Source organism: Paenibacillus roseus (assembly GCF_016424485.1).
Classification (GTDB): Bacteria; Bacillota; Bacilli; order Paenibacillales; family Paenibacillaceae; genus Paenibacillus_D; species Paenibacillus_D roseus.
In genome coordinates this window covers 1-57,671 of sequence record NZ_JAELUP010000097.1, presented here as the reverse complement: position 1 = coordinate 57,671, position 57,671 = coordinate 1, and the positions used below count along the sequence as shown (strand labels likewise).

The 57,671-nt window shown below is 49.7% G+C and carries 54 protein-coding genes (1 of these 54 running past the window's edge); 41 read left to right on the top strand and 13 right to left on the bottom strand.

Translation table 11 applies throughout. The features are described from left to right. The 4 genes from JFN88_RS16590 to JFN88_RS16575 all read left to right on the top strand — a co-directional run. Window positions 1-1,115 carry the 3' portion of an ATP-grasp domain-containing protein gene (locus tag JFN88_RS16590; protein WP_199020389.1) on the top strand. It extends 133 nt beyond the left edge of the window, so only the last 1,115 of its 1,248 coding nucleotides appear in the window; its start codon lies beyond the left edge, outside the window; it ends in the stop codon at window positions 1,113-1,115. Between the two features lie 574 nt (window positions 1,116-1,689). Then, window positions 1,690-3,399: a hypothetical protein gene (locus tag JFN88_RS16585; protein WP_199020388.1), complete on the top strand. Its 1,710-nt coding sequence runs from the start codon at window positions 1,690-1,692 to the stop codon at window positions 3,397-3,399. A 29-nt stretch (window positions 3,400-3,428) separates the two neighbouring features. Beyond that, a complete protein-coding gene (locus tag JFN88_RS16580) occupies window positions 3,429-4,364 on the top strand; it encodes an agmatinase family protein (RefSeq protein WP_199020387.1) in 936 nt (311 codons plus the stop codon). Between the two features lie 119 nt (window positions 4,365-4,483). After that, window positions 4,484-5,647 carry an iron-containing alcohol dehydrogenase gene (locus tag JFN88_RS16575; protein ID WP_199020385.1) on the top strand — a complete coding sequence of 388 codons (1,164 nt, stop codon included), beginning with the start codon at window positions 4,484-4,486 and terminating at the stop codon, window positions 5,645-5,647. Between the two features lie 67 nt (window positions 5,648-5,714). Here JFN88_RS16575 and JFN88_RS16570 read toward each other — a convergent pair whose 3' ends face one another. Continuing rightward, complete coding sequence (locus JFN88_RS16570; protein ID WP_199020383.1) at window positions 5,715-7,718, bottom strand: serine hydrolase domain-containing protein; 2,004 nt, start codon at window positions 7,716-7,718, stop codon at window positions 5,715-5,717. Window positions 7,719-7,971: 253 nt separating this feature from the next. Here JFN88_RS16570 and JFN88_RS16565 point away from each other — a divergent pair, with 253 nt between their 5' ends. After that, complete coding sequence (locus tag JFN88_RS16565) at window positions 7,972-9,645, top strand: family 10 glycosylhydrolase (protein ID WP_199020382.1); 1,674 nt, start codon at window positions 7,972-7,974, stop codon at window positions 9,643-9,645. A 64-nt stretch (window positions 9,646-9,709) separates the two neighbouring features. Here JFN88_RS16565 and JFN88_RS16560 read toward each other — a convergent pair whose 3' ends face one another. Next, a complete protein-coding gene (locus JFN88_RS16560; RefSeq protein ID WP_199020380.1) occupies window positions 9,710-11,674 on the bottom strand; it encodes a beta-galactosidase trimerization domain-containing protein in 1,965 nt (654 codons plus the stop codon). A 169-nt stretch (window positions 11,675-11,843) separates the two neighbouring features. Next, a complete protein-coding gene (locus JFN88_RS16555; protein WP_199020378.1) occupies window positions 11,844-12,050 on the bottom strand; it encodes a DUF2536 family protein in 207 nt (68 codons plus the stop codon). Between the two features lie 251 nt (window positions 12,051-12,301). On the opposite strand from JFN88_RS16555, the gene JFN88_RS16550 reads away from it, so the two are divergent. The 4 genes from JFN88_RS16550 (at window position 12,302) to JFN88_RS24640 (ending at window position 15,609) form a co-directional block, all read left to right on the top strand. Further along, entirely contained in the window at window positions 12,302-13,183 is an 882-nt protein-coding gene (locus tag JFN88_RS16550; protein WP_199020376.1) for a M15 family metallopeptidase, read from the top strand. Window positions 13,184-13,428: 245 nt separating this feature from the next. Next, window positions 13,429-13,815 carry a VOC family protein gene (locus tag JFN88_RS16545; protein WP_199020375.1) on the top strand — a complete coding sequence of 129 codons (387 nt, stop codon included), beginning with the start codon at window positions 13,429-13,431 and terminating at the stop codon, window positions 13,813-13,815. A gap of 139 nt (window positions 13,816-13,954) precedes the next feature. Beyond that, window positions 13,955-14,821: a helix-turn-helix transcriptional regulator gene (locus JFN88_RS16540; RefSeq protein ID WP_199020373.1), complete on the top strand. Its 867-nt coding sequence runs from the start codon at window positions 13,955-13,957 to the stop codon at window positions 14,819-14,821. Window positions 14,822-14,880: 59 nt separating this feature from the next. After that, complete coding sequence (locus JFN88_RS24640; protein WP_233167956.1) at window positions 14,881-15,609, top strand: HNH endonuclease; 729 nt, start codon at window positions 14,881-14,883, stop codon at window positions 15,607-15,609. Window positions 15,610-15,699: 90 nt separating this feature from the next. Here the strand turns inward: JFN88_RS24640 and JFN88_RS16530 are convergent, their stop codons facing one another. Then, window positions 15,700-16,857 carry an ROK family transcriptional regulator gene (locus tag JFN88_RS16530; protein ID WP_199020372.1) on the bottom strand — a complete coding sequence of 386 codons (1,158 nt, stop codon included), beginning with the start codon at window positions 16,855-16,857 and terminating at the stop codon, window positions 15,700-15,702. Between the two features lie 194 nt (window positions 16,858-17,051). On the opposite strand from JFN88_RS16530, the gene xylA reads away from it, so the two are divergent. From xylA to JFN88_RS16505, 5 genes are all read left to right on the top strand, one after another. Continuing rightward, entirely contained in the window at window positions 17,052-18,365 is a 1,314-nt protein-coding gene (gene xylA / locus JFN88_RS16525; protein WP_199020371.1) for a xylose isomerase, read from the top strand. 48 nt (window positions 18,366-18,413) lie between these two features. Next, window positions 18,414-19,910: a xylulokinase gene (gene xylB, locus JFN88_RS16520; protein ID WP_199020370.1), complete on the top strand. Its 1,497-nt coding sequence runs from the start codon at window positions 18,414-18,416 to the stop codon at window positions 19,908-19,910. Between the two features lie 182 nt (window positions 19,911-20,092). After that, window positions 20,093-20,515 carry an Rrf2 family transcriptional regulator gene (locus JFN88_RS16515; protein WP_199020369.1) on the top strand — a complete coding sequence of 141 codons (423 nt, stop codon included), beginning with the start codon at window positions 20,093-20,095 and terminating at the stop codon, window positions 20,513-20,515. A gap of 45 nt (window positions 20,516-20,560) precedes the next feature. Beyond that, window positions 20,561-21,289 carry a DsbA family oxidoreductase gene (locus JFN88_RS16510; protein WP_199020368.1) on the top strand — a complete coding sequence of 243 codons (729 nt, stop codon included), beginning with the start codon at window positions 20,561-20,563 and terminating at the stop codon, window positions 21,287-21,289. Window positions 21,290-21,301: 12 nt separating this feature from the next. Continuing rightward, window positions 21,302-21,562 carry a hypothetical protein gene (locus JFN88_RS16505; RefSeq protein WP_199020367.1) on the top strand — a complete coding sequence of 87 codons (261 nt, stop codon included), beginning with the start codon at window positions 21,302-21,304 and terminating at the stop codon, window positions 21,560-21,562. 53 nt (window positions 21,563-21,615) lie between these two features. On the opposite strand, the gene JFN88_RS16500 is transcribed toward JFN88_RS16505, so the two are convergent. Beyond that, complete coding sequence (locus JFN88_RS16500) at window positions 21,616-22,887, bottom strand: BaiN/RdsA family NAD(P)/FAD-dependent oxidoreductase (RefSeq protein WP_199020365.1); 1,272 nt, start codon at window positions 22,885-22,887, stop codon at window positions 21,616-21,618. A gap of 157 nt (window positions 22,888-23,044) precedes the next feature. Between JFN88_RS16500 and JFN88_RS16495 the strand changes: the two genes are divergently transcribed. The 7 genes from JFN88_RS16495 to acpS all read left to right on the top strand — a co-directional run bounded on the left by JFN88_RS16495 (window position 23,045) and on the right by acpS (window position 28,561). Continuing rightward, the gene (locus tag JFN88_RS16495; protein WP_199020363.1) at window positions 23,045-23,749 is read left to right on the top strand and encodes an HAD family hydrolase; all 705 of its coding nucleotides are present in this window, start codon (window positions 23,045-23,047) and stop codon (window positions 23,747-23,749) included. A gap of 31 nt (window positions 23,750-23,780) precedes the next feature. Further along, complete coding sequence (locus tag JFN88_RS16490) at window positions 23,781-24,629, top strand: alpha/beta hydrolase (protein ID WP_199020361.1); 849 nt, start codon at window positions 23,781-23,783, stop codon at window positions 24,627-24,629. A gap of 136 nt (window positions 24,630-24,765) precedes the next feature. Beyond that, a complete protein-coding gene (locus JFN88_RS25010; protein WP_199020359.1) occupies window positions 24,766-26,418 on the top strand; it encodes an ATP-binding protein in 1,653 nt (550 codons plus the stop codon). Window positions 26,419-26,493: 75 nt separating this feature from the next. Next, window positions 26,494-26,622, top strand: coding sequence for a spore protein (locus tag JFN88_RS16480; RefSeq protein ID WP_199020357.1), 129 nt, complete (start codon window positions 26,494-26,496; stop codon window positions 26,620-26,622). 231 nt (window positions 26,623-26,853) lie between these two features. Then, entirely contained in the window at window positions 26,854-27,288 is a 435-nt protein-coding gene (locus JFN88_RS16475) for a BrxA/BrxB family bacilliredoxin (RefSeq protein ID WP_199020356.1), read from the top strand. Window positions 27,289-27,300: 12 nt separating this feature from the next. Then, the gene (gene nadE / locus JFN88_RS16470; protein ID WP_199020355.1) at window positions 27,301-28,110 is read left to right on the top strand and encodes an NAD(+) synthase; all 810 of its coding nucleotides are present in this window, start codon (window positions 27,301-27,303) and stop codon (window positions 28,108-28,110) included. 61 nt (window positions 28,111-28,171) lie between these two features. Then, a complete protein-coding gene (gene acpS / locus JFN88_RS16465) occupies window positions 28,172-28,561 on the top strand; it encodes a holo-ACP synthase (RefSeq protein WP_199020354.1) in 390 nt (129 codons plus the stop codon). 13 nt (window positions 28,562-28,574) lie between these two features. On the opposite strand, the gene JFN88_RS16460 is transcribed toward acpS, so the two are convergent. Beyond that, window positions 28,575-28,901 (bottom strand): c-type cytochrome, encoded by a 327-nt coding sequence (locus JFN88_RS16460; protein ID WP_233167954.1) that lies wholly within the window; start codon window positions 28,899-28,901, stop codon window positions 28,575-28,577. A gap of 158 nt (window positions 28,902-29,059) precedes the next feature. Between JFN88_RS16460 and mutY the strand changes: the two genes are divergently transcribed. After that, window positions 29,060-30,415, top strand: a complete 1,356-nt coding sequence (gene mutY / locus JFN88_RS16455) for an A/G-specific adenine glycosylase (protein ID WP_199020353.1) — start codon at window positions 29,060-29,062, stop codon at window positions 30,413-30,415. Between the two features lie 119 nt (window positions 30,416-30,534). Here the strand turns inward: mutY and JFN88_RS16450 are convergent, their stop codons facing one another. After that, window positions 30,535-31,149, bottom strand: coding sequence for a superoxide dismutase (locus JFN88_RS16450; RefSeq protein WP_199020352.1), 615 nt, complete (start codon window positions 31,147-31,149; stop codon window positions 30,535-30,537). A 553-nt stretch (window positions 31,150-31,702) separates the two neighbouring features. Between JFN88_RS16450 and JFN88_RS16445 the strand changes: the two genes are divergently transcribed. The 6 genes from JFN88_RS16445 to folE all read left to right on the top strand — a co-directional run bounded on the left by JFN88_RS16445 (window position 31,703) and on the right by folE (window position 35,756). Then, window positions 31,703-32,125 (top strand): GNAT family N-acetyltransferase, encoded by a 423-nt coding sequence (locus JFN88_RS16445; RefSeq protein WP_199020351.1) that lies wholly within the window; start codon window positions 31,703-31,705, stop codon window positions 32,123-32,125. Between the two features lie 269 nt (window positions 32,126-32,394). After that, entirely contained in the window at window positions 32,395-32,949 is a 555-nt protein-coding gene (locus JFN88_RS16440) for a DUF402 domain-containing protein (RefSeq protein WP_199020350.1), read from the top strand. Between the two features lies 1 nt (window position 32,950). Continuing rightward, window positions 32,951-33,487 (top strand): signal peptidase I, encoded by a 537-nt coding sequence (gene lepB / locus JFN88_RS16435; RefSeq protein ID WP_233167952.1) that lies wholly within the window; start codon window positions 32,951-32,953, stop codon window positions 33,485-33,487. A 107-nt stretch (window positions 33,488-33,594) separates the two neighbouring features. Beyond that, window positions 33,595-34,785: a tRNA epoxyqueuosine(34) reductase QueG gene (gene queG / locus JFN88_RS16430; protein ID WP_199020349.1), complete on the top strand. Its 1,191-nt coding sequence runs from the start codon at window positions 33,595-33,597 to the stop codon at window positions 34,783-34,785. A 134-nt stretch (window positions 34,786-34,919) separates the two neighbouring features. Further along, the gene (locus tag JFN88_RS16425; RefSeq protein ID WP_199020348.1) at window positions 34,920-35,138 is read left to right on the top strand and encodes a YneF family protein; all 219 of its coding nucleotides are present in this window, start codon (window positions 34,920-34,922) and stop codon (window positions 35,136-35,138) included. Between the two features lie 24 nt (window positions 35,139-35,162). Continuing rightward, on the top strand, window positions 35,163-35,756 hold the full coding sequence (gene folE, locus JFN88_RS16420; protein ID WP_199020347.1) for a GTP cyclohydrolase I FolE: 594 nt from the start codon (window positions 35,163-35,165) through the stop codon (window positions 35,754-35,756). A gap of 104 nt (window positions 35,757-35,860) precedes the next feature. Here folE and JFN88_RS16415 read toward each other — a convergent pair whose 3' ends face one another. Together JFN88_RS16415 and JFN88_RS16410 are read right to left on the bottom strand one after the other, a co-directional pair. Continuing rightward, window positions 35,861-36,943 (bottom strand): Fe-Mn family superoxide dismutase, encoded by a 1,083-nt coding sequence (locus tag JFN88_RS16415; RefSeq protein WP_199020346.1) that lies wholly within the window; start codon window positions 36,941-36,943, stop codon window positions 35,861-35,863. 74 nt (window positions 36,944-37,017) lie between these two features. After that, window positions 37,018-38,064, bottom strand: coding sequence for an alpha/beta hydrolase (locus JFN88_RS16410; protein ID WP_199020345.1), 1,047 nt, complete (start codon window positions 38,062-38,064; stop codon window positions 37,018-37,020). A gap of 314 nt (window positions 38,065-38,378) precedes the next feature. On the opposite strand from JFN88_RS16410, the gene JFN88_RS16405 reads away from it, so the two are divergent. Further along, on the top strand, window positions 38,379-39,122 hold the full coding sequence (locus JFN88_RS16405) for an IclR family transcriptional regulator (RefSeq protein ID WP_199020344.1): 744 nt from the start codon (window positions 38,379-38,381) through the stop codon (window positions 39,120-39,122). 134 nt (window positions 39,123-39,256) lie between these two features. On the opposite strand, the gene JFN88_RS16400 is transcribed toward JFN88_RS16405, so the two are convergent. Next, window positions 39,257-39,826 carry a GbsR/MarR family transcriptional regulator gene (locus tag JFN88_RS16400; protein WP_199020343.1) on the bottom strand — a complete coding sequence of 190 codons (570 nt, stop codon included), beginning with the start codon at window positions 39,824-39,826 and terminating at the stop codon, window positions 39,257-39,259. Window positions 39,827-40,102: 276 nt separating this feature from the next. Here JFN88_RS16400 and JFN88_RS16395 point away from each other — a divergent pair, with 276 nt between their 5' ends. Genes JFN88_RS16395 through JFN88_RS16385 form a run of 3 tightly spaced genes read left to right on the top strand, consistent with a single transcriptional unit; the run spans window position 40,103 to window position 43,012 of the window. Beyond that, window positions 40,103-41,302, top strand: a complete 1,200-nt coding sequence (locus JFN88_RS16395; protein WP_199020342.1) for a quaternary amine ABC transporter ATP-binding protein — start codon at window positions 40,103-40,105, stop codon at window positions 41,300-41,302. Then, window positions 41,299-42,132, top strand: coding sequence for an ABC transporter permease (locus tag JFN88_RS16390; RefSeq protein ID WP_199020341.1), 834 nt, complete (start codon window positions 41,299-41,301; stop codon window positions 42,130-42,132). Before JFN88_RS16395 ends, JFN88_RS16390 begins: the two co-directional genes overlap by 4 nt. Before the next feature lie 13 nt (window positions 42,133-42,145). After that, window positions 42,146-43,012: a glycine betaine ABC transporter substrate-binding protein gene (locus JFN88_RS16385; RefSeq protein ID WP_332908493.1), complete on the top strand. Its 867-nt coding sequence runs from the start codon at window positions 42,146-42,148 to the stop codon at window positions 43,010-43,012. Between the two features lie 626 nt (window positions 43,013-43,638). On the opposite strand, the gene acnA is transcribed toward JFN88_RS16385, so the two are convergent. Then, window positions 43,639-46,350, bottom strand: coding sequence for an aconitate hydratase AcnA (acnA, locus tag JFN88_RS16380; RefSeq protein ID WP_199020340.1), 2,712 nt, complete (start codon window positions 46,348-46,350; stop codon window positions 43,639-43,641). Between the two features lie 369 nt (window positions 46,351-46,719). Between acnA and JFN88_RS16375 the strand changes: the two genes are divergently transcribed. The 6 genes from JFN88_RS16375 to JFN88_RS16350 all read left to right on the top strand — a co-directional run bounded on the left by JFN88_RS16375 (window position 46,720) and on the right by JFN88_RS16350 (window position 52,640). Next, window positions 46,720-47,772, top strand: a complete 1,053-nt coding sequence (locus JFN88_RS16375; RefSeq protein WP_199020339.1) for an amidase domain-containing protein — start codon at window positions 46,720-46,722, stop codon at window positions 47,770-47,772. Window positions 47,773-47,832: 60 nt separating this feature from the next. Continuing rightward, entirely contained in the window at window positions 47,833-48,921 is a 1,089-nt protein-coding gene (locus JFN88_RS16370; RefSeq protein ID WP_199020338.1) for a D-alanine--D-alanine ligase, read from the top strand. A gap of 22 nt (window positions 48,922-48,943) precedes the next feature. Next, window positions 48,944-49,261, top strand: coding sequence for a hypothetical protein (locus JFN88_RS16365; protein WP_199020337.1), 318 nt, complete (start codon window positions 48,944-48,946; stop codon window positions 49,259-49,261). Next, window positions 49,258-50,265 (top strand): UV DNA damage repair endonuclease UvsE, encoded by a 1,008-nt coding sequence (uvsE, locus tag JFN88_RS16360; RefSeq protein WP_199020336.1) that lies wholly within the window; start codon window positions 49,258-49,260, stop codon window positions 50,263-50,265. Before JFN88_RS16365 ends, uvsE begins: the two co-directional genes overlap by 4 nt. A 338-nt stretch (window positions 50,266-50,603) precedes the next feature. Then, complete coding sequence (locus JFN88_RS16355) at window positions 50,604-51,458, top strand: inositol monophosphatase family protein (RefSeq protein WP_199020335.1); 855 nt, start codon at window positions 50,604-50,606, stop codon at window positions 51,456-51,458. 144 nt (window positions 51,459-51,602) lie between these two features. Beyond that, window positions 51,603-52,640: a metallophosphoesterase gene (locus JFN88_RS16350; protein ID WP_199020334.1), complete on the top strand. Its 1,038-nt coding sequence runs from the start codon at window positions 51,603-51,605 to the stop codon at window positions 52,638-52,640. Between the two features lie 73 nt (window positions 52,641-52,713). On the opposite strand, the gene JFN88_RS16345 is transcribed toward JFN88_RS16350, so the two are convergent. Continuing rightward, window positions 52,714-53,475, bottom strand: a complete 762-nt coding sequence (locus JFN88_RS16345) for a sulfite exporter TauE/SafE family protein (protein WP_199020333.1) — start codon at window positions 53,473-53,475, stop codon at window positions 52,714-52,716. 106 nt (window positions 53,476-53,581) lie between these two features. On the opposite strand from JFN88_RS16345, the gene JFN88_RS16340 reads away from it, so the two are divergent. Then, the gene (locus JFN88_RS16340; protein ID WP_199020332.1) at window positions 53,582-54,982 is read left to right on the top strand and encodes an NAD-dependent malic enzyme; all 1,401 of its coding nucleotides are present in this window, start codon (window positions 53,582-53,584) and stop codon (window positions 54,980-54,982) included. Between the two features lie 185 nt (window positions 54,983-55,167). Next, window positions 55,168-55,695, top strand: a complete 528-nt coding sequence (locus JFN88_RS16335; protein WP_199020331.1) for an AraC family ligand binding domain-containing protein — start codon at window positions 55,168-55,170, stop codon at window positions 55,693-55,695. Window positions 55,696-55,708: 13 nt separating this feature from the next. Here JFN88_RS16335 and JFN88_RS16330 read toward each other — a convergent pair whose 3' ends face one another. Further along, window positions 55,709-57,088: a Glu/Leu/Phe/Val family dehydrogenase gene (locus JFN88_RS16330; protein ID WP_199020330.1), complete on the bottom strand. Its 1,380-nt coding sequence runs from the start codon at window positions 57,086-57,088 to the stop codon at window positions 55,709-55,711. Between the two features lie 111 nt (window positions 57,089-57,199). Here JFN88_RS16330 and JFN88_RS16325 point away from each other — a divergent pair, with 111 nt between their 5' ends. After that, on the top strand, window positions 57,200-57,433 hold the full coding sequence (locus tag JFN88_RS16325) for a YwbE family protein (RefSeq protein ID WP_199020329.1): 234 nt from the start codon (window positions 57,200-57,202) through the stop codon (window positions 57,431-57,433). The last annotated feature ends 238 nt before the right edge of the window (window positions 57,434-57,671 follow it).

Sequence of the window (57,671 nt, the reverse complement as noted above, 5' to 3'; positions counted from 1 at the left end):
TCGGCTCAACGGCGCTCTTCGTATGCGATACGAATGACCTTGATGCGCTAGGGAAAGGAATCAAAGAGCTTCATGAAGCCAAAGCGATTGAGGGCATTACGACAACGGCTGATTTTTACGTGCCTCAGGCGTCCTATGCGGCCGAAATTTTAGGGTTAATATCCATTCCGTACAAGGATGCGAGGAGTGCAAGAAACAAATATTTGATGAGATTGCGATTACAGGAGAGTTGCCCTCATTTAAATCCTGCATTTGCATTGGTGCAATCCATCGAAGAGGCCAGGCATTTTGCTGAAAGGCATGGTTACCCACTGATCGCCAAGCCGCAGGATGGCAATGATAGTTTGAATGTCAACTTGATTAATGATGAACAGGAACTTGCGGATTATATCAAGGAATCTCAGGCATGGGCAGTTAATTCATCAGGCCAACGGTATGCTGAAGGGGTACTGCTTGAGCAATTTATAGAAGGCGAAGAATATAGCGTTGAAACGGTGCAGCATAAAAAGCAAGCCATTCAATGCATCGGGGTAACCGGAAAAGTATTGACGGGTGTGGACCGCGGTTTTTTTGTCGAAGAAGGAGTGTTCTTCCCTGTGCGGACGGAGCAAACCGAACATTTATTTCAAGAAGTTTCCTTGGCGCTTAAAGAATTAAATATTGATTGTGGCGTCATTCACACCGAATGCAGAGTACATAATGGCGCTGTAAAAATACTTGAAATCAATCCGAGGCTAATGGGAGATATGGCGGGGAGCCATATGATCGAATTAGCGCTTGGCGCCAGCCCCATTCAGCAAGTTGTAGAAATTGCCCTGGGGAACGATGAGGCGTTGTGGAATCCGACGAAGAACAAGGGCGCCGCGATGTATGGATCTTTATCTCCGAAGACGGGAGTGTTTGGAGGCATTGAAAATTTATCTGCGATACAAAAAATAGATGGGGTTCATGCAGTGAAAGTGATTGCGAGTGAAGGAGGGCATTATCAGTTTCCGCCTAAATCAAATGGAGACATTTTGTTGCGTCTTGTCACGGAAGCAGAAACCCCGGAAGAAGCGCTTGAAATAGCTGAAACCGCAGCCAAAACCGCAGTGTTCAAGTTTCTCGCCGATTAGAGGGGTATGAGTGATGACAATACTTTTGGTAAATAACGAAGCGGATTACTACGCTTTTTATCTGCAGTCCATTTTTGAAGATTCGTTTGCCAACTATTATCCGATATTGAGCCGCCATGACACGCATACCAAACAACACTTGAGAACTCTGGAACTTCCATTCGCAGAGAATCCTCCAAATTACGATGAACGCTATTCCAAATATGCACTTCGGATTAGTAAATTCACGGAGAGTGAAAATTACAATGAATTAATGTCCTTCTATCAGGACCTAATCAAGGATGAGGCCATACGCAAGGGATCGTACATTGTTGGGGTCGGGACCAGCGCCGGTCTGGGTGCTATACGCGCCGTATACGAGAAAAGAGAGTTTATTGCAGTCGGTTCTCTGAGAGACAAGGTGCTTTCAGATTTGATTCATACAGCGAACAGCATATATTTTGTAGTTGAAAATCTGACTGATGATGATGCGGCCTATATTATAAGTTTGTTTCAGGGTGAGACAAACAATGAACTGCTCGAAGGCGTACCGGGCGTACCTGTCGGTTTTTTGCATGGAAGAACCTTTGAATCCATGACTTTTTTAGATGCCAAACAGAGGTATTTCTCTAAGAAGGATGAGCGCTTGCCTCATTTGATTGTAGACGCCTTTCTAAGCAAAGCACCGGATGAAGCCATTGAGGACGTCATTGCGAAGCCATACGCTGAACTCAATAGAAATGCCGTTGCAGAGATGGGTCCGCTTCATATCTTATCCGTTACTTCACATGGAATGAGCGATTTGATTCATTTGAACTCCGATTATATATGCGGCAAAAGCCCATATCTTGGTATTGAACCTTATATCAATCCTCATCGTTTGCCTTCATGTATGGATCATAACGGCTTCTGTTTTTTTAAGAAAACCGGAGATGCTTTAAAAGCCTTCGAAATCAAGGCCAAGCATGTATTTGTTAATTCTTGCGGTTCGCTCCAATTTAAACAAGCGACATTTGACCCGCTATTCAATGTTGGATATTCGTTTTTGGAAGGCCATGCTTGCAGTTTTGTCGGCGCCTTGAGGTGGAAGGACGGATATGGATCAGAAAGTGTCTTGTTTTATCAGCTGTTAAAAAACGGGTATACGCTTGGTGAAGCGGTAGCAATATTAAATGACACGCTATACTCCAATCAATTTGAACACAGCAAAAATGTTTTCTGTCTCATTGGAGATCCTGAGTCGGCTCTGCTCCAATCCGAAAAGGCTGAATACGATACTGCTCATTATGATGATAAAAGCAAAGCCATTCACTTGAAATTTAATGCGGGATTTGCCCATGTGAAAGTGGAATCCCGATTATTTGTGGATGTTTTTATGCGGCAAAGAATGCTGCTGCATGTGAAAGCGTTAAAAGAAACCTATTTCATATCCGCTGTCCCGACAAAAGAGAAAAACGCCCTTCATCTATTTGTATACAGCAACGGGAATATACATGGAGATCAACTGCTGAATATTGAAGATGTCAGTGCTCTCTTTGATAACCTCCTCTATGTTTATCGGAATGTCGATCAGAATTTGAACAACACATTAGGCCTTAACAAATTATATCCGAACTGGATCAAACAAGGCGGCAAAAAAAATATTGAGAATCGTTTGTTAAATGTCTCTCGATTATTGAAAGAGTGTTTTATTCATCATCACCAGTTCCCTAAATTTCGCAAATCATCCCATATGTTTTTTCAAGAAGTGGACAAGCTGAACTTTGATATTGCAAAAACCTTATACGAATCTATTTCTCGAACTTCTTTTCGCTTTTCAGAATATTATCAGGAAAGTTTTGTTTTGCAACCGGATCATAGCCCGGAGGACTGTTATCTTTGCGGTAAAACGCTAGCCTCCAGAACGTTAGTTCATATTTTGCAGCCAAACATAAAAAGAACGGAAACCATCTGTTCAAGCTGTGGAGGATTGGAAGACAAGCCGGATCATGATCTGTCCCTTCAGCTCAAACTTCAAGAATCATTTACGAAGGCAAGCAATAATAATGTTGTTTTACAATTGAAAAACAGTACGGAAAAAGTTTTTGACGGCTATTGTGTATTGGCTGTCCGAAGAAGCTCAGAGCTTGGAATCGGGTCTGGGGAACCGATAAAGAAAATCTTGCTTCAACCGCATGAGACCAAAGAAGTTGATTTCGAACTGGTCGTAGAATCGGATGTTCCTATTCATCAATACGCTTTGCAAACGGCCTTCATTTCCATGACTCAAATTTACTTGAGCGGTCGAAGCATTTGGGTCCATTAGCAATCATTATTGAGTTGGAGGAAATCAAAATGGAGATTAATAAAACGAAAGTCGTAAATGATATAACCGTAAAGTGGCTTGCTGATCATTGGAGCCCGATAGATCTTTTCAAAGATTTATCCTTTGGTTTCCTTAGCGTTCCTTTTGATTATGCTGTCAGTCATCGCCCTGGTACTCGTATCGGTCCGCAAACTATACTGGAAACCCTTAATTCTTACAGTTTATATTTGTCAGATAAAAGAGTTTCGCTCGAAGATGCAACCCTCACGGACCTCGGTTCAGTTGACATTGTTCACGATATGAATCAAAGTTATCGCAATATCGAGTATGCAGCAAGCACTGTTCCTGAGAATTATACCCCGATTTTTTTAGGCGGCGACCATTCCATTACCGACCCGATTATCCGCGGCATGAATAAGCGCATAGGCAGTGATTCACTGGGTATCATCATGTTTGATACGCATTTTGACTTCCGTGATCCGATTCCAGGCAAAGAACATTCCGGCCATTGGCTGAAGACGCTGGAAGACGAAATTGATTATAATAGTCTCGCGATCATTGGAATCAGCGCGCCCATCTATTCAGCGGCGTATATGGATGAATTGGAGAGGCGAGGCGCCCTGATCAAAACGGTGTATGATTTTCGCCGTCAAGGCCGGGACGCTGTTCTCAACGAAGTGACTAATCATGTGCTTAAACATACGGACGGTATTTATTTCACCATTGATATTGACAGCATAGATCAAGGCTTTGCTCCGGGGTGCAGTGTTCCCAACCCTAATGGTCTATTCCCGCATGAAATAATGGATAGCGTTTTTGAAATTGCATCCACCTGTCCCGTCTATGGGATGGATATCGTAGAAGTAAGCCCTTGGCTGGATAATGCCCAAAACTTTACCTCCCATATCGCATCCCACATCATTATGAATTTTATAGCCGGAAATATTAAACGAAATCAATATTAAACGTGCTTAAGGAGCTTTCCCAGCCGGGTTTTGACCTTGAGATAATGTGCCTTTTCCTTTTGAAAGTGGTATACTGAGTTTCCAGATGAAATTACTTACCTAGCTCAGGAGGGAAGAAAATGAACGCGTTTGAATTGTACAACTCTACGAAGGTGGTCTTCGGAGAGGATAGGGTTAGCCGATTAGGCGAGCTGGTGCAGCCATTCGGCAAGCGGATTTTGCTCGTATACGGCGGAGGAAGCATCAAGAATTCGGGACTCTATGACCAGGTGAAGGCGCAGTTGGCGGGCATTGATACAGTCGTACATGAACTGCCGGGCATTGAGCCGAATCCGCGGTTGTCTACGGTCAACAAAGGCATTCAAATCTGCCGGGATGAAGATATTCAATTTATACTAGCAGTCGGCGGAGGCAGCGTAATCGATGCGGCGAAGGCGATTGCTGCAGGAGCGCTGTATGACGGCGATGTATGGGACTTTACCATTGGCAAGGCTGTTGTGAAGCAGGCGCTGCCGCTCGGTACAATTCTGACGCTGGCCGCTACCGGTTCAGAGATGAATGGCAACTCGGTCATTTCCAACTGGGAGACCAAGCAGAAGCGCGCCTTCGGAAGCCGGCTTGTCTACCCGAAGTTCTCTATTCTTGATCCGAAGCTGACGTATACAGTACCGGTCAACCAGACCGTCAACGGGATTGTCGATATTATGTCGCACGTATTCGAGCAGTATTTCAGTCTGACTACGGATACCCCGCTTCAGGAAAGATTCGGCGAATCCATCCTGCTTACTGTCATTGAGAACGGTGAGAAGGCTATTGCGAACGGCTCTGACTATAACGCCCGGGCCAATCTGTTGCTTGCCGGTACTTATGCTCTCAACGGCACACTGCCAATCGGGGTGGTTACGGACTGGGCAACTCATGGCATCGAGCATGAAGTGAGCGCCATCTATGATATCGCTCATGGCGCCGGCCTTGCGATCATTTTCCCAAACTGGATGAAGTATGTGTACAAGGAGCGGGTTGATCGTTTCGTACAATTTGCCGTCAGAGTATGGGGCGTTGATGCGAACGGCAAGACCGACGATGAGATTGCGTTGGAGGGCATTGAGGCTACACGCGCTTATTTCACCCGCATTGGCGCGCCAGCAACACTTGGGGAGCTGGGTATCAATGACGAGAACATCCAACGGATGGCGGAGGAAGCTACACAGTTCGGGCCGATCGGTTCCTACAAGAAGCTGGCGAAGGAAGATGTCGTGAACATTCTCAAAGCAAGCCTGTAATCTATTATAGATGCAAAAAGACCCGTCCCGCATTCAGTCTGCACAAGGCTGTATGCGGGACGGGTTTTTAAAGTTGAAGCGCCTTGGCAAACATAATCGCTGCTTCCTGACGCAACATCGACTGTCTGGAGTTGTAGTTGATTGCGCCACTGGCATTCTGAATCGCCTCGGGTCCGTAAAGGCCAAGCGCTACAACCAGCTTTACGCTGTCTACTGCCCACGCGTCAGTTGCGCCAGCAAGCTTCGCGTCCATCGGCTCAACACCTTGAAGCTGCATCATGCGGCTGAGAATAGCGGCTGCTTCCTGACGGGTAATCGCCCTATCCTGCTGGAAAGCAGCGCCCGGGCGACCGTTGACGATGCCGAGCTCATACAACGTCTGGACTGCTGCGGCAGCAGGATGATTCTTCACATCCTTGAAAACGACAGGTTCTTTGGACGGAAGCATGAACAGGGATTTAACAGCCAAATCAGCGAATTCTCCGCGTGTGATTGGCTTTGCCGCTCCCCATGTGCCGTCGCTCTTGCCTTCCAAAAATCCGAGCAACTGCAAATATTCAATCGATGAGGCGTAGGGGCTTTGCTCGCTGACATCGGAGAATGGCTGCGGAATTTCCAGCTTTTTCGATGTGCTCAGTTCATAGCGGTATTGCAGGTAGCCGATTGATCCGTCCATATTCGCTTGGAAAGCCAGCAGCTTGCCGTCCTCGTCTTTGAATAGCAAATCATCCACTTGCGTAAGGACATGCTTCCCGAATACAGAATCTTCTACGGTCAGCTTGCCGTCCGGCGTCGCTGTTACTTGGGTCAGCGTCGTTTTGGTACGCAACTGGCTGTACAAACCTGCGAATTTCGCAAGCTCGGCCCGGGTTGGCTTCCATGGGGCGAATTGTTCGGCTTCAGCCGGAAAGTAATGATCCATGAACGCGTCGAACCAGACATCGCGCAAGTTTGTAATCGCATTGGCAGCGATGAATACACCTGTATTTTGCTCTGGCAAGAGCCATATTCTTGAGGAATAGCCATGAATATTGCCGCCTTTGCCAATGACAGTTTGGCCATTGAAGCTGCTTTTGCCGGACATGTCGAAGCCATAGCCCATGACCGGGAACTTCGAATTTAGCGACAGATGTATACGGTGCATGTCTTTTGTCGTCTGTTCCTCCAGAATTCGCTTGCCGTCATACGTGCCGCTATTCAGGTGAGCGAGCATGAACTTGGACATATCGTCTGCTGTTGAGAACAGGCCTCCCTGGGGCAGCTCTGTCGGTATTGTCGTATAGGGCGGGTAAGCCTTCCCGTGGGGATCATATCCGGTTGCCAGCCTGGAACGAATATCCGGGGTCATGATGAATCCGCTGTTTGCCATACCCAGAGGGGCGAAGATGTTCTCGTCCATATACCGGTGAAATGGCGTGCCGGTCACGTTTTGTACAATATAGCCTTGCAGCATCGAAGCAAAATTATCGTAGTTGTAGGATTCTCCCGGCTTCCTCACTACGGTCGGCATGTTTTTAGCTACATAATCTTTCAGATCGGCAGATTTGCTCAGGTCGAAGCTGACATCTCTGAGATTAGGCTCCGTAAAATCGAATCCTGCGGAGTGCGTCAGCAGATGCTCCATCGTCACCGGCTCGGAAAAGCGGCTAATTGTCCGAATACTGCCCATATAGGTATTGATATCCTTGTTCAACTCAATTTGATGGTTCTCCACCAGTTGCATGACCGCACTAGCCGTTACCGCTTTGGAGATCGAACCTACACGAAATACGGTGGATTTGGGATCGACCGGTATGTTCTTCTCGATATCCGCCAGCCCGTATCCTTTTTCTAAAATGATCTTGCCGTCTTTGACGATAACAATGGCTGCACCCGGGACGTTTAATTTTTTGACATCCGGTCGTTCAAAAAAGCTGTCCGCAAATACTTCCGCTTCTTTCGGGTCCACAGGCCCTCTGTGAACCTGTTCAGCCGAGGCTTCGGCAGCGGCAGATACCGTGGTGAGCAGCAGGGCGAAAGCGGATAGCACCCACGGGAGATGGGCCTTGCGAATCCGTGAACGTTTTGACATATGTATCTCCTTTACATGATCATTTATAGTTGTTGTCCTATCGTAATACAAATTGCCGCAAAAGAAGACAGACCTAAGTACAGCGGCAGCACTGGCCTTAGGTCCGGTATTTGTCCTGGACTAAAGCGAGTCTTCTATCTATTTTCCGGCTGCAAGCAACAAATGGACAGAAAAGGCGTCTAAGAATACAGGAAAGGTTTGCTAAAGCGTAAGCAACGTCCAAAAAAACACAAGCAGGAGGAAACGGACAAACATGATGGTAAGGAAGTGGGTCGCCTGGCTGATACTGGCGACTATGTTTTTGACGCTCGCATTGCCGGCAGGGCAAACAGCCGGAGCTGCTGGCGGGATTCGAATTGTACTGGACGGAAAGACGATAGCAAGCGATGCAGCCCCCTACATCATCCCGGCGGCGAATGTAACGATGGTACCGCTGCGCATTATTAGCGAGGAACTGGGGGCAACCGTTCGCTGGAATCAAAAGGAGCAGCAGGTGACGATCCAGGGCGGAGCAGACAAGCTCATTGTCATGAAACGCGGCGGCCGCTTTGCGCTTGTGAACGACAGCCGCGTGGATTTGGATGCAACGGTTGATCTGAAAGCAGGGCGCACGATGGTGCCGCTGCGATTCGTAGGCGAGACGCTGGGGCTAAATGTCAATTGGAATCAAAAGGAGCAGCTTATTACATTGACAACCGAAGGGAATGGAGAGCCCTCTCAGCCATCCTCTGGTGCTGATGGCGACCCTGCGTCAGGCGGGCAGCCATCTGAAGGCAATCCGGGCAATCTTCCGGGAGGGGATGTTCCATCCGGCGGGGACACACCGGGGAAAGCACTCCGCGGTGTATGGGTATCTACCGTCTACAATTTGGATTGGCCGTCCCAAGGCTCTTACGGGAAATCTCTCAAGCAAATGGAGGAGTTCCGGCAGCTTCTCGATGATATTCAGGAGATCGGGATGAATGCTGTATTCGTTCAGGTTCGCCCTGCGAGCGATGCGCTTTACCCGTCGCTCCTTGTTCCCTGGTCCAAATATCTGACCGGTGTCCAGGGGCTGGCTCCTGATTATGACCCGCTTGCCTTCATGATTGATGAAACGCACAAGCGAGGGATGGAGTTCCATGCGTGGTTCAATCCGTTCCGGGCAAGCGTCGATGCGAAAATCGAACAGCTGACTAACGGCCACGTGGTGAAGCGGCAGCCGGAATGGATTGTCAATGCCGGAGGCAAGCTGTACATCAATCCGGGTATCCCGGAGGCTCGTCAGCATATTATGAATACGATTATGGAAGTCGTGAACGGCTACAATATTGACGGGGTTCATCTGGATGATTATTTTTACCCGACCAATGTCGAGTTTGCCGATAACCATACCTTCCAGGCCTACAATTCGGATAAAGTCGTGTCCAAAGCGGACTGGCGCCGCGGCAACATTAATGCGTTTGTCCGCGATCTGGGGGCGGCCATCCATGCAGTCAAGCCGAAGGTGCGGTACGGCATTAGCCCGTTCGGCGTGTGGCGCAACCAGTCGGTAGACAAGACCGGTTCCGATACGAAGGCGGGTGTTACGACTTACGACAGCATGTATGCTGATGTTCGGACCTGGATCAGACAAGGTTGGGTTGATTACATTAATCCGCAGATTTACTGGAGCATGTCGTTCTCCGCTGCCCGCTATGACAAGCTGGTCGATTGGTGGGTGCAAGAGGTTAAGGGGACGGGCGTTGACCTGTACATCGGACACGCGCCTTATAAGCTGGGGACGAAGGAAGCCGGCTGGCAAAGCGCACAGGAAATTATTAATCAGCTCAAATATAATGAACGGTACCCGGAAGTAAAAGGCGATGTCTTCTTCAGCGCCAAAGATATTCGTAAAAATCCGCTCGGCATCAAGGACGCATTGCGCTCCTATTATCGTTCTTTTTAAACTAAAGAAGCGCCCGCTTCGTCAATAGGTCAGAGACCAAGACGAGAGCGGGCGCTGTTCTTTTTTAGGCCTCGATTACGACCATTTGATGGCATTCGAGCCGCGGCAGCACATAGCTGACCGTATTGCCGTCCTGCTCGAAGGCAAGCTCCTCGCCTTGAGGCGCCAAATAGACGCGCTTGACCGGACTTGGCAGCTTCACTGTTGATTTGATGTCGAGGAGCGGAATAATATCCTCGATCACTTCAACCCCATTCCCGCGCTTCACTGGGGAAGCGTAGAGCAGGTGATGCACATAACGACCGTGCTCCGGCTGGTATTGGATCGTCGTAACGCCTTGAGCCGGCAGGCTTGTCTGCAAGGTACGCTCATCGGCAAGCAGCAGCTGGAGAGCGTGCAGAACGATTTCTTTGAGCGGCAGGCTTCCCTTGGTTGCATATTCATGGAATACCGGCCAGCCCAGATAAATGCCGTTCGCGTGCAGGGTCATTCCTGGTCCTGCATCTTCACCAGAGCTTGGCGTATGCTGATGGGAGCAGAAAGTAAAGAGATCGCGATTGAAATACGGTTTCTCTCTTAAGCCTAGAGATCGCGCCCCTGCCAGTTCAACCAGCTGTCCTTGCTCGTACATGACGAAAGAAGCTGTTCCAAGGCTCGGCAGGCTAAAGTCCGGGCGGAAGTAATCCGGCTTGAATGCGGACGGCGACACCCAGCGCACGCCCAAATCAATGGCAAATGCGTCGCCCGCTTCATTAAGGCCGCTCTCGCCTGTAGCGAACAGCTTGCCGCCTTTTGCTGTGTAGCGCGTTAATTTGTCCGCTAATTGCGCGGACAGACGAATTCTATCCGGCAGAATAATAACCTTGTACGCCGAAAAATCAGCATCGGTGTCAATGACGTCAAACAAAAGATTGCCTTCAAGCAGCATGCGGACTGCACCGGGATCGGATTGAATGGAATGATCGTCCTCTTGCCCGCTTGGAACGGCTTCTGCGGAAAGCAGAGCGACATCCGCAATATTGGCGACGCCTTTGCACCATCCTTCTTTCTGTTCGACTTCGCTGTAGGCGGCTCCGATCAGCCGATAGGTTGCCTCATCCATTTTGCCGGAAGGGGCGAGTTGATCTCCGATCGAGCAGCGTGCGCCGTTCGCCAGGCTGAGTGCCGTTTCATAGCGCAGCGCATTCGGGTGCTTATACCCCCCGAATTCGCCCCAGGACAGGTGGAACTTGCCCGTCATTCCAAGGTAGTCCATCCCGATCTGCTGCACATAGCGGGCGGACAATGGGAAATGGTCATAGCCCCATCCTCCCGTAGGCAAGGATTCCAGCTCCAGATGCGTGTTCATCTGGGCCATATCTCTGCGTCCTCTGCGAATATGACTGCCGTTATGGAAGATCGGAGTTCCTGGTTTAATAGCATGAATCCGCTCTCTGATTTTTTGGGTGTAGTTGGCATACACTTCTTCGCCGAGTGCAACAACAGCAGCGCGGTCCCGAGGGTCCTGGCCTCTGCTGCGCAGCGTCGCCACACAGTTTTGACAGTAGCAGGTGCGAGCCCCGACGATATCGAGGAAGATGCCGTCTACATCATAGTTCCGCGTGACTTCTTCCACCTGATTCAGCAGGATATCCAGGTAAGGAGTATTCAGACAGAACTCATGGTAGCCGGGTGACAAGAAGTCTCTCGTCCAATTAATTCTCTCATCCTGAAGGCGATGCAGCCATTCCGGGTGGCGGCGGGCCAGCTTTTCATCCAGCCCTGCGGACAAGTATACGGGCGTTTTGACGCCAATTTCATGAGCAGCTTCAATTTGAGCGCCCAGAAGATCAAAAGCAAGATTCGGGTGTATTTCATTCGCACTGGTCGGGTGGTAGGCCCAGCCGTGATGGCATTTGGCAAATAGTGTAATCGAGTCGATATGTCCTTCTTTTAACATGGCCTGAAACTGGGCTTTATCGAACTCTGCTCCAATACCGGAGATAGCTTCCGAGGTATGAAAATCGAGATGAACTTGTCTAAATCGCATGGTAGAACCTCCTCAAGCGGAATATGGCTTAAATGTACAGGAGAAGAGGATGTCTGTATAGATATGAAAACGATTAAATAGCACAATCTCGACTTTTAGGAGCAATATGTTATACTAAGGCTGATTCTCGAGGATTCGGAATGTACAAGCCCAGTTGAGGCATGAATGCCTATGCTTTCTTGAAATGGACCACGGCGCTGTACAGCATTTTGCTGCGGTCTGGATCGAAGACGACATGATGGGAGACGGAATGCACATCCAGCATGAGGGCTTTGTTCATCTGGATTTGCTCATCGATGCGCTTCTCCAGCGTTCTCAGGTCATACGCTTCAAAAAATTCAATTTTGGCGCTCATTGTTTCCAGAATGAAATCCATATATTAACCACCTTCTCGTTCTGCTCGGATGCCGCTGCATCCATAAAGTCTGTATATATTATACCTGCCGCCATCATGAATTGGAATCAGGCCCATATGCGAATAAGTTCTGCTGGAGACATGAGGAAAATATGCTCTGGCTGTCTCTGAACAGCTAGTATCCCTTTATTGCAGAACGGTAGACAAGTTAAGTATAATTTGATTGGATAAAATGAGTAACATGGAAGGCATACTTGGGAGGACTTTTTATAATGAAGAAACTAATCATAACGATTGTTGCATTGGCGATTAGTACCGTATTGTTCTCGGCCTGCTCAAGCAGCCCGGCTGCACCGGGAAATAATCAAAGTGATCAGGTACAGGAAGGCGCAGACAAGCCGGCTACTAATGCTGGCGGACTGGAGGAAACGGGGGAATCAAATGGAAAGACAAACGGCGGCGCTCCCGACGATCAGAACACAGATGGCAAAAACACAAATGCCGAAGGTGGCAGCAAGGGAAATCAGGGCTCTCAGAATCCGAAAGACCCTGCGGTAGAAGCGGCCTCCAATCCAAAGAGTATCGCGGTGCTTGTCAACAAGCAGTTTAGTCTGCCTGAGAATTATACACCAACGGATCTCGTATATCCTGATGTTCCGTTCACTTTTAAAGACAAGATTGAAAAACGGATGATGCGCAAGGAAGCTGCTGCCGCGCTCGAAGAGATGTTTGCAGGCGCAGAAAAGGATAATATTTACCTCGCCGGAGTATCGGCTTATCGTTCCCATCAGACACAAAAAGCTTTGTTTGAGCGCTATGTGAAAAAAGACGGGGAAGAGAAGGCTAAGACCTACAGCGCTGTTCCGGGCCACAGCGAGCATGAGACCGGGCTGGCGATCGATGTGTCGGCAAGCAACGGCAAATGCGCAGCAGAGGATTGTTTTGGAGGTACGCCGGAAGCAAAGTGGCTTGCCAAGCACGCTTACGAGTACGGCTTTATTATCCGATACCCGCAAGGCAAGGATTCCATTACAGGCTACAAATATGAGCCATGGCATTTGCGCTATGTAGGTACGGAGATCTCCAAGGACATGAACGAGCGGGGTATTACTTTGGAAGAGTACTACGACGCGGTTCCGGTTACGAATCCCTAATATTGGCGAAAGTGTATGACATTGAAGTTCCTTTTGTTCGTCAGAGCAGGAGGAACTTTTTTTAAAATATAAGCATTTACCACGAAACGAAGTTTTGCCGTCAAGGGACGGCAAAGCCGTTTACGTTTGATATAAGCGAAGGATGGTTGCCGGCATCAGGGCGAAACCGTTGCGAAAGTATGATATACTTATCCAACCACGCAAGGAATCTTTTATAGCTTCATGGGTACTGGAGGATAAGACAAATGAATATCGAAAGCATTCATCATACAGCGGTTATCGTGACTGATTTGGAGCGGTCCATGCGTTTTTATAGTGAAGTGCTGGGACTGAAGGAGAGCGATGAGCGGCCGGCGTTCGATTTTCCCGGCGTCTGGTATGAGGTGGGGACGATGCAGATTCATCTGATTGTCCACAAGTCTGCTCGCACGTTGCGCCTGACCGACCAGATTGATACACGAGATGGACATTTCGCGCTTAGAGTTCCTGACATGTCGCATGTCATCGGGAAGCTGGAGCAGCATGGAATTGCGTATCAGAATAAACCGGACAGCATTACAGGCTGGCATCAGGTATTTGTGACGGACCCGGACGGGAATATCATTGAGTTTAACTCGCACCGTCAGTCCTGACGCATATAGATATCAGAACGCTGGATAAGTGTGACGCACCAGGTGCGAACTTCGACGATTCGAGCTATTGTATGTATACATTGACTGAAATGAACAGGATTGTGATTTGCGTGAATAATGAAGAGGAGCAGGAAACACCATGAATGCTTCAACAGCATTGCCAATACTAACCTTTCTGTCCCCGCCACTGCCTTACTTTATCGAGGCTGACCGCCGCCGCTATGAGCCGGGGCAGCGCCATCCGAGCCGTGCGAACCGTGGGACATTTGATTTATTATATGTGCGTGAGGGTCAACTTTCGATTGTGGAGGGCAGTCATACCTGGGTGCTGGAGCCGGGTCAACTGCTGCTGCTCCGTCCGGATTGCCCGCATCGCGGCGGAGAAAGCTGCAGATCCGAAACGGTTTTTGACTGGATTCACTTTCAAACGCCGGGCGTATGGGAAGAATGCGAGCCCGGACAGGAGGAGCGTCTTCACGGCGATCATTATCTGTATGCGATTCGGCTGCCCAAGAGCATGAAGCTTACCCGCAGCCAAGAGGCAGATGAACTGCTGGATGAGTTGATTCAGGCAGCCAATAGTCCGGTGTCCGCCTCTTTCTGGCAGCGCCAGCAGCTCTTTGTCAAGCTGCTGCAATTGATCGAAGAGGAGTGGCGTTCCTATGCGGCGCCGACATCCGTCCATGTTGCGGAGCGGGCGGCAGCCTATTTGAAACGGAACTATCAAAGTCAGATTTCGAATAAATCGCTGGGCGAGGAGCTTGGTCTTCACCCGAATTACATTGCCCGCTGCATGATTGATATTTACGGCCACACGCCGCAGCAGTTTTTGATGCATTATCGCGTCGACCAGGCCAAGCTGCTGTTGATCAAGACGGACTGGCCGATTGCTCGTATTGCCTCGGAGACCGGCTTTAAGCAAACACCGCATTTTTCAAGAACGTTCTCGGAGCAATCCGGCCTGTCGCCGCTGCAATATCGTAAAAAGCACAGTGCTGCTATTTGATTTTTTTCCGTGAAATTGGCTGGAGATATAGCTTGGTACTTAGTGAAGAAGGGAATGATATGAAGAAGAGCAAGCAAATTTTTCTAAATGAGGTGACAGGGAGAGTGGACAAGCAGGATCGTTTATCTCCCCGATGCATGGAAACCGAGAACAACGTTCAAGAGCCGTTAGCGGCGATGAAAATATGTGTGAAGTGTCAGCAATCCAGACCGCTCAAACAATTTTTGCCCAGAAGCGGGCGAAAAGCCGGTCCGACTAGACGGAGGGGAACTTGCCGGACCTGTCGGAAAGAAGCGCAAAGGCTTGAAAAGCTTGAGAAACGGAATGCATCGGCCAAGCAGGACCGAAAAGAGCGTCCGGCAACTTCTCCGGCAGAATCGCAGCCCTCTGGCGTGCAACAGTCGCATTCGGCTTCATCTGCCCCTGTCCTGCGTCCAACCCGTCAGGGCTTCATCCGAATGCGCGGCAAGACGGACAGCGGCCGCGGCTGGTATCAGGAGATTGATCCTGAACTGGCCTATACGCTTGTGCGGGAGAATGCTGCAGTCGTTGTTAACCGGCATACGATTCGTCGAATTTACGGAAACAAGGAGTTTAGACGTCTTATTTTGACCCGGGATAACTACACCTGCTATTTCTGCGGCAACTACGGGGATACGATTGACCATTTGCTTCCCAGATCCAAGGGCGGTCATACAACACCGGTCAATTGTGTCTGTGCCTGCAATGAATGCAATCAATCCAAAGCCAATACCGACTTGAATGAGTTTTTGCTCACTTTTGAATAATGCCTGCTCCAGTTAAGGAACTGTAAGCTGCACGGGACTTCCAGAGGGAGCATTCAACCCGCTTATAAAAAAGTGAAAGGCTGAAAAGGTTCAGCCTTTCACTTTGGCAAGAAATTCGCTGATGGCAAAATACGCGGCGCCGCGCACTGCGGAATGTTCCCCGAGTTCAGCGAACAAAATTCGCATATTGCTGTAGTGATAAGAGAGCGTGCGACTGCCTACAGTCTCCAGAAGCGCCGCCTCGATCCATCGTCTGGCTCTGCTCATCCGGTTGCCGATCAGAACGACCTCCGGGTTGAACACATTGATGATGTTGGCAACACCGACGCCTAGATAATATCCGATGTTATGAAACAGCTTTATCGCTGCATCATGACCTTCATCCGCCGCGTGCAGCAGGGAGGAGAGGCTGCCAAATCCCAACTTGCGGGCTTGCCCCAGCAGTGCATTCTCGGAAGCATATAGTTCCCAGCAGCCGTTGTTGCCGCAGCGGCAAGGCATTCCCTCCAGATCAATGGAGAGATGTCCGAGCTCCCCGGAAAAGCCGGATGCCCCTTGATACAGCTCTTTATTCAAGATTATGCCTGTACCAATCCCGATCCCGACACTCACATAAATCTGATTGGCAATTCCGCGGCCGGCTCCGAAGCGCTGCTCTCCCTTGGCGCCTGCGTTTGCCTCATTGTCAATGAAAACCGGCAGGCCAAATCGTTCTTCGAGCAGATCCCCCAGTTTGACTTGTGTCCATTCGAGGTTGGGAGCAAACAGAATGCTGCCGGTATCATTGACGATTCCTGGAACCCCCATGCCGATTCCAATGACGCCATAGGGGCTTTCAGGAGCGCTTGCAAGCAACTGGCCTGTGCAAGCATACAGTCTTTCAAGCACATAATCCAGTTCTGTCGCCTCAAGGCTGATCTCAGCCTCGTTTACAATTTCACCGCTCAAATCCGTTAACACGCCGCGTATATAATTAACCCCCAGGTCGATGCCCAGCGCATAGCCTGCTTTACTATTGAACAGCAGCATGACGGGCCTTCGTCCTCCGCTGGACTGCCCGGTGCCAATCTCAACGACAAGATCGCGATCGATTAAATCCTGTACCAGATTGGATACAGTAGCTTTATTCAGGCCTGTCCGCTCCGAGATCGCCGCTCTCGAGAGGGGAGCCTGCTTCATGACTGCCTCCAGAACGACTGCGGTATTCATTTGCTTGATGAACGCGGTATCGCCGGTTTTTTTTCTCATTTGCCGCTATAGCCCCCATCTTTGGCGCGATTGTCCAATGCTGCCCACGTTTGATTGTTTTGATTGTATCATGGTAAGGATATTTTAGCACCAAAACTTAGTTTGTTTAATAGACAAACTAAGTTGACTGATGTTACAATGATATCAGTCAACTTTTAAATAAGGAATATAACCAATCAAGGGAGGCTGTACAAATGAGTTATTTCAACGGTATTGGTAAAATTGAATTTGAAGGCAAAGGTTCGGATAATCCGCTTGCCTATAAGCATTATAATCCGAAAGAGGTTGTGCTAGGAAAAACAATTGAAGAGCATCTGCGCTTTGCGGTTGCCTACTGGCATACCTTTACGTCTAACGGAGCCGATCCTTTCGGTGTGGGCACAGCGGTGCGTGGCTGGGATCATTTTAATGAATTGGATAAAGCCAAGGCGCGTGCAGAAGCGAACTTTGAGTTCCTGCAAAAGCTTGGCGTTCCATTCTACTGCTTCCATGACCGTGATATTGCACCGGAAGGCGCAACCCTTCAGGAAACGAACAAGAATCTGGATATCATTGTTGAGTTGCTTAAGCAGGGTATGAAAGAAAGCGGTACCAAATTGTTATGGAACACAGCGAATATGTTTACCAACCCTCGTTTTGTCCACGGTGCGGGTACTTCTGTAAATGCGGATGTTTACGCTTACGCGGGGGCTCAGGTGAAGAAAGGGCTTGAAGTCGGCAAGGAACTCGGTGCGGACAACTATGTATTCTGGGGCGGACGCGAAGGCTACGAAACGCTGCTGAATACGGATGTTGCGCTTGAACAGGATAACCTGGCTCGTCTTTATCAAATGGCGATCGATTATGCGAAAGAAATCGGGTTCGACGCGCAATTCCTTATTGAGCCGAAGCCGAAAGAGCCGACTAAGCACCAATATGATTTTGATGCGGCGACGACCATTTCCTTCCTGCAAAAATATGGCTTGCAAGATCACTTCAAGCTCAATCTTGAAGCGAACCATGCGACGCTTGCCGGACATACCTTCGAGCATGAAATCCGCGTGGCGGCAATTAACGGCATGTTGGGCTCGCTGGATGCGAATCAGGGCGATCTGCTTCTTGGCTGGGATACGGATGAATTCCCGACTGACCTGTACTCAACGACGCTGACGATGTACGAAATTCTTCGCGCAGGCGGCATCGGCCGCGGCGGAATCAACTTCGATGCCAAGGTACGCCGCGGCTCCTTCGAGGATCAGGATTTGTTCCTGGCTCATATTGCCGGCATGGACACCTATGCCTGGGGACTGAAAGCGGCTGCCAAGATGGTTGAGAGCAAGTTCTTTGACAACATCCTCAGCAATCGCTACCGCAGCTTCTCTGAAGGAATCGGGGCGGATGTCGTGGCCGGCAAAGCGACTTTGAAATCGCTGGAAGAATACGCTCTGCAAAATCATCCGATCAAGAATGAGTCCGGACGCCAGGAGCGCATTAAGCTGTTGATTAACGAAATTATCTATAGTGTCTAATTAACATCAAGCCAGACAACAGGATTAGGAGAGGAGAAGGACGGCTAAATGGGGTATGTAATCGGTATTGACCTTGGAACCAGTGCCGTCAAAGCGCTGCTGGTCGATCGTGAGGGCAATGTGAAGGCTGAGGCTTCCCGCTCCTACGAGCTGCTGCATCCTCGCTCCGGCTGGAGTGAGCAGCGGCCGGAAGACTGGATAGAGGGGACGATCGGGGCGATTGCCGAACTGACGGATTCGCTCGGAGAGGCTGCTGGTCAAATTGAAGGCATCAGCTTCTCTGGACAGATGCATGGACTTATCCTGCTGGATGAGTCCGGCAGTCCGGTACGCAATGCCATTCTGTGGAATGACACCCGTACGACAGAACAGTGCAGAGAAATCGAGCGTACCGTGGGTGGAAAATTGTTGGAAATTGCTCGCAACCCTGCACTTGAAGGATTTACACTGCCAAAAATATTATGGGTCAGACAGCATGAGCCGGAAGCTTTTGCGCAGGCGCGCAGCTTCGTGTTGCCCAAGGACTATGTACGCTATCGTCTGACAGGACATATTCATATGGATTATTCCGACGCGGCAGGCACACTGCTGCTCGATGTCGGGGGAAAGTATTGGAGCAGTGAACTGCTCGGCGCGTTCCAATTGGAAGAGAGCCTGTGTCCACCGCTCGTAGAGTCCCATGCTTTAACGGGCACACTGCTTGTGGAAATAGCGGAGCGTACCGGTCTGCGCCCGGAGACGAAAGTTTTTGCAGGCGGCGCGGACAATGCTTGCGGAGCAATCGGAGCGGGTATCCTTGCTGAAGGCGTAACGCTTGCCAGTATCGGAACTTCGGGCGTGATTCTTTCCTCTGAACAGGACAGGAACAAAAATTACGACGGCAAGGTTCATTTCTTCAACCACGGCAAGGAGAACGCTTATTATGCAATGGGAGTTACGCTGTCTGCGGGCTATTCATTAAGCTGGTTCAGGAGTACATTTGCCCCTGGCGAGTCCTTTGGAGAACTGCTCGCAGATGTCGGAACTATCCCGCCGGGATCAGGCGGATTATTGTTCACGCCATATCTTGTCGGCGAGAGAACCCCTCATGCCGATTCGGTCATTCGCGGCAGTTTTATCGGCGTAGACGGCGGACACAAGCGCGCCCATTTTGCCAGGGCTGTGATGGAGGGTATTACGTTCTCGCTTCATGAATCAGTTGATTTGCTGCGGAACTCCGGCAAGAAAGTAGACAAAGTCATCTCTATCGGAGGCGGGGCGCAAAACCCGCTGTGGCTGCAAATGCAGGCCGACATTTTCGGAGCGACAGTCGTCGCGCTGGAAAATGAGCAGGGACCCGGCATGGGGGCGGCCATGCTGGCGGCTTACGGGTGCGGCTGGTTCGATAGCCTTGAGGCTTGCGCGGCACAGTATGTCAGACCTGGCGCTGCCTACGAGCCCAAGACGGAAGCGGCGGATGTCTATGCGCGGCTGTTCCCGGTCTATCAGCAGGTCTATGCGCAGACCCGCAGTCTGAACGAATCGCTTAGTGCTTTCCGAAATTAACCAGATTAGTATATGAACCGTCCTGCATAGTTATTATGCGGGGCGGTTTTCGTATTATTAGGTCAACTAGATATTTCAAGTTCGTTTGTTTTTAGGGATACATGTGCTTGCAGTTTCAGATTCCTTCTTGACGTGCGTTTTTCGTTGTAACTATAATGATTACATCAAGGAGAGATTAAACTATGAAAATAAGCAGCAGATTTTCGATTGCGGTTCACATTCTTTCCTTGCTGGCTACCGCGAAGGATGCGCACTGCACATCGGAATGGATTGCCGACAGCGTGGGTACGAACCCGGTTATTATACGAAAAATAATAGGGCAGCTAAAGAAGGCTGGATTTGTAGGCGTACGAGCCGGTACAGGCGGTGCTTTTTTGCTGATAGGGCTTGAGCAGATAACGCTGTTGGATATTTACCGGGCGGTGGAAGTCGTGGAAGAGGGAGAACTCTTTCATATCCATGAACAGCCCAATCCAGATTGTCCAGTCGGCGCTAATATTCAAGCTGTTTTGGAACTAATCGTTAGACGAGCCCAAAACGCAATGGAAGCAATTCTGGCTGACATTCCGATGGCAGAGTTCGTTTCCGGGCTCTCGGAGCATTAGTTACAGCGGTGAATCCCGGATTTAATTATAAGGAGGCAGTTAAAAATGAAAGTTGAAATATGGTCCGATTTTGCTTGCCCGTTTTGTTACATCGGAAAACAACGTTTAGATTTGGCGCTTGAGCAGTTTGAACAGAAAGACGAAGTGGAAGTTGTTTTCCGCAGCTTCGAGCTTGATCCCAATGCACAGAGAGACGTGAGCTATGATGTTCATGACATGCTGGTCGGCAAATACGGCATGACGCGGGAGAAAGCGATGGAGATGAACGAGAATTTGAGCCGTACTGCAAAGGAAGTCGGGATTGATTTTCAATTTGATAATCTGATTCTGACCAATACGTTTGATGCTCATCGGTTGGCACAACACGCATCTGCGAAAGGGAAAATGAACTCGGTTGTACAGGAATTGTTCAGGGCATACTTTACCGATTCCCGCCATCTAGGTGATCATGAAACATTAGCAGATTTGGCAGTTCAGGCAGGGCTAACCCGCGCTGAGGCATTGGAGTTGCTTGCTGGCAATGATTATACCGCCGAAGTCCGCGCTGAAGAAGAAGAGGCAAGCCGGATGGGAATCAAAGGGGTACCATTCTTCGTCATCGACCGTAAATATGCCGTATCAGGGGCACAATCCGTAGACACTTTTCTCAATGCTTTACAGACCGCCTGGAAGGAAGCGCAGCCACTTGAGGCGGTAGACGATTCCGGAAGCGAATCCGAATCAGCCGCTTGCATTGACGGCGTTTGCACCCCTTCGGCTGAACGAGTTGAATAAAGTAAAAATGGATTGACGCTACTATCATTTGCCGATGAGCCTGCGGCGTTGGCAGTAGCTGTTCTGCTTGCCGCGCTTTGGTCGCTGACAGCGGGGTTTATGCTTTATGGGGGAGTCGGTGCTCTGGGGATGCTGATCGTTGTCCTATTGCTGTGGTATGGCGGCAATAGAGGGGCGATGAAGAGGGGCAATGAAGAGGGCGGACTAGCATCTGAGAAGATACACGCATCTGGTTTTTGCGTGAATCATGCAAAAGTCAAGCAAGTTGAATGAATGAATGTCGAGTAGGGCCTGCGTGTCATGCGCTCAATGACGAAACGAATCGATCAGACCCCGCCTCCCGCATAACGCGCGGCGCTCATGCCGGCAGTGTATCCGGTAGAGAAGGCAGCCGTAATATTATAACCGCCCGTATAGCCGTGAATATCCAAAATTTCACCACAAAAATAAAGGCCGTTGGTCAGTTTGGAGCCCATTGTCTTCGGGTCAAGCTCTTTCAGATTGACCCCGCCTCCTGTGACGAAGGCATCCTCGATCGACAAGGTTCCATAGACCCGAACCGGAAAATGCTTGATCAGTGCGGCGAGTTCCATCCACTTCTGCTTCGGCAGGTTATCATAGGTTAACTGCTCGTCCAGATCAGTCTTGGCAAGCAGCAGCGGAATCATGCGCTCCGGCAAATAGCCCTTTAGGACGTTTTTTACCGCTTTTTTTGATTCCTCGCCCGCTATCGCCAGCGTCTCCTGATATACTTCTTCCTTCGTTTTGTCCGGAAACAGATCAATAGCGACAATAATATTTTTCTCCCCGGATTGCTTCAAGCCTTTCACGACAAACTGGCTGCACCGCAGCGCAATCGGGCCGGAAAGGCCAAAGTGGGTGAACAGCATGTCGCCCGAATGCTCAATTATCTGCTTCCCCTTGGCATTCCATACTGACAAGCCCACATTTCGCAGCGATAGTCCCTGCAATTCCTTGGTCTGAATAAACGGCTCGTTCGAGGTCAGAGGGACTTCTGTGGGAAACAGCTCTGTAACGGTATGTCCGGCCAGTTCGGCCCAGGCATAGCCGTCGCCCGTCGAACCGGTCTGCGGCACGGATTTGCCGCCTGAGGCGATAACGACACAGTTGCTGTGACAGACCTGTCCCGATTTTAGCCGGATTCCGCTGACTGCCCCATCTTTATAAAGCACCGTATCCACCGGAGATTTGACCCAAACTTCGACATTTTGCTTCTTTACTTGGGCGATCAGCGCGTCAACGACTGTTTTTGCCTTATCCGATACCGGGAACATGCGCCCGTTGTCCTCTTCCTTAAGGCGGATGCCGAGTCCTTCGAAGAAACGGATAATATCCTGATTGTTGAAATTTGCGAATGAGCTGTGCAAAAATCTTCCATTACCAGGAATATGTTTAATTAATTCGTCAATATCTTTGGCATTCGTCACGTTGCATCGGCCGCCGCCGGAGATGCCCAGCTTGCGTCCGAGCTTGTCTCCCTTGTCGACCAGCAGCGTTCTGGCTCCGTGCCTGCTTGCGGCTATCGCGCTCATTAGTCCCGAGGGGCCTCCGCCTATTATGATGACATCGTAGTTCATGGAAGTATCCTGTGCCTTTCCAAAGTTTCATTCATTCTCTAGTTTACACCGCAGAACATTCGTGGTAAACGTTAAGTATGGTTACACTAATGAGGATGCAAGATTGCAATAGGCAAGGCGTCTTATGCTTGAGATAGAAGAACAGCGGGGTGGAGGCTTGAGCGAAACAAAACTGCTATTGTTTGACCTGGATGACACACTGCTACATTTTGAAGACTATTGGACAAAGAGCATGTATGAGTCATTTGATACTTTTCCGTTAACAAGAGATATTGGCATGGATCAGCTATTTCCTGTTTTCCTGAAGCATGACGAGCAATTTCACGAGAATTGGCTGGACGGAACGATTGATGCGAGGGAATTCAGAAATTTAAGGTACATTCATACCCTGGCGGATTTTAATATAAATGTGGGTGTTGTGGAGTCCATGGCATTTGAACAGTGGTTTAGGACAATCCGCGCCGCATATATTCCTCGTGACACCATGCTGGTGGAGCAATTGGCAAACTGGGCCAAACGCTATAAAATTGGCATCCTGACCAACGGAACAGCGGAAGACCAATACGACAAGCTGTGGCGGATGGGGCTGGATCAGCTGTTTGCCGAAGGGAATGTATTTGTATCCGATGAAATCGGTTTTGCCAAGCCGAACAAGGAGGCTTATCTGCATGCAGCTTCGGCTATGAATTGCTTGCCGGAAGAGACGGTGTTCATCGGGGATTCTTGGGTGAATGATGTGGCAGGGCCGCTGGAGGCGGGCATGAAGGCCATCTGGCTGAACAAGAAGCGCCGGGAACAGCCCGGATCACCTGTCCCGACAGGAATTATTGATCAGCTTCAAGAACTGGAAATTTACATCTGACCATGCCCGCCAGGGCAGGAGGAAATAATTAATGGAGGTGGATTGGGCCTTGATTTATAATGAATTGGAGCTGCTCGCAGGAGATGGTCAGAGGCTGCCTGTACGACAATGGCAGCCAGAATTCGAGCCTTTTAAAGGAGTAATTTGTCTTATCCATGGCATGGGTGAGCATAGCGGGCGCTATTATGGAGTCGCAGAGGCCATGACGGCAGCGGGATATGTCGTGCTGGCCCATGATCAACGCGGCCATGGGCGTTCGGAGGGCAAGCGCGGCCATGCAGACGTTAAACATTTGGCAGATGATGCGGCTCTCCTTGTCGCTTTGGCTGAACGGCTTGAGCCTCAGCTTCCTCGGTTCCTGTACGGGCACAGTATGGGGGGCAATGTGGCGCTGAGCTGCGTGCTCCGTTATAAGCCTGACATTCAAGGGCTGATCCTGACAAGTCCATGGCTGCGACTGGCATTTGTCCCTCCTGCTCCCAAAGTATGGGCGGGCGGCGTGCTGGCGCGCTTGTGGCCTTCGTTCTCAATGTCTACAGGTCTGCGCAACGTAGCTGCTGCCAGCGGTGCGGAGGAGAAATTGGTGGATATCACAGACACGTTGTCCCATGACCGCATCTCTGCTCGCATGTACTTCTCCCTGCATGAAGAGGGGGAATGGGCGCTGGCTCATAGTGACCGGCTGGATGTGCCGCTCTTTCTGGCGCATGGCGACGGTGATTATATTACCTCCTTCCACGCCAGCCGCAGTCTTTCGGAAGTTCTCGGAGAGCGCTGCTGTTTTGTGCCTGTGAATTGTGTTCATCATGAGCTGCATCAGACAGAGCAAAAAGAAGAACTGTTCAGCCGCATACGAGACTGGTTGGACAAAATCAGATAATAGAATATTTAGTTGAATATTATATATTTCTGGAAAAATAGACGGTCTGTTCTCTCCAACATTGTCAAAAATCGCTGCTTGTGCTTTAATCTGTATTAGCAGGATTTTACAGTTGCAGGGAGGAGACCGTTATTTCGTGTGGAAGGATGCATTTTTGCAGGTCATGATTTCACTCTTGCCGGTATTTGCATTCCAAATTTGGTTTAATCGTTCCGACAGATCACGGAAAATTCCGCTGTTTATGGGCGCGTTGTGTCTGCTGGCGATGCTGCTTGGTGTGTTGATTTCCAGGGAAAGCTTTGAAAGCTATCAAATTGACTTTCAAATGGTTCCATATGTTCTCGGTTCGTTGTATGGAGGATTTGTTGCCGCATTGCTGCTGTCTGTCACTCATCTTGCCGTTCATCTCCTTTTTGTATCGAGTTACTGGGAATATGTAGGGTTTCTGAGTTTTTTGTTTATTGTGTTTCCACTCGTTTTTATTGCGGCCCGTCGTTTTAAACTCTCCAGTCTTGCCGGCAAGAAGAGACTTGCTCTAGGATTGGGCGGGGTTCTTGTGCTCTTGAACCATGGGGGATTGGCCCCGCAAATGGTTGGAGAAGCAGGAAAATGGGATGAGCCATTCATTGTTCTTCAAGTTTTTTCACTGGTCGGATTTTTACTGTTAATCTGGATTACCATCGCTATGATGGAGAGCTTCATTGAGAAGCAGTATTTGCAGGATCAACTGCAGCGAATGTCGACAAACTACCGGAACGAAGTCCAGAAGCTTCAGCAGTTCATAGACAGAATTCCAATGGGCGTTATGATCGTGGATGAAGAGGGGAAGATTTCACATTTAAATGAGACTGCGCTTCAAGTTATGGAAAACCATACCGGCAACATGGGCCTGCAGGAGCTGATAGGACGTTCCATTGCTAAAATCAGCGGCACATTCATGAAGGAAGTGGAGGGCAAGTTGCTTTTTGAGGCGCTTAACGGGGGCGACACGGCCTCCAGTATTGTGGAGACGGACGGACGAACTTACATTAAAACAGGCTTCAGCATCCGTGATCTGCAAAACCAGGACATTATTGGAGCCGCCTTGATCGCTCATGACATTACGGAAATTTCTCATATGCGGGATGAATTCGGCCGGATGGAACGCTTGAGCCTGGTTGGGCAGATGGCCGCAAGCATTACGCACGAAATACGCAATCCTATGGCCGTCATACGCGGATTTATCCAGCTGATGGCGGAGCGGAGTCCCGAGCATCAGCGTGATTATTACCGGATTGTAATCGATGAGCTTGACAGGGCCAACGCTATTATTAGCGATTTTTTATCGCTTGCCCAAAATCGTATCGTACATAAGGAGAAAAGCTCCTTAAACGATATTGTAAGAGAACTGGCTCAACTGTTGCGAGCAGATGCCAATCTGCGGGGGCAAACCATTGAGCTTGAGCTGGATGAATCTACTCCGATGCTGGAGCTAAACGAGAAGGAGATCAAACAGCTGATCCTTAATTTGGCCCGCAATGGTATGGAGGCGATGGGACATAACGGACGGCTTTTGCTGCGGACAAGCCTGAAGCCGAATAATGTTCAATTGCAAGTATCGGACAATGGCTGCGGAATATCGGAAGAGAAGCTGGAACGGCTCTTCGAGCCCTTTTATACGACGAAGACGAGAGGCACGGGTCTTGGTCTTCCGCTTTGCCTTAGTATAGTAGAGCGTCATCACGGGAAGATAGCTGTCGAATCCGAGGAAGGCAGAGGAACCGTGTTTACGGTGTCTTTTCATATCTGACTTTTATGACGGAGAAGCTTTGCCGCATAATTCCAGTAATTCGGGAACATAATAAAGCGGAAGGAGGCGATGAATTTGCATAAAAACCATTCAACTTCGTCCGTCAAAGCATCCGAATCGAAGAAAAATACGCCTTCCGGCGAGCAGCCGGAGCAAGAAGGCTTTGACAAAAAGCTGGACGGTCCCAACCGCCCTTCTACCTGAGGCTGTAACCGCCGCTTGTTGCAGAATGCGACAGGCGGTTTTTAATGCGCACGAGGCACGGGGAGATCGCTTTATTGCAATTAGCGCTTTGCTTTCGTATATCATGCAGAGTATAATAATAATTATAAACTGCGAATTTAAATAATCCTATGGCGACTAACCGCGCTGTTGCGACTTGGAAGATGCGGCGACGTTAAGATTTTTACATTTTTCATAAGGAGTGGATCGAATATGTCAATGTCTTTTGAACGATACATGCTGGATATGGTACAACCGATGCGTGATGAGCTTACGCGTCTTGGAATCACAGAACTTCGCACTGCGGATGAAGTAGAAGCCCAGCTTCCAAATGCGAAAGGCACCGCCCTTGTCGTTGTGAATTCGGTATGCGGCTGCGCGGCCGGCCAATGCCGTCCGGGTGTTGCAGCAGCGTTGGGAAATGAGACGACGCCTGATCATCTGTTCACTGTATTTGCGGGCCAGGATAAGGAAGCTACTGCACAAGCTCGCGAGTATTTCGCACCTTACCCGCCGTCTTCACCTTCGATTGCATTGATGAAGGATGGAGAGCTGGTACATTTTATCGAGCGTCATCAAATCGAGAACCGTTCCGCTCAGGAGATTGCGGCAGAACTGACCGCAGCCTTCGACCGCCACTGCAATTAAGGAGCCGAACCTATGACACTGCAGCAAGAAATTATTAGCCGGCTGGGCGTGAAGCCGGAGATTGACGTAGACGAGGAAATACGCAAACGCGTCAATTTTCTGAAGAAATATGTGTTGGATGCTGGGGCGACTGGCTTGCTGATTGCCATTAGCGGCGGCATTGACAGCGCGGTAGCCGCCGGACTTTGCAAGCAGGCGACTGACGAACTGGCTGCCGAGACCGGCAAGGATTATCGAACGCTTGGCGTCTTCCAGCCTTATGGCACACAGGAAGACATCCATGACAGCTATGCGGTTGCTAAAGCTTTTGAGCTGAAGCATGTGGTGGAGACAAATATCGAGGATGCTGTGAATGAAATCGTTCTGGAAGTCGAGCATGGCTTCAAGACGCTTGGCACTCCGCGTCATATCAGTCGCGGGGGCAAAGGCAATGTTAAGGCACGCACCCGCATGGTTGTCCAATATGCACTTGCGTTCGATTACAACCTGATCGTGGTCGGCACGGATCACGCGTCCGAAGCAATCACTGGCTTTTATACCAAATGGGGCGACGGCGCGGTTGATGTTACACCGCTCAGCACGTTGAACAAACGTCAGGTACGTCTCCTTGCATCCCGTCTTGGCGTTCCAGACAGTGTGCTGCATAAGGCCCCTACAGCCGGATTATGGGAAGGACAAACCGATGAGGACGAGCTGGGAATCTCCTATGAGGCTAACAGCGATTATCTCGAAGGCAAAGAAGTCGACCCGGCCGTGCGTGAGAAGCTGGAGAAGCAGTATTTGAAGACCGAACATAAAAGATCCCCGATTCCGGGCATTTAAACCAACCTCTGGGTACCCCCAGGGGTTCTCTTATGTCGTGATAAGGAGGGAGAGGTACGGGATGATCCTGGGGATTGGTCATGATGTAACAGATATCAACCGGATTAGCCAACTGTTGTCCGGGCGGACGGGCAGGCGATTTATGGAGAGGGTGTTGACCCGGCCGGAGCTTGAGCTGGCGGACAGCAAGGGGGCGCGACTGGCTGAGTTTGTGGCTGGCCGCTTTGCTGCCAAGGAGGCGATAGTGAAAGCCTTCGGCTGCGGAATTGGCAATATCATAGGGTTTACGGATATCGTTATCATACCTGATGATAAGGGGAAGCCGGGCATAGCCTTGTCGCCAGAGGCGTGGGACAGGCTCGGATTGACTGCCTCTGCTGTAAGGATGCATGTGTCCATTACGCATGAACGGACAATGGCATCGGCATTCGTCATTGTGGAAGAGGCATGAAACAGGTTCGCTATTAGTGCTTATCGGCCAACCAGGCAGCCAGCGCTTCAATTTCTTCAGGTTTAAGCTTGCTCTTGAAGTCCGGCATAATGTCTCCGCCCTGTTCAATTCGTGTGCGGATATCTTCTTCGGACAGACGATTGCCGACTTGCTGGAGATTGGTTTGCTCCCCGACTCTGCCTTGCAATTCGGTTCCATGACAGGACAGGCAACTGGTTCGATAAATCCTCATCACATCCTCCGGTCCGTCAAGCGGGGTTGAACTGCCGCAGCCGGTCAGAACTGCCGCAATTATAAGTACTATGCCTGTCACAAGCAAGCTGCGTAAAGAACGTATCATTGCATAATGCCCCCTGATTTTGTTCGGCCATCGTGTGGCGTGTTGAATCTCACTTTATTTATTATACCGGATTTCAAGGCTCAACATAAATAGCCCAAAAGAGGCACTGAGACTGTACCGGTGCAATTTCAAGAGTTTTGGATAGGAGAAGACAAGCTATGGCAGATATTAAATTGTATTTTAGCGAGGAACTGTTGAGCTGGTTCCATATTCATAAGCGGACACTGCCTTGGCGGCAAAATCGCGATCCGTATCGCGTATGGGTATCGGAGATCATGCTTCAGCAAACCCGGGTAGATACGGTCATCCCCTATTATGAGCGGTTCATGGATCGTTTTCCAACTGTTACGGCGCTGGCTGAAGCTCCAGAGGCAGAGGTGCTCAAATGCTGGGAAGGCCTCGGGTATTACTCCAGAGCCCGCAATTTACAAGCTGGAGCAAGGGAAGTCGTTGACAACTATAATAGTGTCATCCCAGATGACGCAGATGCTGTCGCCGGTTTGAAGGGAATAGGACCCTATACTCGCGGAGCGGTCATGAGCATCGCCTTCAACAGACCGGAGCCTGCGGTTGACGGCAATGTGATGCGAGTGCTGTCCAGATATTTTTGCCTGGAGGACGATATTGCCAAGCCGCGCACGAGAATCCAATTGGAGCATTTGGCCAAGTCTCTTATTCCCGAAGGAGCGGCAGGCGATTTCAATCAGGCTCTGATGGAGCTTGGAGCGCTAGTATGTACACCAAAATCTCCCGGTTGCCTCACCTGTCCGGTAATGGTGCACTGTCAGGGACGTCTGGTCGGCAAGGAAAACGTTCTCCCGATAAAGACGAAGGCCAAGCCTCCGCGTGAGGAGAGACGGCTTGTAGCCCTTATTGAGGGTTCTGGCAGCAATGTTGGCAAAGTACTGGTACGACAGCGTCCGGAAACCGGCCTGCTCGCACAGATGTGGGAGCTTCCGCATCTGTTGGAGGAGGAGGTTGTCCAGGAAGGGAAAGCGATAAAGACAGGAAGAGGACGCAAGAAAAAGGATACCATCATCGAAGAATCCTCTGCGGTTATGGGTCTGTCGGCCTCTCCTGACAGTGGGCAGATGGAGCAATTAGGCCGGGGCCTTGCCGCTGAGACGGGACTGCTGATCCGCCCGCGCCACCGTTGGATGGAGGCAGAGCATATATTCAGTCATATCATATGGAAGCTGGATGTGTTTCTTGCCGATTTCGGATTTGTGCTGAAGGAGAAAGAGATACAGCAGATGCAATATGAAACTTTGCTGCAAGGCGGCCTGGTGGCTGCAGAGCAAAAAGCTGAATACAACAATTTTGAAACGGCTCCTGATCAGTTGTTTTCCGGGTATGCAGCTAGTGAAACGGCTGCTTCGGTTAGCGGACCAGAGCAACAGGAAGTTCCGTTGCCTGCAGGATACCGATGGATCGGCCCTGAGGATATGCGTGAGCTGGCATTTCCGAATGTCTTTTTGCGAATATTGGGCAATTACTGGAGTGAGCGATATTAACCGCAGCGGTAAAATGCCTGCGCAAGTGCAAGTGCAACACACTATGGCTGACTAACACAATAAGCCCCCGTTCAAGTCCAATTAGACTTTTCCGGGGGCTTGTTTGATAGAGGCTCTGATTATTTTACAGCAGCTTCATAACGTTTGCCAACTTCAGACCAGTTCACGACATTCCAGAATGCAGCGATGTAGTCCGGGCGTTTGTTTTGGTATTTCAGGTAGTAGGCATGCTCCCATACGTCCAGTCCAAGGAGAGGCGTTTCGCCTTCAAAGATTGGGCTGTCCTGGTTAGGCAGGCTGTATACTTTCAATTTGCCGTCTTTGGATAGAGCAAGGAATGCCCAGCCGCTTCCGAAACGAGTAGTGGCTGCTTTAGCGAAATCTTCTTTGAATTTGTCAAATCCGCCCAGCTCACTGTCGATAGCAGCAGCGAGTGCGCCTTGAGGTGCGCCACCAGCGTTTGGTCCGATGGTTTCCCAGAACAGGGAGTGGTTCGCATGTCCGCCGCCGTTGTTGCGCACTGCAGTGCGGATAGCCTCAGGTACGCTGTTCAGGTCAGAGATCAGGTCCTCAATGGATTTGCTTTGCAATTCAGGAGCGGATTCCAAAGCTGCATTCAGGTTGGTTACATACGTATTGTGGTGACGGTCATGGTGAATCTCCACAGTCGTCGCGTCGATATGTGGCTCAAGTGCATCATTCGCGTAAGGAAGAGCAGGTAATTGATGTGCCAATTGAAAAACCTCCTAATTAATGTTGTATGTAGTGATTCATTCATCATTATACCCCTTCATTTGATAATAAAGCAACAAATATGTTTATAAAGTTCGATCGCTGTATTAGTATCAATTCAGGGTGCTTGACATGCATGAATTACCCATTCTAGCATTGCACAAAACAGATCGGATTATGTCGATTGGAAAAAAACTCCCCACCTAAAAATGGTACTTGCTTATCCAGCCGATTTTTATTAAAATTTTGTAACGAAAAAAGAAGGAATTCGTAAACTTTTGTCGTATTTGTTACAGTACGATTTTTTTGAAATATAAGATGTTATAAACTTTTTTATATATAGCTTATATTTCTGCGCGAAACGAATTTTTTGTCAGTCAGAGAATGGTAAGGTCGTTTACACTCGATTTAAGAATTTTACAACTTAAATTATTTTCAGAAGTCCTAAGGTTTTAATTGCAGGCGGCCTGGCAACATGGGCAAAGGCAACTGCTCGGAGCGTAGTGTCCAACAGCTCAATGTTTAAAAAGACTTTTGGTTAGAGGAGATCTCATTATGCGCGTTCGTTCTTTTCAACTATCCGATTATCGGCCAGTTACCCAGTTGCTCGAAACAGTTCTTACTGAAGAATGCTATGAACAAACGATGGAGGCTTTTGCCAGGCAGTTGTCCTGGGATAGCGAGCTTGTACTAGTGGCCAGTCTGAACAACGAGATTGTCGGCATGATTATTGGTACGATTGACAATAATAAAGGTTACTATTACAGAGTGGCCGTACACAAGGACTATCGGCGTCAAGGCATTGCCAAAGAGTTGATCAACAGCCTGAGACAGCGCTTTGTCCAGCGGAACGTAACCAAAATCATGATTACAGCGGATGAGCACAATGAACCGATTTTGTCTCTTTATGAATCTATGGGTTTTGCGGCGAAAGACTTCTTCCGTTCCATTCAAAAGCTAAGCATTGTAGCAGGCTAACTTGCATCGTTTGAAGGGGCTGCTTTAGCATTTCAGAATGGTAAGGCAGACACTATCAGACATTTCTAACATGAAACGGGTGACGCGCACGGGCAGGATCCAGGCGTCAGCCGTTTCTCCTTCTTTTTAAACGGGCATATCTGTGAACTGCCATTGCAATTGGCGTGCAGATGTGCTTTTCTTAAAATATAAGAAGTTATAAACGGCTCAAAATAAAAATTAGTGTTTTTATCCCCTGCTGTAATAATAACCAAACCTAGGAGCTTCACATGGAAATCATCTATCAGCCGTGTATTATTAAAAGCTTCAAGCATGATGGTCATCTTCACCGGATGTGGCTCCGAAACTGGTTGATTCCCAAATCCAGGCTCACTGCGGAGCATGCATCGGAATCCATAATTGTGCTTATGAATAGTCAAACGCCTATACAAGAGGCAGACCGCAAGGTGTGGGTAAGCAAGGTACCGGCTGTGTCCTTCTTTATCCCCGGGCAATGGTTCAATGTTGTGGCCCTGATCGAGGAAGCGGGGATTCGATATTACTGTAATGTGGCTTCGCCCCCGTACTTGCATGAGGGAGTGCTGACGTATATTGATTACGATCTGGATGTGATCCGTACCTGGGATGGTTCCATGCATGTTGTAGACCGGGATGAGTATGAGGCGCATAAGGCGATGTATCATTATCCTGCTCTTGTACAGGAGAAGGTGGAAGAGGGGCTGACCGCTCTGATTCAGCGTATCCAAAGCGGTGGAGCGCCGTTTGATGACGACATGGTGTATCATTATTATAATGAATGGACAAAAAGAGAAGAAGGGGTGTAGCATGGGGCGTTCACCCTTGGTTAAAGAGCTTTTGGACTGGTTCAAGACATTGCTTCTGGCAGTTATCATTGTTATGCTGCTTCATTATTTTGTATTCAATTTATCTACGGTTAAAGGTCATTCCATGCAACCTACGCTGGAAGAGAAGGAATGGCTCTTCGTTAATAAAGCCGTCTATCTGTTCGGTTCTCCCGAGCGCGGTAACATCGTCATTGTTGAAGACCCGGAACATGAGCTGAAAAGCAATGAATATCTTGTCAAGCGGGTTATTGGCATTCCCGGGGACCAGATAGAGATTCGCAACAAGCGCCTGTATCTGAACGGGGAGAGACTGGTTGAACCGTATACCGACCTGGCGATTGAGGATGAGGATTACGGACCGTATACGGTAGAGCCTGGCGCCTATTTTATTATGGGAGATAACCGCCATGCCGGTGCGAGCAGAGACAGCCGCAGTTTCGGGACGGTTAGCGGAAACAACATTAAAGGGCGAGCCGATTTTATTTTATGGCCGCCTACCCAGATGAAATCGATATAAGTAGTACGAAAGTAACAAAAAAGCATATATTCCCCAACGCATCGGTGCAGCGGTGCGGCGGGCATAAAATCCATTTTCAAAGGCTAACAAGGAGGCTTAATCGCTCAATGCAAAGCTTGAGAACCGCCGGATTCTATGAGGAATTGAAGCGGGAGCTGCTTGCTGCACTGCCTGAGCTTGGCATCGACAAGCTGGGTATCGCTTCGACCGAACCGTTTGCGGAATTAAAGCAAAGACTAATCAAGCACCGGGAGCTTGGATATGAATCGGGTTTCGAGGAGCCTGATCTCGACAAGCGAACAGATCCGTCGTTATTGTTCGACACGCCCCAGTCTATTATTGCTATTGCTATCGCGTATCCGTCCAAGCTGAAAGATGCGCCCAAGTCTGAGCCTGGAGCAAGGCGGGGAATACTGGCTCGGGCTTCTTGGGGCGATGATTACCACAAGGTGCTGCGAAACAGAATGGAGAGGCTGGAGCAGTGGCTAAGAGACAGGGTTCCAGAAGTCCGGACTGAAAATATGGTCGACACTGGAGCCTTGTCCGACCGTGCGGTAGCCGAGCGAGCCGGGCTTGGATGGAGCGCCAAAAACAGCTGCATCATTGCTCCGGAATTCGGATCATGGATCTATCTTGGCGAGATGCTGACGAATCTGCCGCTGTCGCCGGATAATCCGATTACCGACCAATGCGGCTCCTGTACCAAATGCATCGACGCTTGTCCGACAGGCGCGCTTGTCGGCCCCGGGCAGCTGAACAGCAAGCTGTGCATCTCTTTTATTACACAGACGAAGGACTTTGTGAAAGAAGATGTCATGCGCAAGATCGGCAATCGGCTGTATGGCTGCGATACGTGCCAGATCGTCTGTCCGGTCAACAAGGGCAAGAACTGGACGCATCAGCCTGAGCTTCAGCCCGACCCGGAGCAGGTGAAGCCGTTGCTTGTTCCGCTTCTGACGATCGGCAACAAGGAGTTTCAACGGCAGTACGGGAATACATCCTCCGCATGGCGGGGTAGAAAACCGATCCAGCGCAATGCAGTTATTGCGCTTGGCAATTTCAAGGAAGAGAGCGCTGTGCCGGATTTGATCGGGGTACTGCGGAAGGACCCGAGACCTGTGCTGCGGGGTACAGCCGGGTGGGCGCTTGGCCAAATCGGCAGCAGCATGGCGCTGGATGCGCTGGCTGAAGCCGTAGGGCATGAAGACGATGAAGAGGCGCGGATCATGATCAGGCGGGCGCTTGAGCGGCATGCCGAGTCGCCCCCAACTGGAGAAGAGCAGGTCGCAGAGGTGTAAAGCGGTCGGCACATCCATCCGGGCAAACTGCCAGTGTTTGTAATGTGAAAAATCCGTGCTGCGGGCTGGCACAGCCAGCTTGTACATGATATGATAAAGTGCATTCCATTATAGACGGAGGTCGATTTCATTTTATGTTTTGGGATATTGCTATTCCGATTGTTACTTTAATTTTAGGACTTGCCGGGGGCTTCTTCATTGGCGTTTTTTATCTCCGCAAGCAGCTTGAAAAGATGCAAAGCGACCCTGATATGCTTCAGAAGATGGCGAAGCAAATGGGCTATAATATGAACAAGCAGCAAATGCAGCGCGCCCAGCAAATGATGAAAAATCATCGTCCTGGCCGCAGATAAGCTGCTCATAGGGAGGTCAGCAGGTTGGCTGGAAAAAAAGATTACGTCAATTCTAATGTTACCCATAATCGGGAGCAGCTCGAATATCATGTGAAAGAAATCTTGAAGCTCATTGGAGAAAATGTAGAGCGTGAAGGCCTGCTGGAGACTCCGGCAAGAGTGACGAGGATGTATGAGGAAATATTTTCTGGTTATGATGTTGATCCTCGCGATGTACTCGGCGTTACCTTTGATGAGAATCATGAGGAACTGGTTATCGTTCGGGATATTGTGTATTACAGTCAGTGTGAACACCATATGGCTCCCTTCTTCGGCAAGGCCCATATTGGATATATCCCAAGTGGCAAAATCGCGGGCTTAAGTAAGTTGGCCCGCTTGGTTGATGCCATCACCAGACGCTTGCAGGTGCAGGAGCGCATTACTACACAGATCGCCGATATCATGGAAGAGGTGCTGAAGCCAACCGGGGTCATGGTCGTGGTCGAAGGCGAGCATCTGTGCATGTGCTCTCGCGGTGTGAAGAAACCGGGCAGCAAGACGGTAACCTCCGCTGTGCGCGGAGAGTTCCGGTCGAATCCGGCCTTGCGTTCCGAGTTTTTATCCCTGCTCAAGCAATAGACTGGCTGTACGCTAAAATTAACGGGCTGTTCTTGTCGGACATCGGGGTTCGACAGGAATAGCCCGTTTGGCTTGTTATGACGAGGCGATCGTTTCACTCCCTTTCAGTATGGGACCCATGTTAGCTGACTTGCTTTGAGAAAGCGTTCATTTACGTAAGGCCAGTTCACGACATGCCACCAATCTTTAATATAATCCGCTCGTTTGTTTTGATGCTTCAAATAGTAGCTATGTTCCCATACATCAATTGGAAGAAGCGGAATAACGTCCCACTGGGACAAGTTCTGATGCTTTTCTGCCTGCAGAATTTCAAGACGGTGGCTGCGAGGACTCCATACAAGAATTGTCCAGCCGCCGCCTTCTACTTTTTCCGCTGCCTGGCTGAATTGCTTCTTGAAAGCATCGTAGCTGCCGAAATCATGTTCAATCCGATTGCCGATCGGGCCGACGGCTGCGCCCCCGCCTTGCGGAGACAGCGTATCCCAGAACAAGGTATGAAGATAATGACCCGCTCCGTTAAACGCCAGTTCCCGCTCCCAATGCTTCACCAGCTCAAAATCTCCTGTTTTCCGCGATTGCTGCAGTTCCTTTTCCGCTTTGTTCAGACCTTCCACATAATTTTTGTGCAAAATATCATGGTGAATGCGCATCGTTTCTTCATCAATATAAGGCTCCAGAGCGTCATAAGCGTAGGGCAGGGGAGGCAGTGTATGTCCGCCGATGGGTACGGTATTGCCGGATTTATCACTGCGGGTTTCCCACCAAATGCTCCTTGTTTTTCCTTCCAGCTCCTTCAAGGTCTTCTCGGACTCCTCTTTAATGTGATGAATGAGGATGCGAGACACAGGGTTCTTGTGAACGGCCTTGCTAGTTTTCAGTATAATCCCGAGGTGGGATGCAAATTCCCGGGTTTGCTGGAGAGAAGCTTTAACCAGCTCTTCCACTTGCTCAGCGGCTTTGGGCGGAATGAATTCTGCCGCGGGCAGCAGTTCTTTGATCCAGGCTTCGGCACATTCCTTTGTTGCTTTGAAGACCGCTTCCCATTCCTTGAGCAGGTTCACGTACTCCTGCTCCAGATCAGGAACTGTCTTGCGAATCAGTCGGGCGTGGCCCTCCTCTTGCTCTTTCCATCGCTGAACTTCCTCAAGCCATCGCAAGGGCATGTACTTGCCGTAAATATAAAGCACGACATAGGCCTCCTTTATACAGATTACATCTCTCACAATGTATTCCGCATGGAACTTGGCTTATGTCGTGTATTTTACAGATGATTATTGATTTGATTTGGTTCAGACTCTACCTGGCTTAAAAACAAGGCGGCTCTCTGAATGTATTCCTTTGGGTGTTCGCGGAACAGCATCTCATGCTGGCCATTCTCTACAATCCATACCCTGGATAGCGGATTCTGCTGAAATCCTGAGATCTGCTCGGCTGTCCTATAAGGGGCCTTGGAATCGGATGTGCCATGGATCATGTAGATCGGCATGGGGAACGCCTCGTGCTTGATCTGCTCGGCAGGGATGTGATCAAGGCTAGTTCCGGTCCATAGCGGCAGCATGGAATTAATGAGCGGGACAGAAGGGTAACGAGGCAAATTTATAATTTGCTGTACATTATAGTAAAGCGTATCGGTATCAGCCAGGAAAGTGCTGTCCAGAATCATGGCGTCAATCTCGTCGGTCAGCAGCGCCGTCTGCAAAGCCGTGCCCGCACCCATTGAGAAGCCCCAGACGATAACTTCTCCAGCGCCCTGGCTTTTGGCGTAATCAACTGCAGCGAGAAGCTGCTGCGATTCTTCGCGTCCGCCTGTTGCTGGCGTCTTGTGTACGGAGGAGGCGTAACCGTAATCGAACATCAACACATTATAGTTCAGCCGGTGTACCAGTTCGGCCAGCTCATACATTGGAACCCAGGTTTCTTCGCGGTTGGCCCCGTAGCCGTGGCTGAATACGACCGTTTTAGGAGAGGTTTTCTCTGCCGGTATGAACCAGCCGTCTACAGTCGTCTTGCCACTGGCGCTTTGGAACTGCACGTCGTGATAAGGGAGGCTCTTAGCCTCCATCGGATTGGATGTCAAGGGAGCGACATATGGATAAGCAAGCATCCAGGCGACATAACCGTGGAAGGCGAGCAAGGTGAACAGTACGAAAGCGACAAAAGCCGATAAAGCGGCTATGGCTATATGCCTACTGCGCGCTCGCTCTGCGGCTGGCAACGGGCGGATGCCTGGAAGCGGCTGAAGGACAGGCTGAGGAACCGTTGTCAATCCGCCTTCTAGCGGCACTGGCGTCAGTATCGTGCTATTCATGACCATCCCTCCCGGTTAGCGCAAACTAAGGCTTGTGTACTGTATTTGGAAGCGTTTTAATAATTGCTGTTGATTTCATCGTATGACTTTTGTCCCAGGGTGTCAATTGCTATAGATGTAATGTTATTCACTTGTAATCTGCCTGTAAAATAACGCGTTTTGCTGTGCGAAATACCGCAAAAAGAGTTGATTTTTGCAATGTGTTTGTAATGTGTTCAGCATTTTTGCCTCCCATGTCTTCCGCTGTCCAACCCCGTTATGTTATACTAGGTGTAATTAAGTTTCATTGTATGAAACAAGGGAGGCTCTTGAATATGGAAGAGCACAAGTCCACAGTGCGCGCTGTAGAACGGGCGCTTGATATATTGCTTTGCTTTACAGATGGTACGGATTTGGCAATGACGGAGATTGCCGAGCGGGTCGGTTTGCACAAGAGCACCGTTCACCGGATGTTGGCTACGCTTGAGGAGAGAGGCTTCATTGCCCGGGACAGCGCTTCTGACCGTTACAGACTAGGCATGAGGATATGGGAACTGTCGACTCATCTGTCCAATAATGATGATCCTGCTATTATTTTGCTGCCGGAGATGGAGCGTCTGCGGGATGAATTGGGGGAGACTGTCAGCCTTTACATCAGGGACGGGGATGACCGCTTGCGTGTCCAGGCCGTGCAGAGCGGGCAGGCTATCCGCAGGGTTGCGCCGGTTGGCGCGCGGCTGCCGCTGTATGTGGGCGCATCCAGCAAGGTGCTGATTGCCTTCGCCGAGGAGGCGGATCGTGAGGTGCTGATGAACGGCAAATCCTGGCCGACAGGCTTTGACCGCAAACAGTTGGAGGAGCAACTCGAAGAAATTCGCCGTATTGGCTACGCCACAAGCGTAGAAGAACGGGAAGCCGGAGCCGCTGCGGTTGCCACCCCGATCTTCCACCGTTCCGGCAAGTTGGCAGCGGCATTGTCGGTCTCTGGGCCGGCATCGCGTCTTACGCTGAAGAAGATGCGCGATTATGCGCCAATCATAATGAACTCGGCTCGGTTGATGGGTACAATGGTAAAATAAAACAAAGAAGGTTCTCTATGTTCACAGCTCAAGGGCAGCATAAGGGAACCTTCTTTTTATGGCTTTTTTTCAGAAAAAACTTTCCACAGGCAGGCTATGCCTGACATTCGTTCATCGACTTGTAATAGTCCTCTTTATCTGGCCCCGTCTTCTTCCATCGGAATCAGGTCAAATATTTTACCCGACTCAAACGAATCAATCAGTCTGAGCAGCCATTTGTAATAGTTCAGCGCATCATGAATTTTGCTTTCGTCCTCGTCAAGCAGCATCAGCAGCATCTCATTGCCGGCATACTCGGCGCGAATCTCGCGAATTTCCTTCAAGGATTTGTTGAGGGCACTGGAATTTGTCTCGACGGCCTTTCTCCAGCGAATAGAGAAATAATCAATAAAATTTTGATGCCAGTCCGGCACAACCTCATATAAGTCCTTGCGGCTGCCTTTACCCCAAACCTTGTTAATCATCTTCAAATCCATCAATGTGCGCATGCCTGTGCTCATTGAGGTTTTGCTCATCCCCATCGTAGCGCTCATCTCATCAAGCGTGACTGGCGCGTTATTAAAATACATATTGCCGTACAAGTGCCCAATCGATAGCGTAATCCCGTATAAATCCATGTTCTTGCCGATTGATTCAATAACCCGTTGCCTTGCTTGCACTACCCTCCGTTGCTGTTCTTCTGTCAATGCCTCCAAGTATTTCATGGTACCCTCCAGAGTACAAAATTGCTTAGGCTACCCGTTTCAATTGCGATTGATAGCTGTATATAACAAGTATTGAAGCACAGCCTTTTGAAAATGTAAAGCAACAGATGTTAACGAAATAGGGAGGAAAACAGAGTATACGGTATAATAAGTTTATAAAGTTAAAACTGTACAAAGTATATGGAAAATTACGCATTTTGACGATACAAGCTGTTTCGAACTAAACTGTTACAAGTCAAGCAACAGTACAACAGGCACCGTAAAGGGGGGAATAACATGCCGATTGTTGAAGTAAAACAACTGATCAAAATCTTTGGATCTGACCCAAAGCGCGCGCTTCCTTTATTAGAGGAGGGGTGGACGAAAGAGAAAATTCATAAGGAAACCAAGCTTACCGTCGGGGTTAATCAGGCGACCTTCAGTATTGAAGAGGGACAAATTTTCGTTATTATGGGTCTCTCCGGAAGCGGAAAGTCGACGCTGGTACGGTTGCTAAACCGGCTGATCGAGCCAACCTCGGGACAGGTTTTATTTAATGGCAGCGACGTATTGAAAATGAATGCCGAGCAATTAAGGAAATTCAGACGCAAAAATATGGGCATGGTATTCCAGAAATTTGCGCTGTTCCCGCACCGCACCGTCCTGCAAAATGTGGAGTACGGACTTGAAGTGCAGGGTATAGACAAGACAAAGCGGCGTGCCATGGCAATGGAATCTCTGGAACTGGTTGGTTTGAAGGGATGGGAGAACAGCTATCCGGATCAGCTTAGCGGAGGTATGCAGCAGCGGGTAGGTCTTGCCAGGGGACTGGCGAATGATCCCGATGTGCTGCTAATGGATGAGGCGTTCAGTGCGCTTGACCCGCTCATTCGCAAGGATATGCAGGATGAGTTGCTGGAGCTGCAATCCAAAATGAAAAAGACGATTGTCTTCATTACGCATGATCTGGATGAAGCGCTGCGTATTGGCGACCAGATTGCGCTGATGAAGGATGGCAGTATTGTACAGATCGGTACGCCGGAGGAAATTCTGATGCAGCCTGCCAACAAGTATGTAGAACGTTTTGTGGAGGATGTCGATCTGTCCAAGGTATTGACTGCATCCCATGTGATGCGCAAACCAGAGACGATCACGGCAGAAAGAGGGCCGAGGGTTGCTCTGCAGCTGATGCGTGAGCGAGGTGTCTCGAGTCTGTATGTCGTCGATAAAGGCATGAAGCTGATCGGAGTCATTACAGCGGAAGATGCATCCAATGCGATTAAAGAAGGACTTCAGCTGGAGAGCATCATTCAGCGCGAGCTGCCCTCCGTGGCTCCTGATACCTTGCTCAACGAATTGTTTGAGCTCATGGGAAGTATCAAGCTGCCCGTGGCCGTCGTTGACAGTTCAGGCAGACTCAAGGGAATTGTGATTAAAGGGGCGGTATTGGCCGCACTCGCAGGCAATGCTGAACCAGGGGCAGGTGAGCCCGCATGAATTTGCCGAAAATTCCGCTCGCAGGCTGGATTGAAGCGGCTGAGGATTGGCTGTCCGTGAATATGGCTCCGTTATTCAATGCGATCAAGTTTATTATTGGACAGATTGTAAGCGGCTTTGAGTTTGTGCTTCGCGGTACACCAGCGTTGCTGCTGATAGCAATCCTTGTGGCATTAACCTGGTATGTAGCCAAATGGCGAATGGGTGTATTTGCTCTTATAGGATTACTGCTTATTGATAACCTGGGCTATTGGGATAATTCCATGCAGACGCTGGCGCTTGTCCTGACAGCGGCTGTGCTGTCTGTCATTATCGGCGTTCCGGTAGGGATTTTATGTGCCCGCAATAATAAGATGCAAAATATGATCACGCCGGTGCTTGATTTTATGCAGACGATGCCGGCCTTCGTATATTTGCTTCCCGCCATCTCGTTCTTCTCGCTCGGCGTCGTGCCGGGGGTCATCGCTTCGGTGATCTTCGCGATTCCGCCGACCATTCGTCTGACCAATCTTGGTATCCGGCAGGTGCCGGAAGAGCTTGTAGAGGCGGCGGATGCCTTCGGCTCCACGCCTGGGCAGAAGCTGTTCAAGCTGCAATTGCCAATTGCGATGCCGACGATTATGGCCGGGATTAACCAGACGATTATGCTGTCGTTGTCGATGGTGGTTGTTGCCTCCATGATCGGAGCCCAGGGAGTAGGCGCGGATGTATACCGTGCAGTTACCCAAACCCATACAGGCATTGGTTTTGAAGCAGGTCTGGCAGTCGTAATCATGGCGATCTTGCTTGACCGGATTTCGCAGAATGTAATCAAGAGAAAGAAACAATAAGGGGGCGTACACATTGAAAAAACTTAGTTTGCTGATGGCGGCTGCATTGCTGATCACAGTTTTGGCAGGATGTGCGAATTCCGCCAGCGGCGGCAGTAAAAATGTCAAGCTCGCATACGTGGCTTGGGATTCCGAAATCGCCAGTACGTATGTTGTAAAGGAAGTATTGGAGCAAAAACTCGGCTATAAAGTAGAGATGCTCCAGGTGGATGCCGGTCCGATGTTTGCCGGAATTGCTGACGGCAGCGCTGATGGCATGGTCGCCGGATGGCTGCCTTCCACCCACAAATCCTATATGGAACGTTACGGGGATAAACTGGTTGATCTGGGGCCGAATCTTGAAGGCACGAAGATTGGTCTCGCTGTCCCGTCCTATATGGATATCAAAAGCATTGAGGATTTGAATAAGGACGAGAACGGTCAGGCGCTGAACTACAAAATTATCGGAATCGAGCCGGGCGCAGGCATCATGATGTCTACAGAGAAAGTGCTGGACGAATACGGCCTGCGCGGCAAGTGGACACTTGTCGAAAGTTCGTCGGCGGCGATGGCGCAAGAGCTGGATAAAGCTTATAAAGCCCAGCAGCCGATTGTCGTCACTGGCTGGACGCCGCATTGGATGTTCGCCAAAATGGAACTGACATATCTGGAAGACCCGAAAAATGTCTATGGCGGCGATGAGCAAATTCATACGCTTGTGCGCCAAGGGCTGGAAGAAGATAAGCCGGAGGTCTATGCTCTGCTGGATGCATTCAACTGGACGCCTGAAGATATGGCCGAGGTAATGGTCAATATCAATGAAGGCAAATCCCCTGGGGATGCGGCAAAAGCATGGGTCGAGGCCAATGAAGATAAAGTTAACTCCTGGATCGGAGAGTAAGCAAGAGGAAGTTGATATTTAGATGTATTAGATTTAGATTTAGATTTAGATGTAAAAATGAAGCCGCCTGGAATTGAATGAGGTCGGGCTTCATTTTTATTTTATAGGAAATTAATTTTTTAAATTGGTTCAAAACCAAAATTAGTGGTTGTCCTCCAGGGGAGGGGACGCTGCATGGCAGGGGATTTTAATTACTATTTATATAGTGGAAAGGCAGGTGGAAAGGCAGGTGGAGAGATGAAGGGTTCTGGAGAAGCGAAGCGTTTGCCTTTAAAGACCGATTTCCCACCTTATTTGGTTCATTCAAGGAAATCGGTCTTTAACAGCAATCGGAAGAATCCTTCATCTCGGAACCTGTACCTTTCCATAAAGTAAGTATCTTTTAAAAAGATTCAGCAGTTGTCAACCTGACCAAGATAGTGTATCCTATATTTGAAAATGATTCTCATTATTAAAAAATCTCATGACTACCATTTGTTCAAGAAATCCGGGAACAACAGCGATCGGAAGAACCTTTCACAAGCAGGCCGTGCCTGACTTTCTTTCGTTCAATTTATGTTGAAAAATTTTATAATAAAAAACCCCGTACACGGCGGGCAGGCCGTATACGGGATTGCGAACTCGATTTACATTTTTGCGATCATTTGACGAAGTACGGTTTGCAGAATACCGCCATTACGGTAGTAGTCCACGTCAACCATCGAATCGAGGCGGGCAATCGCTTTGAATTCGAATGTTGTTCCGTCTTCACGGGTTGCTGTAACTGTAATTTCCTGTCCTGGCAGTACGTCATTGGAGAGGCCTTTAATATCAAATACCTCGCGACCGTTGATGCCCAGGGAGGACCAGCTTTGGCCTGGCTGGAATTGCAACGGCAGTACGCCCATGCCGACCAGGTTGGAGCGGTGAATACGCTCGAAGCTTTCTGCGATAACCGCTTTTACGCCAAGCAGGAAAGTACCTTTCGCCGCCCAGTCGCGGGAGCTTCCTGTACCGTATTCTTTGCCTGCGATAACCACCAGGTTTTTGTCTTCAGCCTGATACTTCATGGAAGCATCATAGATAGACAATACTTCATCGGTTGGCAGGTATTTGGTTACGCCGCCCTCAGTGCCAGGAGCAACCTGGTTGCGGATACGGATGTTTGCGAATGTACCGCGCATCATTACATCATGGTTACCGCGGCGGGAACCGTAAGAGTTGAAGTCCTCGCGCGCTACGCCATGCTCGATCAGGAACTGGCCTGCTGGACTGTCAACCTTGATGTTACCGGCAGGGGAGATATGGTCCGTCGTTACGGAATCGCCCAGCAATGCCAGCACGTTGGAGCCTTCGATATCGGCAATGTCGTCTACTTCGGAGCCCAGGTTTGAGAAGAACGGCGGGTTCGCGATGTACGTGGAGTTTTCATCCCACTCGTAGAGCTCGCCTTTTGGCACTGGAATGGAGTTCCAGCGCTCGTTTTGCGTAAATACGTTGGCATACTTGCTGCGGAACAGCTCAGGGCTCATGGCAATGGAGATTGCATCGGCAATTTCCTTGGATGTTGGCCAGATATCCTTCAGGTATACCGGTTGGTTAGACTGGTCATATCCGATCGGATCTTTGGACAGGTCGATATTTACCGTACCAGCCAGCGCGTAAGCGACAACGAGCGGCGGGGAAGCCAGATAGTTCGCTTTAACCTGCGCATGGACACGGCCTTCAAAGTTGCGGTTACCGGACAGCACTGCAGCCACAGTCATGTCATTATCCGCAATAGCCTGGCTCACTTCATCTGGAAGCGGACCGGAGTTGCCGATACAGGTAGCGCAGCCGTAACCTGCAACGTGGAAGCCCAGCGCTTCAAGCGATTCCAGCAATCCTGCTTTTTTCAGGTATTCGGTTACGACGAGGGAGCCTGGAGTCAGCGAGCTTTTTACGTAAGCAGGCTTTACAAGTCCGCGCTCAACCGCTTTTTTGGCAACGAGGCCTGCGCCTAGCATTACGCTTGGGTTGGAGGTGTTCGTACAGCTCGTAATCGCCGCAATAACAACCGCACCTGTGCTCATTTTGCTCAGTTGGCCGTCTTTATGCTTCACTTCTACAACTTCTTCGATCTTATTGTCAGACAGTCCGTATCCGCCTTTGTCAATCGGAGTGCGGAGAATGTCATTGAACGATTCCTTCATGGAAGTCAGCTCAACACGGTCTTGCGGACGCTTCGGTCCGGCCAGGGAAGGTACGATGGAGGAGAGGTCAAGCTCAACTACATCGGAGAATGCTGGGTCCGGCGTTTCGTCCGAGCGGAACATGCCTTGTGCTTTATAGTAAGCTTCAACCAGTGCAATTTGCTCTTCCTCACGTCCGGTGTTGCGCAGGAAGTTCAGCGTCTCATTATCAACCGGGAAGAAACCGACAGTTGCGCCGTATTCAGGAGCCATGTTAGCTACAGTTGCACGGTCTGCCAGACTGATATTGGACAGGCCTGGTCCAAAGAATTCCACGAACTTGCCTACCACGCCTTTTTTACGCAAAATTTGAGTAACAGTCAGCGCCAGGTCGGTAGCTGTTGCTCCTTCTGCCAGACTTCCTGTCAGCTTGAATCCGATAACCTCAGGTGTTACAAAGTACAAAGGCTGTCCCAGCATTCCTGCCTCTGCCTCGATACCGCCAACGCCCCAGCCCACTACGCCAAGACCATTGATCATTGTTGTATGCGAGTCCGTTCCGACCAGAGAGTCCGGGTACACGACAGTTTCGCCGTCTACAGTTTTTGTAGCAGCTACAGATGCCAGATACTCAAGGTTAACCTGGTGAACGATACCGGTTGCAGGAGGCACCGCACGGAAGTTGTCGAATGCAGTTTGCGCCCAGCGCAGGAAGCGGTAACGTTCTTCATTGCGTTTGAATTCGATCGTTTCGTTAAATTCCAATGCATCTGGAGTTCCGAATGCATCTACCATGACAGAGTGGTCGATAACAAGGTCAACCGGTACGAGCGGATTGATTTGTTTTGGATCGCCGCCAGCTTTTTTAACGGTGTCGCGCATTGCTGCGAGGTCAACAACAACCGGTACGCCGGTGAAGTCTTGAAGAACGATACGTGCAGGGATAAACGGAATTTCTTTATCCTCGCGTCCGTCAGCCCATTTCGTCAGCTGCTTGACATGATCTGCTGTAATTGCGCGTCCGTCGAACTGACGAACAGCCGCCTCGAGCAGAACTTTGATGGAAAAAGGAAGCTTGGAGATGTTGCCGAGACCTTGCTCTTCTAAACCGTCCAATCTGTAATAGGCATACGATTTGCCGCCCACATCAAGCGATGTGCGGACGGAGTATTGATTTTGTTTAGACATCGTAGAGTTCCTCCTTAAGCGCAGTTCAGTCTGTTTCATTCTGTGAAACATAATTTCAAAATTAAACCTAAATCTAGTATATCGTTAATTTAGGGCTTGCGTAAAGAGGGTTTTCATCATGAGACCATCTATTATTTCATATAATGAATCGATCTGCTTCACCGCCCAGATTTTATGTTCGGTTCCCCCAGGAGGGGAATACCGCTTTGAAGCAGACTGAACATTGCGAAAACAATCAGGGCTTGCGGATGCTGCTACATTCGCACTGTAAAAGTAGATGCGGCCAAATCTTTGATGGCATTCCAATAGTATGTGCAATTCCTGACTTTTATTGATACGGGCTGAACGCTTGTAAAGGAGGTTTCGATAATGGCGCATTCCCCGAGGGTCAAGCGTAGCCCACAGCAGTTAAGCGGCTGGAAAGCTACAATTAACGAGTATGTGCGGCTGTTGAATCAGGCCGAGATTGAACATGCCGGTCTCCCGCTTAAGGAAGCCGCTGCCGATCAGGAGCATTTGCAGCGGCTGGACAAGAGACTGGCGCGGACAGCGGACCGGGACAGACAGCGGCTCGCAGCTTCCGTCAAGCACGAGGCCCGAGCCAGTCTGATTCGTGTGCAAGAATTCGGTAATGAGGCATCCATGCTGCTTCGATGCGAGCATACCAGGACGCTAAATCAACAGGGAAGCGTCTATGTGGAGGAGCGCCGGGATTACGAACGTATCTGGCTTCAGCATGATGGAAGCAGGTGGCAGATAACCCGCATTGAACCTGTCGTAGCCGAGCGGCGTCCCAGATTTGGCGGCGCCGGTCTTTCCTTAAGACAGGATGAACCCTTTTTCCCGGCAAAAGCTCCGGGGCTTCCGTACTTGAATCATAATTTGTTAAGAAATTTCAGCCATGAATCTGCCCGTGGTTTGTATCACCGCGACTTGGCCGTTGCTTATGCCGACCGCTGGTGGGATACGGCTAATCCGGAATATGAAGAATTCGAGGTTAATTGCACCAACTACATTTCCCAGTGTCTCTTTGCAGGCCGAGTCCCGATGGACTATACTGGTAGAAGGGGAACGGGCTGGTGGTACAAAGGCCGCGACAATGGCAATGAATGGTGGAGTTACAGTTGGGCCGTGTCCAATGCACTGCAAAGCTTTTTGGCCGGGCGGCGTACAACCGGATTGCGGGCTATCGCAGTCAACGCTCCTGATCAACTGAAGCTGGGCGATGTTATCGTCTATGATTGGAACGGGGACGGAAGGTTTCAGCATAGCACGATTGTAACCGCTTTTGATGTGGACGGCATGCCTCTGGTGAACGCCAATACCGTATCAAGTCGGCACCGCTATTGGGATTACCGTGATTCTTACGCGTGGACCGAGCAGACACAGTACCGATTTTTTCATATCGCAGATGAATTATAGACATTTCTAGTATGTCATTGGCCCAAGTAAGGGAAATTATACGTAACCGGAGGAAAACCAATGGGGGAGAAATTGAAGGTTGGCTTCATCTATGGAGGCAGGTCGGGGGAGCATGAGGTGTCGCTACAAACCGCATTATCCGTCCTGCAGGCATTTGATTACGATAAATATGAAATAAAGCCGTTCTACATAACGAAGCAAGGCGAGTGGCTGACGAGTGACTTTTTGCCTGCCGCCCCGGCTTCTGTGGATGAACTGCAATTCAGAAATCCGCAAACCATAGCCGCTCCGGCAATTACTTCCCTGTTCGATGGAATCAGCACAGCTGCCGGCACAAATCTTGATGTGGTCTTTCCGCTGCTGCACGGCACTTTCGGTGAGGACGGAACTATCCAGGGACTGTTGGAAATCGCCAATCTTCCGTATGTGGGGGCCGGTGTTCTGACCTCTGCGGTAGGGATGGACAAAATTATAATGAAGAAAGTTTTTGCCCAGGAAGGGCTTCCCCAATGCGTGTACCGGTATTTCAATCGTACTCAGTGGGAGAAGGACCCTGGTTTTTTCATTATGGAGATTGAAATTTCGATTGGCTATCCGTGTTTTGTCAAACCGGCCAATCTCGGCTCAAGCGTAGGCATCTCCAAAGCAAGGAACCGGGAAGAGCTGCAAGCAGCGGTGGCCTATGCTCTACGTTTTGACCGGAAGGTTATCGTCGAGGAATTCGTTGATGCCAGAGAAATTGAGGTAAGTGTTCTTGGCAATGATGAGCCTCGTGTGTCTATACCTGGCGAGATTATTAGCTCCGGCGATTTTTATGACTATCAGGCCAAATATGTTGACGGCAAATCCGTCATCCAGATTCCGGCCCAATTGTCGCTCGAGACTGCAGAGACTGTCCGCAGCCTGGCGCTGCGGGCTTACCTGGCAATTGACGGCTCCGGGCTGTCCCGCATGGATTTTTTTCTGCGTAAAGAGGATGGCAAGCTGTTTATTAATGAAGTGAATACAATGCCCGGCTTTACCCCGTTCAGCATGTACCCGCTCATGTGGAAGGAGTCCGGTGTCGCTTACAAGGACCTTCTTGATACGTTGATCACGCTGGCGCTTGAGCGGCACGCGGCCAAGCAGCAGCTTCAATACAGCAGTTAAATGAAGGAGAGTTGAACGCATAATGGGATTTGAAACAGAATTCAATTCAGTATGCAAATTTAAATCAAAGCAAGAGTTGTACGAACTGCTGGAATACGGACGCGGCAAGATGGTCAAAAACGGCTTCCGCGTCTACCCGACCGGGCAGAAAGTGATCGCGTACACACCGGATAATGAAGCAATCGCAATCGTAAAAATTGTAGCTTCAATCGCTGAAATTAATTTCCAGGGAGAGGAAATTACTCAGGTTGAAATGGAACTTGTGCGCAAGCTGACAGAGGAAGAATCGAAGATTCAGACAGCTTTGGCGCATGAGATGTTTTTTAGCGGACGCGAATGATTGTACGCTTCGGGTTCGTAGCGATGAGCATGATGCTGGAACACGCATCCGTCTCGCGTACGATGACCTATCAACAATTCTCCAGGCTGGCTGACCGGGGAGCAGCCTTGCGCAAACTGGAGAGGATTGCAACGGAGAATCTTGAGCATACGCTCCGGCTTCTCAAGCATTGCTATGCCCATGATGTCCGAGTCTACAGATTTTCCTCCAAGCTGATCCCGCTTGCAACACATGGAGAGCTCCGCGATTGGGACCCGTACCCGGCGCTTCAGGAGAACTTTGCCAAGGTGAGCGCTTATATTCGCGAGAAAGGGTTTCGAGTATCCTTTCACCCGGATCATTTCTGCGTCCTCAATACGCCCCGTCCGGAGGTGCTCGAAAGCTCGATCCGCGATCTGGAATACCACGTGCGTATGCTGGAGGCGATGGGTCTGGATGAGAGAACTACCAAATGCAATATTCATGTGGGTGGAGCATATGGGGACAAGGAAGCAGCGGGTGAACGCTTCATTCGGCAGTTTGCCGATCTTAGTGCCCGCTACCGGAACCGAATCACTCTTGAGAATGATGACAAAACCTTCACCGCTAAAGAAACATTGGAGATAGCCGAGGCCAGTTCCGTGCCGATGGTGCTCGACATTCATCACCATGCGGTCAATGACGGGGGGATGAGCATGGAAGCGGTCGTACAGGATTTGTGGCCCCGCATTGCCCGTACATGGGAAACAGCCGACGGACCAGCTTCAAGCTGCAAGGCTTTGCCTCCGAAGATTCATGCTTCCAGTCCCAAGAACAACAAGGATGTGCGAAGCCATGCCGATTTGCTCGACCCGGTACCGCTGCTGCGCTTTTTACAAGAGATTTCCGGCTCTGTTCCGCGGCTGGATGTAATGTTGGAGGCCAAGCAAAAGGATATCGCCCTGTTTCGGTTAATGGACGAGCTTCGCAAACTGGAGCGGGATGGAGGCTTTCAGATTGTGGACGGGGCAACTATTGAAGTTTAGGCCAACATCCAAATCGATGCCCGATCATCATGAGATATGAAACTTTAAAACTCGCAGCACGTATACTGGAGTAAAATCATAGTTTTGTTTCTGCGAAAGATGCCCGAATCATTAAAATCAGTGCTTGACGGAAGAGCTGACAGCGGTAGGATTCTCTGTCCCGCCGCAGCGTCTTCTTTGTTGGGAGTCAGGCTCTGATTTCGGTTTTGAGCCATATTTTATTCAACACGATGAAGGCGCTTTACGATATACTAAATATAAAGATGTTGCGAAATGGCAGTCTCTTCGCATGAACAGCGGCTGCTGTTTACGCTGATAGGAAAGTAGAGTGATGTACAGTGAGTGAGCAGCGGAATGAACCGGTGGTCGGCAGCAAGAGCTTCACCGCCGTAGCAATCAACTGTGCGGCCAAAGCCGGTCAATGGATCAATACCAAGCTTGGCGCGTATTCCAGTCTGAATTTGAAGTATTCATCCCACGATTTGGTCACGGAAGTTGACAAAGGCTCGGAGAAGATGATCCGAAGCTTGATCCTCACCCATTTCCCTACCCATTCTTTCCTTGGCGAAGAGGGGGTTGAGGCAGGGCCGGAGGCTTCAACCAAGGCGCTGGAATCGTTGCGGGATGAGGAATACTTATGGATTGTTGATCCGATTGACGGCACAACAAATTTTGTGCATGAATTTCCGTATTATGCCGTATCCATCGCGCTTGCCCATAAAGGAGAGGTAATCGTCGGGGTTATCTATGATCCGACCCGGGATGAACTGTTCGTCGCCGAGAAGGGCAAGGGTGCTTATGTCCATGGCAAACGAATGCTTGTAAGCAAGGAACAGACGCTTCGGGACAGCCTGGTCGCGACCGGATTTCCGGCCGATCATCAATATGCGTTGCCTGTTAATCTGAAAGGCGTACAAGCTGTAGCGCCGCAGGTTCGAAATTTGCGTGTGGCTGGTTCGGCTGCGCTGCATATGGCCTACGTAGCTGCCGGCCGACTGAGCGGTTTTTGGGAGATTGGGCTGAACAGCTGGGATCTGGCAGCAGGCGCATTGCTCGTTCAGGAGTCCGGGGGCAAGGTAACCGATACATCGGGTCAACCTTATCATCTGGGTGTGCGGAATGTAGTCGCCTCCAATGGGCACATGCATGATGAATTGACAGCGGCACTGGGCAAGGCGGGGGCAGCAGGCTAAAAATCAGAATGATAAATCCTTTTTCGTGGAACGCTACGAAAAAGGATTTTTTTATTGTATTTCTCCGCAGAAACGAAGCTTTTAGTCTGTCCAAGGACTGTAAAAGCCGTTTACACTGGTTTCCAAGGAAAGGTAATTGTACCTATGCGCAAATTACATCGCCACAAGTTGTTCCGTCGGTTGCTTGCTGCTATGCTTGCAGGCTGCAGCCTGGCAACGCTGTTCGTCATGATCTTTGCAGAGGATCAATCTGTAAATCCGTATTCTGTTTCTGCTGCTCCAAATCAGCAGAGCAAGCTGGGCAGTATGAAGCGCGAACTGCCAGCATACGACTATGCCGTTGTTTGGATGTCGGATACGCAATATTATTCGGAACGGTATCCAGATATTTACCGGCAAATGACGGGTTGGATTGCCGCCAATCAAGGCGAATTAAAGCTTCGTTATGTTGTACATACCGGAGACATTGTCAATCGGGACAAGGAGAGGAAACAATGGGCAGCTGCCAGCAACAGCATGAATGTTCTTGAGCGGGCAGCCATCCCGTACGGGGTTTTGGCAGGAAATCATGATGTCAATACGAAGAAACCCTCGTATAAAAGATTCGGCCGGTATTTCGGGAATCATCGCTTTCAAAAACTGCCCTTTTACGGGGAAAGCTATCGGAATAACAGAGGTCATTATGATTTAATTGAAGCCGGCAAGCAAAAGCTGATCTTCGTATATATGGGCTGGGGGATCGGGGAACCTGAGCTGGAATGGATGAATCAAGTGCTGAAGGCACACCCCAATCACAAGGCAATCTTGTGTTTGCACGATTATATGAAGGTGACGGGGGAGCGCTCTCCAGTCGGGGAGGAAGTATTCAGCCGGATTGTGGAGCCCAATTCGAATGTAGCGGCAGTATTGTGCGGACATGAGCATAATGCCGAACTGATGATTAGCGCTTTGGATGACAACCGGGACGGCATTAAGGACCGCACTGTATATCAGATGCTTGCTGATTATCAGAAAGGGCCCAAGGGAGGGGAGGGCTACATGCGTTTGTTGTTATTTGATGAGGCACGGGGGATGCTCCATGTCCGTACCTATTCTCCCTATACCGGCGAGTTTAACTTTTATAAAAACGAATTTGCGTACAAAGATGAATTTACGTTGCCTTGGCAAGTTGCAGCTTCTTAAATCTCGGACAGGAACGTTCCCGGGCGCGGTTGGCATTTGATGAGCTTGTTTGTCTGAAAGGTAGAGAGCAGAGCTATAGCAGCTTGATACCACTGAACAAAATAACGCAGGCCATGAGCGTCTGCAGCGGTTTGGCGGGGAGTCTGGTAGTCAGCATACTGCCCAGCATGACGCCCGGGATAGAACCGATAAGCAGGTTGACGGTGAGTGCAAAGTCGACATGGCCCATGCCCGCATGCATCAGTCCTGCGGCACTGACGAGCAGGAACGCATGAACAATATCCGTCCCGATCAGCTCGGAGGCACGCAGCCTGTAAAACATCATCATCGCCAGAGCGAACAGAGAGCCGGAGCCGATAGAGGTGAGGGCCACGACAAAACCGAGCGCCGCACCTATTCCAATCGTCATCCATTTCTTCTGGTACAGCGGCTTTGCCTGCAACTGGCTAGGCGCTCCGTCGGTTATCCATAGCTTCGTAATTTGCAGCAGTGCAATGAAGATGAGCATAACGCCAAGGGCATGGGTAATGATCATATCCTGATAGGCGTGAAGAGGCGGATAATATTTCAGCGCGATGATTGTCAGGATAGCAGCGGGTACGCTGCCTGCGGCAAAATAAGCGACCAGCAACAGATTGACAGTCCGTTGCCGGATGTGCTGAATGCTGCCGAACAGCTTGGTTATGGAATTGTAAAATAAATCGGTTGCTACTGCCATTGTCGGCTGTATGCCGGATGAAATGAGCAGCGGCGTAAGCAGGGAAGCGCCGCCTACTCCCGTCAGACCAACCATAAGACCGACGAAACACCCGATCGAAACATAATACAATTCCATAATCGAATTCCTCCCGCTTGAACATGCATTAGTATAACTATATGCTTGTCTGCCGAAATCATTATTGGAACTTGTAGAAGCACTTTTCGCAAAGAGGGGGATTATCATGGCATTCAATAGCATTATTTTAAGGCTTGAACTGGATCACCGGCATGTTCACTTCGGCAATGTAGCTTCGGCCATCAGCAATGTGGGTGGAGACATTACTTCCATAGATGTAATTCGTCCGGGGCAGGATACATCTGTCCGTGATATTACAATTCAAGTATCCGATCAGGTCGAAGCTCAGGTCGTAGAATCGCTTCGCCAGCTTCCAGGTGTGCAAGTTGTAAATGTATCGGATCGCACCTTCTTGGCGCACTTGGGCGGCAAGATTTCGATTTACCCGAAATTGCCTGTAAAAAACCGGGATGACTTATCACGGGTCTATACTCCTGGAGTAGCCCGCGTCTGTACCGCTATTCATGAAAGTCCTGAGAAAGCTTATTCTCTGACAGTCAAGCGCAATACGGTTGCCGTTGTAACCGATGGAACTGCTGTGCTGGGTCTTGGCGATATCGGGCCTGCTGCCGCTGCCCCCGTGATGGAGGGAAAAGCGATGCTGTTCAAGCAGCTTGCCGATGTAGATGCTTTTCCGATCTGTCTGGACACCAAGGATACAGAGGAAATCATCCGAATCGTCAAAGCCATCAGCCCGATATTCGGGGGAATCAATCTGGAGGATATCAGTTCGCCGCGTTGCTTTGAGATTGAGCAGAGGCTGTCTGCGGAGCTTGATATCCCGATTTTTCATGATGACCAGCATGGGACTGCAGTGGTCGTCATTGCCGGTCTGATCAATGCGCTCATGGTTGTAGGCAAGCAGATGGACCGGATTCGTGTCGTGGTAAACGGAATTGGGGCGGCCGGCGTATCCATCTGTAAAATGCTGCTCGCTGCCGGTGTTACCCGTCTTGTGCCTGTCGACCGTGAAGGCGCGATTATTCGGGGAGGAAAGTATTCGCATCCGATGTGGCAATGGCTCGCCGAACAGCCTCAAGTCGAAGATAAGTCCGGCAAACTCAAGGATGTCATTCAGGATGCGGATGTATTCATCGGGGTATCAAGAGGCGGTGTATTGAGCGGGGAGGACGTATCGCGGATGGCGGAGAACCGGATTGTATTTGCTATGGCAAACCCTGACCCGGAGATCAGGCCGGAAGAAGCGCTGCCGCTGGTCCGTGTCTTTGCTACCGGTCGCAGCGATTATCCGAACCAAATTAATAATGTGCTGGTCTTTCCAGGCATATTCCGTGGAGCGCTGGATTGCCGTGCAAGGGCAATTAATGAGTCTATGAAGCTGGCTGCCGCCAGGGCCATCGCTGCGGTTGTCTCGGACAGCGAGCGGAATGAGCATTATATTATCCCGAGCTTGTTTAATGAGCAGGTCGTAAGCGGAGTCAGAAAGGCCGTTATTGAGGCAGCTATTGCTACAGGACAATCCAGGCGTATTCCCCCCGATTTCTAAATGGCTAGGTTGAACGAAAGAAACGAAGCACTCAAGCTCCGAGAGGTAAAGTTCGGGAACAAGGCTTTTAAAGACGACGGGATTTTGATATAATCAGACTAATAATGATAATTATTATCAATTACATCCTGTTCTGATTTTTAATAGTGTGACGACGAACCAATTCGAAGCGAGAGGTGCAGGCCATGATTCACTTAGAACTGAAAAGCAAGGATAATGATGAAATCGGACTGGAAGGCATGATATTCAAGCTGCGAGGCGCGGAACAGATTCGTCACGGGCATATTTTTCGAACACAGCCGAGATTAACGATTTCTCATGTGTTGCTGGCGGTTAAGAGCGGGGAGGGACGAATTACAATCGAAGGCGAGCAGCACAGTCTTAGCCCGGATTCCGTGTTCGTATGCAAGCCGGGCCAGACGTATGGCCTGGAGACGACCAGTGCTGATTATTTGGAATTATACCTGTTTCGTTTTGATATATTCAGTGAGACCAACCGCAGCCGCAAGCGGATGCAGATGGTGATGGAAGGCGAACTCCATACGGATAAAGGACGCATTGCAGTTCCTTCGACTGTACAGACCGCAGAGCGGTGTGAGGCCGTCTACAGCTATTGGAAGGGAGACAGCGGTCTGGAACGCTTCCGAAGCTCACTCGTCTTTCAGGAACTGCTATACTACATCCTTGGCGGAATGGACCAATCTTTCCTATAAATATTCCTTGTCATTAATACAGCTTGCCTTGCAAATACAGGCTGGTCGCCAGCTTGCTGACAGCGTGAGTGTAGCATTGCCGGCGCAAGGTCGTATTCCCCTGAAAATAAAGAGGAAGCACAGCGCCCATGGTCGCTTTCATCTTGGAGTGGAGACGGCGTGAGATTTCCTCCTCCGTGTAGAACTGAGTCTCGCGCCCTTGCAGCCATTCAAAATAAGAGACGATTACACCGCCCGCATTCGCCAGAATATCGGGAATGATGATAACAGATTGTTCGCTTAAAATCTGATCCGCTTCCCCTGTAACCGGGGCGTTTGCGCCCTCTACCACGATTCGCGCGTTGATCCTGTCCACATTATCTTTGCGGATTTGATCCTCCAGCGCCGCCAGAACAAGCACATCAAGCTCCAGATAAAGAATGGCCTCCCGTTCCAGTATCTCGGCATTGATGCCGACGGCGGCTAGCTCATCCTGCGATACCGGCAGGTCGCCGCGATTATCTGCAACATACGCAATCAACGTCGGAATGTCGAGCCCATCCGGGTTGTAAAGCGTCTTGTTCCGGTCACTGACGGCCACTACTTTGTTATCCAAATCCTTGCAGTTGTAAGCCTCCAGCGCAGCCACAGAGCCTACGTTCCCAAAACCCTGCACCGCAAGCCGCAAGCTTTTGCCGGAATGTTCCAGTGCCGTTGCGGCAAATCCGCCGCTATTGTCTGCAAGTTCGGCGCTGTTTTCCTTCAGAAATCCGGAGAGCAAGTAATTCAAAGTAAAGTATACGCCTTTGCCTGTTGCTTCCCGTCGCCCTAAGGAACCGCCGTTCACCACGCTTTTCCCGGTAAAGCTGCCCAAGTACGGCTGACCAGGATGGATGCTCTTGTACTCGGCCATCATCCAGTCCATTTCCCGCTGTCCGCTGCCTACGTCCGGCGCAGGAATATCTTTGTCAGGGCCAAGCACATCAGAGAAATATTGAACATATTTTTTGCAAATTTGATACAGCTCCCGCACCGAATATTCGCGTGGATTGATAGCTACGCCGCCTTTGCCCCCGCCAAAAGGAACTTCATGCAACGCATTTTTCAAAGTCATCAGCGCCGCGAGATTTGTAACCTCTTCCTCATTGACTGTCTCATGAAACCTTATTCCGCCCTTATATGGACCAAGTGTATCGTTGTGCTGAATGCGATAGGCCGGTATGCGCACCACATCGCCTTTATCCAGGGCAATGCGGAGAAATGATTTGTGAATTTTGTTCGGAGTGGATAAAATAGCGCCAAGTGAAGTAAAAGCCTGGGTTCTCTGGACACCTTGCAAATGAGGCAGGAAAGATGGGGTGCTCAATAATTGTTGCAGCGATTGTTGTACGATTGCTCCAGTCTGACTGGCCATGATCGTATTACCTCCTCTTGTCCTTGCATTTGAAAATACTTCCTAAACATTCTATCATAAGGGGAAGCGCAACCCAAATCAGGTGCAAGTAAGGACTAGAAGGAGAAGAATATGAACGGAACGAATCGAGAGGCCGTCAAACCGGGAATCACGGTAGATATTGTACGGAAAGAGGATCAGCGGAGCGGCAAGCTGACCCGGGGAGTTGTGAAGGATATTCTGACGAATTCCGCCACACACCCTCACGGGATCAAGGTCAGATTGCAAAATGGCCAGGTTGGCCGGGTGAAGGTTATTCACCCGGTTCATTCAGACGGGGAAGCCCTGCCAGATACACCTCAATAATGCGGCAGTATCCTTTTCAGGACATCGAGAGAGCCAACGTGATCTTCATGGACAGGGGTGAGGACAATTGGGGCTGTCTCAAAAGTCAATTTGTGATTTTTCTAGCCCCGCTTAGAACCGAATTTCGTCGAGAAAAAAGGACCTCAACCTCCACTTTGTGAACTGCTCCCCGTCAAGTAGACAGTAAATTTATTAAAAATCAGTTAGGCGGCCTTAGTCCTGAATTCCATCGGACTAA

Bases quoted from the DNA above. Each gene is read 5' to 3' on its own strand.
- JFN88_RS16425 (WP_199020348.1), top strand. From the start codon at position 34,920: ATGTTTTGGGATATTGCTATTCCGATTGTTACTTTAATTTTAGGACTT.
- JFN88_RS16555 (WP_199020378.1), bottom strand. From the start codon at position 12,050: ATGGATTTCATTCTGGAAACAATGAGCGCCAAAATTGAATTTTTTGAA.
- JFN88_RS16370 (WP_199020338.1), top strand. From the start codon at position 47,833: ATGGGGGAGAAATTGAAGGTTGGCTTCATCTATGGAGGCAGGTCGGGG.
- JFN88_RS16550 (WP_199020376.1), top strand. From the start codon at position 12,302: ATGAAGAAACTAATCATAACGATTGTTGCATTGGCGATTAGTACCGTA.
- JFN88_RS16540 (WP_199020373.1), top strand. From the start codon at position 13,955: ATGAATGCTTCAACAGCATTGCCAATACTAACCTTTCTGTCCCCGCCA.
- JFN88_RS16515 (WP_199020369.1), top strand. From the start codon at position 20,093: ATGAAAATAAGCAGCAGATTTTCGATTGCGGTTCACATTCTTTCCTTG.
- JFN88_RS16545 (WP_199020375.1), top strand. From the start codon at position 13,429: ATGAATATCGAAAGCATTCATCATACAGCGGTTATCGTGACTGATTTG.
- JFN88_RS16475 (WP_199020356.1), top strand. From the start codon at position 26,854: ATGTCAATGTCTTTTGAACGATACATGCTGGATATGGTACAACCGATG.
- JFN88_RS16585 (WP_199020388.1), top strand. From the start codon at position 1,690: ATGACTTTTTTAGATGCCAAACAGAGGTATTTCTCTAAGAAGGATGAG.
- JFN88_RS16365 (WP_199020337.1), top strand. From the start codon at position 48,944: ATGGGATTTGAAACAGAATTCAATTCAGTATGCAAATTTAAATCAAAG.
- JFN88_RS16390 (WP_199020341.1), top strand. From the start codon at position 41,299: ATGAATTTGCCGAAAATTCCGCTCGCAGGCTGGATTGAAGCGGCTGAG.
- JFN88_RS16325 (WP_199020329.1), top strand. From the start codon at position 57,200: ATGAACGGAACGAATCGAGAGGCCGTCAAACCGGGAATCACGGTAGAT.
- JFN88_RS16400 (WP_199020343.1), bottom strand. From the start codon at position 39,826: ATGAAATACTTGGAGGCATTGACAGAAGAACAGCAACGGAGGGTAGTG.
- JFN88_RS16330 (WP_199020330.1), bottom strand. From the start codon at position 57,088: ATGGCCAGTCAGACTGGAGCAATCGTACAACAATCGCTGCAACAATTA.
- JFN88_RS16340 (WP_199020332.1), top strand. From the start codon at position 53,582: ATGGCATTCAATAGCATTATTTTAAGGCTTGAACTGGATCACCGGCAT.
- JFN88_RS16350 (WP_199020334.1), top strand. From the start codon at position 51,603: ATGCGCAAATTACATCGCCACAAGTTGTTCCGTCGGTTGCTTGCTGCT.
- JFN88_RS24640 (WP_233167956.1), top strand. From the start codon at position 14,881: ATGAAGAAGAGCAAGCAAATTTTTCTAAATGAGGTGACAGGGAGAGTG.
- JFN88_RS16345 (WP_199020333.1), bottom strand. From the start codon at position 53,475: ATGGAATTGTATTATGTTTCGATCGGGTGTTTCGTCGGTCTTATGGTT.
- JFN88_RS16460 (WP_233167954.1), bottom strand. From the start codon at position 28,901: ATGATACGTTCTTTACGCAGCTTGCTTGTGACAGGCATAGTACTTATA.
- acpS (WP_199020354.1), top strand. From the start codon at position 28,172: ATGATCCTGGGGATTGGTCATGATGTAACAGATATCAACCGGATTAGC.
- JFN88_RS16580 (WP_199020387.1), top strand. From the start codon at position 3,429: ATGGAGATTAATAAAACGAAAGTCGTAAATGATATAACCGTAAAGTGG.
- JFN88_RS16445 (WP_199020351.1), top strand. From the start codon at position 31,703: ATGCGCGTTCGTTCTTTTCAACTATCCGATTATCGGCCAGTTACCCAG.
- JFN88_RS16405 (WP_199020344.1), top strand. From the start codon at position 38,379: ATGGAAGAGCACAAGTCCACAGTGCGCGCTGTAGAACGGGCGCTTGAT.
- JFN88_RS16440 (WP_199020350.1), top strand. From the start codon at position 32,395: ATGGAAATCATCTATCAGCCGTGTATTATTAAAAGCTTCAAGCATGAT.
- JFN88_RS16375 (WP_199020339.1), top strand. From the start codon at position 46,720: ATGGCGCATTCCCCGAGGGTCAAGCGTAGCCCACAGCAGTTAAGCGGC.
- uvsE (WP_199020336.1), top strand. From the start codon at position 49,258: ATGATTGTACGCTTCGGGTTCGTAGCGATGAGCATGATGCTGGAACAC.
- JFN88_RS16575 (WP_199020385.1), top strand. From the start codon at position 4,484: ATGAACGCGTTTGAATTGTACAACTCTACGAAGGTGGTCTTCGGAGAG.
- JFN88_RS16335 (WP_199020331.1), top strand. From the start codon at position 55,168: ATGATTCACTTAGAACTGAAAAGCAAGGATAATGATGAAATCGGACTG.
- JFN88_RS16530 (WP_199020372.1), bottom strand. From the start codon at position 16,857: ATGAGAAAAAAAACCGGCGATACCGCGTTCATCAAGCAAATGAATACC.
- JFN88_RS16570 (WP_199020383.1), bottom strand. From the start codon at position 7,718: ATGTCAAAACGTTCACGGATTCGCAAGGCCCATCTCCCGTGGGTGCTA.
- JFN88_RS16500 (WP_199020365.1), bottom strand. From the start codon at position 22,887: ATGAACTACGATGTCATCATAATAGGCGGAGGCCCCTCGGGACTAATG.
- xylA (WP_199020371.1), top strand. From the start codon at position 17,052: ATGAGTTATTTCAACGGTATTGGTAAAATTGAATTTGAAGGCAAAGGT.
- mutY (WP_199020353.1), top strand. From the start codon at position 29,060: ATGGCAGATATTAAATTGTATTTTAGCGAGGAACTGTTGAGCTGGTTC.
- JFN88_RS16490 (WP_199020361.1), top strand. From the start codon at position 23,781: ATGGAGGTGGATTGGGCCTTGATTTATAATGAATTGGAGCTGCTCGCA.
- xylB (WP_199020370.1), top strand. From the start codon at position 18,414: ATGGGGTATGTAATCGGTATTGACCTTGGAACCAGTGCCGTCAAAGCG.
- JFN88_RS16410 (WP_199020345.1), bottom strand. From the start codon at position 38,064: ATGAATAGCACGATACTGACGCCAGTGCCGCTAGAAGGCGGATTGACA.
- acnA (WP_199020340.1), bottom strand. From the start codon at position 46,350: ATGTCTAAACAAAATCAATACTCCGTCCGCACATCGCTTGATGTGGGC.
- queG (WP_199020349.1), top strand. From the start codon at position 33,595: ATGCAAAGCTTGAGAACCGCCGGATTCTATGAGGAATTGAAGCGGGAG.
- JFN88_RS16395 (WP_199020342.1), top strand. From the start codon at position 40,103: ATGCCGATTGTTGAAGTAAAACAACTGATCAAAATCTTTGGATCTGAC.
- JFN88_RS16510 (WP_199020368.1), top strand. From the start codon at position 20,561: ATGAAAGTTGAAATATGGTCCGATTTTGCTTGCCCGTTTTGTTACATC.
- JFN88_RS16565 (WP_199020382.1), top strand. From the start codon at position 7,972: ATGATGGTAAGGAAGTGGGTCGCCTGGCTGATACTGGCGACTATGTTT.
- nadE (WP_199020355.1), top strand. From the start codon at position 27,301: ATGACACTGCAGCAAGAAATTATTAGCCGGCTGGGCGTGAAGCCGGAG.
- lepB (WP_233167952.1), top strand. From the start codon at position 32,951: ATGGGGCGTTCACCCTTGGTTAAAGAGCTTTTGGACTGGTTCAAGACA.
- JFN88_RS16560 (WP_199020380.1), bottom strand. From the start codon at position 11,674: ATGCGATTTAGACAAGTTCATCTCGATTTTCATACCTCGGAAGCTATC.